This is a genomic window from Alphaproteobacteria bacterium, from assembly GCA_030680745.1.
GTDB lineage: Bacteria > Pseudomonadota > Alphaproteobacteria > JAUXUR01 > JAUXUR01 > JAUXUR01.
Genome location: JAUXUR010000024.1, coordinates 1 through 42015, shown reverse-complemented (window position 1 = coordinate 42015; position 42015 = coordinate 1). Strand labels below are relative to the sequence as shown.

Here is a 42015-nt window from a genome sequence, read left to right as displayed (position 1 = left end):
ACCAGACTCGCAAACGGGTTCTTCAAACACCAATGCTTCGACGGCCTCCAGGTCGCACAAGCTTTTTATACACATGTTTGCGAATTTGGTCATTCCTTTTAAGTCCGACCCTTTTAGGTGGTGGGAAACTCGCAACGACGGAAAACTAAGGGTTCTTTTACGCGCATAATGTAGATAATGCCTCTTAAAAAGAGAACATTGTCTAAAAATTAACATTAAGTATCAATAGGTTATCATACTTATTGGTAATGTTATGGTCGCGGGACGTAGGAAGGGGGTAGGTGTTTATACTTATGGGTAATGATATGGACGCTGGGGAGTAGGAAGGAGGGATAGATACCTTCTACTCGTAGCGTTTTCATGTCATTTTACTATATTTACCAGAACATAGTTTTGAAAAAAGGCCACATGTAAGTTTACATGTTGATATAAAATGATTTGCAAATAAATATTATAAAACTACAAATTACATTAAGACAACGCGGTTACGTCCTGCATTCTTGGCCGCGTAGAGAGCTTCATCAGCACGATCGATAAAATCAACCATAGATTCTCCAAATCTAAAAGCTGTTGTGCCAATCGAAACAGTAATTTTGCCTAAACTATCACCTGTTTTTTTGTTTTGAAGCAATTTAGAGGCCATAGAAAGACGTATGTCATTGGCCAGTTTTTGAGCTTCAAGTGACGTTAAGTTAGGTAAAACGATTGTAAATTCTTCGCCACCGTAACGAGAAGGCAGACCGTTTGGTGGGGTGTGTTTGGAAAGCGTTTGCGCGACCAGTCGAATGACTTGATCGCCTACAAGATGTCCATGTGCGTCATTGAAATTTTTGAAGTGATCTATGTCGATCATTAAAAGAGATAAAGGTTTTCCATCTTCTACGCTCGCCGTCATGTCTTTAAGTAACGTTGCTTCAAATAATTTTCGATTGGCAATGCCTGTTAAATTATCTGTTGTCGCTTCTACTTTCAAATTGTCTAAATTATGTTTAAGGCTATCTATTTCTTGTTGAGAATTATCTAATTTTTTTTGAAGTGTCGTATTTTGTAGTTGAATTATTTTGGTCGATTTTATCATTACTTCAAGAAGTTCTTGAACATTTTCTTGTGATGAATCGGCATTAATTTTTTCAGAGACACCTTTTAATTGGGAGTCGTATTCATTTGTTTGTTGAGAGTAATCAATTAAATAATTTTTAATTTCATGAAGTGCAGAATCCGTTTTTTGTGCAGTTTTAAGGTATTGCTCACCTTCAATTTCGAATGTATAGAATTTTTTATAAAGTTGTCTTGTTATTTCTTCGTCAATAGGCTTGTTGTTCGTAAATAATATGTCAATAGTTTTGGTTAAGTCTGGATTTGTATCCGCAAAATAACTAAACCACACCACATAATTTTCTGGGAGTGGTTTAATATTTAATTCTTTCAGCTTGGATATGGTTTTGGTCGCTATAGAATGAGAATTGTTTAATCGGTCGCTGATAACGGTCATTCCATAATCCCATATTTTAATTTGTTTACTAAGGCTAGAATAGCGCTTGCGGAACTATTTGTGAATCTAAAAAAAATATAAAATAGAAAAAACAATTTAAGAGATTGAGGTTTTTTATAACTCAAACAGAGGTTGTTTTCTGCCAAAGGTCAAAATCAGTTTTCGCACGTTCTGTGTACATTTTTTTACGATTTACTTTTTTTGTTTTTTGCGCAAGTTCTGGCAACAAACCAAAATTAATATTCATGGGTTGGAATGTGTCTTTGTTAGCTGCTTTTGTAATGTGATTGAGCAATCCTCCTAAAGCTGTTGTTGGCGGCGGTAGTAAAGATTGTTTTTCATTACGTTCATTTGCGATGAAAAGTGCGGATAAAAGTCCTATGGATGTGCTTTCTACATATCCTTCAACGCCCGTAATTTGACCCGCAAACCGCAGGTTTGGCTTATTTTTGAGACGTAATGTTTCATCAAGTAAAACAGGGCTTTTGATAAAGCTATTGCGATGAATGCCACCAAGACGCGCAAATTCAGCATTTTCAAGTCCAGGAATCATTTGAATAATTTCTTTTTGAGCGCCATATTTTAGTTTGGTTTGAAAGCCAACTAAATTATAAATGGTGCCTAAGGAATTATCTTGACGTAATTGAACAACTGCATAAGGACGAACTTCTGATCGAGGATTGGTTAAACCGACAGGCTTCATGGGTCCAAACCGAAGCGTTTCAATACCGCGTTCAGCCATGACCTCAATAGGTAGGCAGCCTTCAAAATAAGGTGTATTTTTTTCCCATTCTTTAAATTCTGTTTTGTCACCGCTAATGAGTGCTTGAACAAAATTTTCATATTGTTGTTGGTTCATCGGACAATTAATGTAATCAGCACCAGATCCACCTGGACCTGTTTTGTCGTAGCGTGATTGAAACCAAGCAATATCAAAGTTAATGCTTTCTTTGAAAACGATAGGCGCAATAGCGTCGAAAAAAGCTAAATGCTCGTGCCCCGTGAGTTTTTTGATTGATTCAGATAATTTGGTGGAGGTGAGGGGGCCAGTGGCAACAATAATATGCTCGCTATTAATGGATTCAAGATCTTCGATTTCTTGACGTTCAAGGGTGAACAAAGGATGCTTCATTAATGTTTCTTGAACATAAGATGAGAAGCCTTCGCGATCAACGGCAAGTGCGCTACCAGCAGGCACTTGATGTGCGTCAGCTGCTTTCATAATAAGGGAATCAAGGGCGCGTAATTCGTGGTGTAGAAGCCCAACAGCATTTTCTGAGTGGTCATCTGATCTGAATGAGTTAGAACAAACGAGTTCGGCTAAATTGTTAGTAATATGTGCAAATGTTTTTTGTGTCGGACGCATTTCATGCATAATGACAGGAATATCACGTTTTAAAAGTTGCCAAGCTGCTTCAGAACCTGCAAGTCCACCACCGATAATATGTACAGGTGTGTTAATTGATTTTGGCATTTTTAAAAAACTCCGATTTAAAAAACAAGTTGCTTGATTTTACGCTATTCAGGGGGTTACATTAGCACATAATCTAATGAAACAGGATAAAAAATGCAAGCAATTCTCCCCTACGCGGTTATTATTGGACTCATTGTGACGGCATTGATATTAGCTACCGGTATCGTCGTTATGAATATTGGCGGGGAGCTTAATAAAAAATATGGTAATATGCTTATGCGTTTAAGAATTCTTTCGCAAGGTATAACAATAATACTTTTTATTCTTTCAGCTCTAATTAAGTAAGTTTTAAAATGGTTAAATTAAATAAAATCTATACTAAAACGGGTGATCTAGGTGAAACAGGATTAGGTGATGCTAGCCGTATCTCAAAAGATCATATAAGAATTGAAGCGATCGGCGCTGTTGATGAAGCGAATGCGGCGATTGGTCTTGCAACTTTAAATGTTTCATCCGATATTCAAAAATTACTTTTTCGCATTCAAAATGATCTTTTTGATTTGGGCGCCGACTTATGTGTGCCGCCAAAAAAAGATGAATCAAAAGCTTTGCGCATTGTTGCTTCTCAAGTGCAAAAATTAGAAGATGATATTGATCATTACAATGGTTTTTTATCACCACTTACATCTTTTATTTTGCCTGGAGGGTCCCATGCCTCAACACATCTTCATTTAGCGCGTACAATCGTAAGACGTGCTGAACGTGATTTGGTGACACTGATGAAAGTTGAAGAAATCAACCAAGAAGTGTTACGCTATTTAAATAGATTATCGGATTTACTTTTTGTTTTAGGTCGTTATGAAAACGATAAAGGACAAAAAGATGTATTATGGGTGCCTGGCGCCCATCGTTAGGGTAAAATGTCCACCCTATGAGCAAATTCGTCGTTATGCTTGCGCTTCCGGTGCTCATGTACTCTGGTACACTCCGCGCCGGTTCTCAGCCTTCCTAGACTTTGCTACATAATCTGGACATTTTGTTATTAACTCAATGAAGTGGGAATGTAAATGAAAGTACTAGTCGCGGTAAAAAGGGTCATTGATTTTAATGTGCGTGTTCGTGTCAAAGCGGATCAAACAGGTGTCGAAACATCCAACGTTAAAATGTCAATGAATCCATTTGATGAAATTGCTGTTGAAGAAGCGCTTCGGTTGCGTGAAAAAGGCATTGCAAGCGAAGTGGTTATTGTTTCAATTGGTGGGCAAAATGTTCAAGAAACGATTAGATCAGGTCTTGCTTTAGGTGCGGATCGTGGGATTCATTGTGAAACAGATCAAGAAATGCAACCTTTGGCAATTTCTAAGATATTGAAAAAGATCATTGAAAAAGAAAATCCAAATCTTGTGATTTTGGGTAAACAAGCTATTGATGATGATTCGAATCAAACAGCCCAAATGTTGGCAGCTTTGACACAATGGCCGCAAGGGACGTTTGCATCAAAATTATCGATTGACAATAATGAAGCCATTGTGACGCGTGAAGTAGATGGTGGACTTGAAACCATTGCGTTAAAATTGCCAGCTATTATTTCAACGGATCTTAGATTGAATGAACCGCGTTATGCAAGTTTGCCTAATATTATGAAGGCCAAGAAAAAAGAAATTGAGGTGATTCCTGTAAATTCTTTGAATATTGATGTAGCGCCTCGTTTTACAACACTTAAGGTTGAAGAGCCTGCTAGACGTCAATCAGGTGTAAAAGTTGCCAATATTAGCGAGCTTGTTCAGAAGCTTGTTCATGAAGCGAAGGTGATATAATGACAATACTTATTCTTGCTGAACACGATCATCAAAATTTGAAGTCAGCGACTTATGCGACTATTAGTGCTGCTCAAAAAATAGGTGGTGATATTCATGTGCTTATTGCTGGATCTAAAATCCAATCAATTGTAAATCAAGCTAGCAAAATTGCTGGAATTCAAAAAATTCTTGTAGCAGATCATGCAGCATATGAACATCTTTTAGCTGAAGATATTACTGACTTAACCTTGTCCATAGCCAAAGAATATGAATATATTTTAGCACCTGCGACAGCTTTTGGTAAAAATATAGCGCCGCGCATTGCAGCACTTTTAGATGTGCAACAAATTTCTGATGTGATGGAAATTTTAGGGCAAAAAACTTATAAACGACCAATTTATGCAGGCAATGCTATTACAACAATTCAATCCTCTGATGCAAAGCAAGTATTGACGATTCGTGCAACTTGTTTTGATCAGGCGTTGAAAAGCGAAACAGCGTCACCACAAATTGAAATTGTGCAGGGTAAACAAGCTCAGAACCAATCACGTTTTGTCAGTCAAGAATTAACTATTTCGGTGCGCCCTGAACTTACTGCTGCAAAAGTGGTGATTTCTGGTGGTCGTGGTCTTCAAAATGGTGAGAATTTCAAGCTTCTTGAGGATTTAGCCGATCGATTGGGCGCTGCCATTGGTGCGTCTCGTGCAGCAGTTGATGCGGGATATGTGCCTAATGATTATCAAGTAGGGCAAACAGGGAAGGTGGTCGCACCTGATCTTTATATAGCCGTCGGTATATCAGGCGCTATTCAGCATTTAGCGGGGATGAAAGATAGTAAAGTTATTGTTGCTATCAATAAAGATGAAGAGGCGCCTATTTTTCAGATTTCTGATTATTATTTGGTGCAAGATCTTTTCACGGCCATTCCAGAATTTTGTCAGGAAATTGATAAGATTCGAGGCAATGGGAATTTAGGGCAACACAAAGCTTAGCTTTTCTTTTAAGGGGCCAGTTCTTGGTCCCTTTTTTTCTGATTTTTAAAACGATTTAGACTGTAATTTTATTGTGAGTGACGTAACGCACTGCTTTTAAATCACTTTAAATTAGTTCTATTTTTTCACATTCGGTTATAAAATAAACGACAATATATATTGACAAGTCACCTTATGTGACGTATTATGAATTATCTAATTTATAGAAAGGTATTTAAAAATGAAAACAATAAGCTCTTTAGCAATGATAATTGCGCTTTCTGCATCGGCCACTTATGGTGCCAGTTCATATACAGGTAATCTTGATGTTAATCAGCAGAAGCTTCAATTAGCTGTTGCTCAATTAAATAATATAAAAGCTGAAAAAGAAGCATTTTTTCAAGAAACTGAAGATCAATTTGGAAGTGCAGATTTATATAAAAAAGCTTTAAAAGATGAATTTGGAACGATTGATTCAAAAGAAATTACGTTAGAAGCTATTCTTAATAATGTTGCTTATGACGTTGCAAGTTTATCAGAAACTGAGGTGCAAAAAATTGCTTTTGAGAAAGCAAAAGCACATCAATTAGCTTTAGATAAAATCTATAAAAAATATTTAAGTTATACTGATGGTAAATCTACAGGATGGTTTGGCAAAAAATATAAAACTGGTCTTTCTGTTAAAAAGAATAATGTTTCCAGAATGGAATATCTATCTAATCTTATTAAAAGTAAATTGGGAAAAGATTTTTCGTCTTCTGTAAGTGAGCTTGAATTTCAACATAATTTTATCAATTTTGTTAAAACTGAAAATGCTGAAATTCAAAAAAGCAAACATGAGTCGTTATTAGTTGCTTATGAAAATGCTTTTATGAATCATAAGACAATTAAAAACAGTGAAATACTTAATGGATTTAAACCCATTTCAACAGTGTTGCGTAATAAAAATGAATTTGGTGGGATAATTCTTGGTAAGGGTAAGACTATTAAAGTAATCATCCCTGGTACAAAGAGTTTGCATGATTGGGCTTATAATGTTGATTTTACTGGCGATCAAGGTGATGCGCTAACTGGAACTGGACGTGGCCTTAATATCCACAAGGGTTTTAAAGCAGCTTATAGTGAAGCTCGTGATATTTTTGTTGAAAAAGTACAAGACTATGCAAAACAACATCAAGTTAATGTAGTTGAAGTTTCTGGTCATAGTTTAGGTGCAGCTATTGCAACAATTTTAGCCTATGACTTTAAAGATACTGTATTGACTGAAGCTTTTGTACGTTTAATTACTTTCGGTTCACCACGTGTTGTTGATACGGTATCCAAAGAAGTGATTGAAGGTAAATTGGGTTTAGGAAATATTTTGCGTGTTGCAAATGTTTATGATCCTGTAACGAAGGTTCCTGCTGAATTTTTAAATTCTGATCATGTTGGAACACCTATTCTTGTTGAAGATAGTTACACTTATGTTGGGGCTCTTATGGATCCTGCTGGTATTTCTTATCATTCGATGGTTAGATATTACAATAAAGCAAAAGAAGCTTTTGAAAAAATTAGAAATGTTGCTCAGCAACGCCTTTCTTTAGATGATGCGTATAAAGTAGCTTCTTCTTTCTATAATGATACTTATAAAGTTGTCATGGATGAAGTAAATGAACTTGCAAAGACTAAATTCATGAAGAGAAAAGAAAAAGCTGAAAAAAATCCTTATTTTACCAAAGAAGATCTTCGCCAACGAGCTGAAGTTAAAGCACAATTAGCTCAAGAAATTTTAGATGATGAATATAGTAGTGATGAAGAAGTTGATGCTGCTGAAGTCATGATAAAAGAAGCAAAAAAAGATCAAAAGAATGCCCTTTTAAAATCAGTTTATTTTGGACATGCTTCAAATGTTCAAAAAATAGAAGCTGACAATAGTATTAAAAAAAGTCAAGAAAAAAGAAATTCTCTTAAGCAACAAGCAGCTGCTATTGCTGCTAATTAAATTTTCATTTTTCTAAAAAAAGGGTGCTATGGCACCCTTTTTTTTTATTTAATATTTTTTTGATTGTTGCATTTTCAAGAAATAGAAATCTTATTAATCTCTTTTCATTTCAAGCGCAACCTGTTACAAAAAGCCAAGATTAATCTTATTAAGGATGTTTATATGAAAATCCGTTCCATTTTAAAATATGTAAGTTTGTTTGCTTTTACGTTTGCAACGCAGCTTCATGCAACTTATCCTGATCAAGAACAATATAAAGAAATTTATGATTCACTTCGTCAAAGTGATCATTCATGGGCAAAAAGATTTGTCGATATCTATGATCAAATTAACAAAGGGAACAAAGAAGATCTAAAAAATTTAACTGACAAAATTGAAGAAGCTTCTGATGGTAAAGAACCAGAAAGTATTTCTTTGAAAGTTATTGAAAAATTAGAAAAAGATAAAGCATTATCTATAGATTTAAAGACTATGTTGGCAGATGAAGATAAAAAGGCTTCTGATCATTGGCCACTTTTTACAGGTCTTGGTAAGATGATTGGGACGCCTCAATTTACAGGTATGTATGAAGATGCAATTGCGCGTATTAATCATGATTCAGACATCCTTTTTGATGTAAATCGTAAGGGGTTGTTTGGTAATCAATTTCCTGTTCTTAAAACAATAGGTCTTCATGCGTTGTTGACATTGCGTCGCTTAGATACTTTGTCAGGCGATGATGCTGAAGACATTAGATCTATTCTTAATATCTATTCACCTAATGTTATTTTTGACGATGCACCAAAATCAAAAATACTTGCACAACATATTGCTTTAAGCGATACGTCATCTGATGGTATTGTTACTTTATGGAAACCCTCAGCGACTTATGAATTTGGTGGAAACGATGCTTCTCATTTGATTTGGGATTGTTCATCACTTGAAGCTTTTATTACGGATTGTCCATGGCGCTTTTCAACATTACATCAAGAAATGGCATGGCGTCACCAAATGGGTGAAATTAATTTAAATACAATGGCTACAGATATTTCTGAAAATATGTGGCATGAGTTTAATAATAAATTTCAGGCTGTTTATGCCGATGAAGAATTAAAGGAAATGGATATCATTGTTCAACGAAAATATAGATTTTCTGATAATGTTTCTTGTTCAGGTCATACAGGATTTTTTGTAGGCAATGATCCTGTTAATGCAAATAATATATTGTTAGCTGAGTCAAATCGTTTTGATGATAAAAGCTATGAAGGTATTGGTATTCGTTCTGTGCCTTTACATAGAGAAAGAGATGAAGATTTTTATTGGCGTACTTTTGTATTGCGTCAAAAATAAAAATTAATCTTTAAAATCGACGAATTTGGGGTCGTACGACCCCATTTTTTTAGTTATAGTTGTTTTGAATTGAGGATAATATGATGAAAATTCCTTCCATTTCTTTGTGTATGTTTGTTTTTATGGCACATATGAATTTATCTCATTCAGAACAGCTGCAATATCAGAAAAATTACGATCAATTTAAAGTTGATTTAAATAAATTAGCAGACAAAATTGAACTGTCAGCACGTGGTCAGCATATAGAACAAGTTCGTTTAAGACTTCTTAAAAGATTGCAACAAGATAAAGATATTTCTAATGAGCTTAAAACATATTTAATCTTAAATAGTAAAAAAACGCCTAATAATTCAGTTCTTTTAAGAAATATGAATAAATTAATAAATGTGTATGATGACGCAATTGATTTGATTAATAAAGATAAAACAATACATTATAATTTTAATAAGGTTGAACATTTAGATCAACAATCTGGAATTGTTGAAATAATTGCTATCTCCACATTACTAACTGTGCGTAATCTAAAAAATCTATCAAGTGATAAAGCAGTAGATATTAGAATCGATCTTAAAATTGATGCGCCAAATGAGGTGTTTGATGATTTACCTTTAGCTGTAAAACTTTCTAGCAAAATTAGTCTAATTGATGCTTCAGTAAAGGGTAAACTTGCTTTGTGGATACCGTCAGTTTTGTTTGATACTAACAATCAAAAATAACACTTTCAAGTTTTTATGCTCTTGTTTTAAGAATTTTTTCATTTTTGTTATATTCTGATTGTCATTTAGCAAGAATCGATTATGATCAATCAGAATATCTTTCATAAAACAAGGCGACACATTCATGAAGAAGTTTTTATATATTTTAGGTGGTTTATTATTTCTTTGCCTCGTGGCCCTTGTTGCTGTCCCACCTTTTATTAATTGGACAAGTTATAAGGATACAATTCAAGAATTAGTTAAGGCTGAGACAGGTCTCGATTTGAAGATTGATGGAAAAATGAAATTACGCATTTTACCAACACCTGCTTTTGCTATTCAAAATGTGTCTATCAAAGCGCCAGAAAAGTGCCAAGAAAAAGAATTGATGTCACTTCAATCTGCTGAATTGCATTTAGCGCTTTTGCCGCTTATTACTAAAAAAATAAATGTTGAATCATTAACTTTAGTGGCACCTAAAATTAATTTAGAAATTAACGATAATTGCGATTACAAAACACTTTTTCAAAAAAAAGAAAAAGAACAAAAATCAGGTAGTGTAAAAGTAGGGGCAGCAACTTTATTTGGAGATCAAAACGCAAATGTTGATGTATCAAAAAAGAATATGCCTGATATTAGTATTTCAAAATTTTATATTCAAAAAGCTGAAATTTCGGTAACTGAAAATAATGTAAAGCATCAAATAGAACACATTAATGCAGAATTATCGCTCGATTCATTAATGGGGCCGTATGATATTAAAGGAACTGCCAAACTTGCGAAGCAAGAAATTGATTTTAAAACAAAAATTGGATCGATTGCAGCGGGTCTTGAAACGCCTTTGTCTTTGGTTTTTAATTTAGGACAAGATAATTTGAATTTTAATGGACAATTGTTGGGTGGTTTCGACAATCCAAGTCTTAAAGGGAAAATGTCGGCTAATCTTTTGTCTAAAGATGGTTATTTAAGAAGTTTTGTGAATGATTTGCCTGATGTGTTAAAGGATGTTCTTAAAGTACAATTTGATGTGAATGCACAGCCAGAAAATGGTGATTTACAAAATATTAAAGTGTCATGGGGTGATTTTAAAAGTGAAGGTAGTTTCGGGTTTAAAAGGTTAGAGAATAAATTATGGGATTTGACAGCTGCGCTTAAATTCAGCCCTATTCTTTTGGATAAGCTTAATAAAGACAAAAAAATAGCTTTTGAGTCGATGTCTATTTTTTCAAATGCGTTTGCAGATGATAAACACAAACCAATTGCATTTAAAATACCTGATACAATTCGCGCTAATTTATCACTTGTTTTTGATGGTGTTTCTTATGGCAAGCAAGTATGGCGTGATTTAAAATTAAATGTCTCGCTCGACAAAGGTGTTGTAGCGCTTCAAAAATTTAATTTACCAATTCCTGATGGTAAAATTGAAGGTGATTTAACACTTAAAACACAAAATAATGCACTTCTTTACAATGGTGCTGTTAAAGTGGTGACAGGTGATGTGAAGGCTGCAGCCAAGCTTTTCATTGATACAAAAGCACTGCCCAAATCGTCCTTAAATCTTTCAGCAAACTTTAACGGGAATCTTGATCAAGTCAAATTAAGCAATGTGGATGTTCAAACCAGCTTTATAAATTTTGGGGGTGATGCTCTTTATAATTTTGTGGATAAAGGTATTTCAGCCCATTTAAATTTGGATCAGGTGGATCTTGACCAAGCTTTATTGAAATTTACACGTGTTGCATCGCTTGAAACGGATAATGATTTTAAAATTATTCGCATTGCTTCAAAAGATGCACCTAAGACAGGTATGTCGCTTGATTTTTTAAAAGGACCTAAAATCGATCTTGAGTTAAAATGCAATGGACTTAAATTTAAAGACAAACAATTCAAAAACTTAACTGCAAATGTTAATCTTCGTGATGAAACCCTTAATATTAACGAAGTTAAAGGTCAAATTGATAATATTGGCTTTGCAATGCGCGGTAATCTACAAGAAAAAAATAATAAATCATTGCTTGCTTTTGAAATTCAGTCTAAAGGAAAAATTGATAAAATAGGTGACATTCAAAGTTCAATGACGGGTGAGGGAACTTTGGATCAACTAAATGTTAAATCAACATTTTTTGTCTTTGGTGCTTCTGGTAGTGCTGATCTAGTATTAAATCCGTTAGATCCTTTAGCCAATTTGAAAGGTCACTTAAATATAAATCATCCTGAAGCGGGTCAGTTGTTTGGAAGTCCTGATAAATGGGGGCCTTTTGTTTTGAATGCACCGATTTCTGCTGTTAATGGTCAGATCAATATTGGGCATTTGGATGGTGCAATTGGTAAGAATGCTTTTAAAGGGCTAGCGAATCTGGACTTAACGAAAGCGAAACCTTTTGTTCAGTTGGCTTTAGATTTCAATGCAATTCAATTAAGTGCGCTTCAAGAAGAAAATCCTTTGGCGAAGATTATCTTGATTTCTCAAATAAATCAGCCTATGCAACAAAACTCAAGTGGATGGTCTAAAAGCCCACTTGATTTAAGCGGACTTAATAAAGTGGATGCTGACTTAAGTTTAAAAGCAGCGCAATTTTTATATGGCAAAATGCCACTTCAGAATGTAATTTTATCTGCCAAAATTCGTAATGGTGCTGTGAATGTTGAAAATGTATCAGCCTTATTAGCTGGGGGTGAAATTAAAGGAAATGGATCTATTCAAGGCCTGGATTCAAATAAAATGAAAGGTGATATTCAATTAAGTAATATTGATATAGCAATTTTAGGTAAGGCATTGGGTAATAATGTGCCTGTCACAGGTAAGATAAATGGTCAAATAAATATCGGCGGATATGGTAGAAGTCTGTACGATGTTATGGCAAGTTTAAATGGACAAGGTAATTTCAATGTGTTGCAGGCTATTCTTCAGGGGTATGATTTAAATGCAATTGCCCAAAAAGCGCAACATCTTAAGAAACTGAATGATTTTATGGATTTGTTTGGTAGCACGAAATCAGGCGGACAAACGCCTTTTGAGCAAGTGCAAGGACGTTTCCAAATAACAAATGGTGTCATGACAACAAATGATACTCAAGTGAAATGCCAAGCAGGTTTGGGGCAGGTTCAGGGGAATGTCGATATTGTTAATAAATTTCTTAATTTAAATGTTAATTTTAAATTGTCTGGCGAAAAGAATTTTCCACCTATTGCTGCAAGTTTAACGGGTACTTGGGATAACCCTAAGACAAGACTGGATTCACGTGAAATTGAGTCTTATTTATTGCAACGTGGTGTTGAAAGTTTGGGTCAAAAATTATTGGAAAATAAAAAAAATAAAAATAATCAGGGTGAAGCTTCAGCTGATGGTGAAAAACCGAAAAAGAAACGAATTTTGGATGATTTGTTAGGCGAAGTTTTGGGTGGTCATAAAGCTGAAAAAGAAGCACCTGTGGCTGAAAATAATGGCTCAGATAATGCGGATAATAGTGTGCCGCCACCTGCCGTTCAGGACAATCAACCTGCACAAGAAGACGAGCAACCTAAGAAAAAAAGACGTCACGGCAAGGATGTTTTAAATGGGTTGTTGCAAGGGTTGCTGCAATAGGCTTTTAAGCAGTCTACTGTTTTAGGCGAAGTGTTTTTGAGTGTTTAGCTATATTTAATCACTCTTGAACATGTTGTTATGTAGCTATTTTTTACTATAAGAACTATTGAAACGAGTTGTTTAAATAATCTAAGTAAAGCCGCCCATTTTATCTGGGCGGCATTATAAAAGATTACGGGCGATGATTATTAAAGTATTTCATTGTTCCTTTCACAGAATTCCAACCTTTTTTTAACATCTAGGGATATCTTTTTAATTGAGAGAGATCTCTGTATGTTTTCATCCAATAATAATATTTCATCTTCAACTTTTTTGTAACTTCTAATCGCTTCAGCATAGTTTCTTAAACGGCACCAAGCATTTGCAATGGCTGTAAGTGCTCTGATGCAGATGCGCGGCGAAGGATTCAATAAAATTGCTTCCTTGTAATAATAAATGGATTTTTTTGGATCGTAATTGAAGAAACAATTACCAGTGCCCATCAAAGCTTGTATTTTATAAGCATTACATTCCTTCTTATTCAACAGATCCAAGGCTTCATAATACCAAGCTATAGAACCATACGATGCTGGATAATTTGTATGTTTTTCAATATATTTTCCGTCTTTGTTTATTGTATTCCCCAGACCAATCAAAGCTTGAATACGATATAAATGATCTGATTCAGTACACAAATCTAATACGGAGAGATACCAAGGGGACACGTCGTAATAATTATTAGAATTAGCAAGATCACCATATTGGGTAAAGCGTTTGATATTCACTTGATTACTATAGTTAATCTTGTCTTTATATTCTGAATAATGTGTTACATTCGATCGATTATGCTTGACGGCTTCGGCCATACCAAGAAATGCCTGAATATGAAGAGATGAATTCTCTGAATATTGTAAAGCATCCAACGCATCTATGAAAAAGCAAGTAATAAGCGGTAGGCCGTATCTTTCCTTTATGTGTTTAGAAAAAATTTTTAAATCAAGATAAAAAATACGCTCAATCTTTCCAAGACAAATAAGAGTTCTTACGTAAATATTTAAATATTTTTGTCTATTATTATTATTTATTTTTTCTAAAACAAGCAAGCAACATTCTGATGAATATTTCATTTTTAAATCTGAAATATTTTTATGCGTAAAATTATATGCTATAAAAGTACAATTCGCCTCTGCAATCAAAATATAAGCATCCATGACAAATGATTCTAATAATGGGTCATTTTTAAAGCACAAAACTTTTTCAAAACAAGATATAGCTTTTTCAAAGTCTTCGTGTTGTAAAAAATTCTTTCCATCTGAAATTAAATTTTTAATATATTCTTCATCTGTACATTGTTTTTTAGACGAATTATTATCTTCTAGATCATCATATTCATTTCTATTTCGTTTGTTCTGTGGATGTGATTTTTCCACAATATTATTGTGGCAAGGTGATTCAAAAGTTAAACTTAATGGGGAACTTATATTATTATCTATAGGAATTTCAAGATTATTCTGAAAACTCTGGTCACAATTTTCAAAAATTTCTACAATTTCTATATTACCTTGGTCTGTATTGTCTAAAAACTGATCTTTTTTTGAATCATACTCAACTGCCTCAAAAGAATCATAATAACTCTCTTCTAAGATTGGTGTTTTGGGTATATATTCTTCTTCTGATTCTTCAGCATAGAAATCTAATGTAGGGGTTGTTGGAAGACTTTCTTCTTCTGATTCTTCATTCTTGCTAGCATCTAGATCAAGGAGATTTAGATCTGAAAAAGGAAGCAATTTAGCAATCGTGTGTGATAAATTTTTTAAACGTTTAGATGCATCCATTAGTTTTTGAAGAGCATCTATATTTTTTTTAACTGTTGTATTTTTCTTTAATTTAAAAAAAGCAAAATAAAGCTCTAAATGCGTATTCTTTTCATCCAATTTATAAAAATCAAATATACTAGACGCAATCTCATCCCATTCGAAGTCAGAGGAATTCATTAGATCGTTCGGAAAAAGTGGCTCTATATCTTCAAGAGTGAAATTAAAAGCTTTAACTTCTGATGTTGATGCTACATTAGCTTTTTTGTTAGATTGATCCGATGTAATTGCTGTTGAGCTAATAGATCTTTCAGGGGCATTAGAAGTAGATTTTTTTCTTTTTTTATTAGAATCATCATTACTTTTTTTAACCTTATTAATTGAAACGTAAGGTTCTTTATCTTCCAGTGAAAGATTTTTTACGCGTGTTACTCCTGAATTAAGTTGTTTAATGCAAGCTATAAGATCTGGATCTTTTATTAATTTAGATAATTCTCTTAAATAATCTTGCAATGGTCTGATTCCTTTAAAATGAGACGCTTTTAGCAATTGCCTTGCAGATTGATTCCAAACTTTTTTCGTTTCAATCGATGTATCTTCAGGAAGAATACTTTTAATTAAAGTTATAAATTCTTCATCTTTTCTTGTAAAAGAAGTGCATTTAAATGTTTTTGCTGGAACTTTAGATGAAAAATTATCTCTGGAGTCTGTATTTTCAATTTTTTTATTGTTATCTTTAGAATGAGCCTGCTGCTTTTTTTCTTTATTTTGATAATAAGAAAGGTGTGTTGCAGCAATTTCTAATTTTTTGAGACATTCCTTGTGAATGGAATCGACTGACTCCTCATTTTGAATTTTTTTTAAAACAGACCTCAACGAATCATAAGCTTTAATCTTATCTAAGCAATAAATACGATAGATTTCTCTAGTCAAGTCTTTCCAATTGTTTTTAGAAAAATTCTCAAATTTTTTCGGAAAAAGATGCTTAATTTGTTGATAAAAATCTAATTTCTTAAAGGGGGCATGTTTTGTTATCCCCCCTGATTCATCTTCTGAATTTAAAGCAATGGTGGCATTAAAAACAGCAACATTCATAAAAATGAACATTAAAAAAAACGATCTTATTTTTTTCATCTTGGATAAATCCACTTCTTTATTAATATAGTAACAATATTCTAGACTTGTATCATAATAATAAAATTAAATCAATATTTTTTATTATAATAAACAAAAAAACACGACAACTTTTTCTGCCGAATATCATGTGCAGATAAAAAATAACTTTATAATGAAGTGACTAATTTAAAAGTAATTACATATGATGATGTTTTTACTAATCTTCGCAAAAACAGTTCTAAATGTCATGACCTAATCACCTTGGGGCTACTCTTTTTTCAGATAAATTTCTTCTCGGTCAGCTATTTGTATTTTTTGCGATTTAATGAAACGGATTCTCGCAGGTGAAATGTTGCGGTGTGAATCCTGCTGCAAAATTAAGATGAAAATGGCTACCCAGCTTAAATATTGATTTTAGTTGGGTAGTCAGATTTTATTGTTAATATTACTCTTAAATTAATACCACCAATATAGGTTTATATTTCGAACAATGGTTTACAATTATGTATTAATCATTATTTTTTCTTCATATCTGCATAAAAATTATTCCAATATTTTGTGCAAGCAGTAAATAATTCTTCATCTACTTTTTCTATACCTAACCAATATTTGAAGTGAAGTATCGCTTCAGTATAGGGGCTGTTAAAAAAGCTGCGATGCAAGCAAAGCGTCCAAGTCCTGTCATTTATGGCGGGACCAAAAAAATCATCCATGTCCACACCGTTATTATAAAAATCGTCGTTTGGCGATATTCCTAAAATATCTCTAATAAATTCTTTGCAATATTCTAAGAAGTTTATCGGGTTTTGAGCACGGAGGTCTTCATGTCTTGGGATTTTGCACAAATCATCATTTTCATTTCTTTCCAGGTTACGATAAGCTTCAGTATGGTTTGTTCCTTGGATATTTCTTTTGAATTTATCGTATAGCTTAAGACAAAAAGCGGATTGTTTTTTGTAGTTTTTAGCGATCCATGCCAAGAATTTGAACTTTGGTAACAAAAAATAGTCTATAAATTTCTTGGCTTTGTTTTTGTCCTTTAAATATCTGAAATATTTTCCATTTTTAGTGTCTCCGTAAAGAGAATTGCAATATCCTTCCATCTGAAAATCTTCATTTAAGTGTTTAGCAAAATTATATGCGTCACTCATTGTCATATCTGCACCTTCAAAGGCTTTAATCACATTATTGAGGAAGTTTATCCGTAAATTTGCTGGTCCATCTCTAAATTTATAAATAGCATATAATTGTTTGATAAATACAAATAAACTATCATATCTAATGTTATTTTCTTTGTTGTTTGTAAATAAATAGAAAAATTGAAAAAGAGGCCCTTTAGAATAAACATAATCTTCTTTATTACTTAAAAAATTAGATCCCTTTTGTATCTGTTGTTGGATTAGACGAATTTTTTCGCAACTTAATCCACTCATTTTCTTTATACATTCTAAGATTTCTAAAGCGTCATGCGGGGATTTAATTCCTTTATTCAAGAATTCCAGGATGCACAAACACAATTGTTCATCGTTTTGATAGGTGTTAGATATTAAATCGAAAATTTTGGAGATCGTTTCTACCTCTGTGATAGAGTGCAATTCGACAAATTGTAAAAAAGTAATATCTAAACTTGGATCGATATTTTTTGCATAAAGCTGCACCATTATATCGAGACGATTTTTTATTTCTTTTATATGTTTAGCATTTTTGTTCTTATTCGAATCTTTGTAATGATAATAATTTGCATAAATCTTGCTTACGTAATATACAATTTTAGGTGACGTTTTTATGTTTAACTTAACATAATACTCTTCAGTGGCTTTATCTACATAGTCTAACTCTGAAAGATACTTGATTTCAAAATGCAAACAATCATCTATAAATTTGTTCACCTCTATGTTTTTTTCTTTGCAAATAGTGTCAATTTTGTTTAATGCATCTCGAACAAAATGGACATCTTTATCATAGGTAAAGTGAAAAAATTTAATTAAATTGTCCAAGTTTGCTTTTATTTTGCCGAATAAATATGTCGTCAAAAGTAATTTGACTTTTTCATTATCTATATTTTTTATATCACTGTATTTATTTAAAAATTCCATCATTCTTTTGAAAACGACGGAATTATTTTTAGGCGTGCTCTTTTGCAAAAAATCAGATGCGATCTCCATAAGATTTTTATAGTCTTTATCCGTTAAATTTAATTGCATTCCCTGTGTTTTAATGATGTCAAGAAGTTCCTTCATTTGGTTTGAGTTTAATTTTTCAAGTTTAAATAGAAAGGAGGATGCAATTTTTACATCGATTTCATTTTCAAAAAAGCTAAGAATTCGCAATAAATTAGAATGGCCGACAGGTGATAGGTCATTTTTTAAAGGCCAGTTATTTATTGCCGTGCAAGCCCTTTCATGCCAATTTCTTGGAATAGAGGAGAATGATTCAATCGTTTGTAGGTACATGTCTGTGGACCAATTTTGTCCTTTTGACAAAGTGGATATTCTTGAAAAAATTGATTTTCGCATGGTAAGATCGTAACGAGACAAAAGCTTCAGAATATAAATTGCTTGTTCCTTTTCCATCGAAGTAAAAGTACTTAAATGAAGAAGTGTAAGGTATTCTATAAAGCCATAATCTTGATTATCTGTTAATTTTAGCATCGTATTAAGTGAATTTTCGGAATATGTTTCCATTTCTGAAAGTTCATTTATTATGCTTGCATAGCAATTGTAATTCCAATCTTTGTTTTTTGATAATTTTTTTATTGCTTCAGTTACGCTTTTTTGTTTTTGAGGTTCTACTCTATCCAGTGCTAAAAACGCGTGTTGATAATGATCCAATGTCCAATTTTTTCCTTCAGCAAGTTGCCGTATTCCTACAATCGATTGAATCGTAATGAATCTGTTTTGCAAGCAAGGTATGTAAGAAATTTTAGGCTCATTCGTATTGTTATCTGCTTGCAGGGCAATTGAAGCTAAGATCCACGACAAATCTTGAACATTCCATCCCCCAGGCATCAATATACTCGTAATTTGAACTTGATCCTGAGGGGTTAGAACTGCTAGATAAATTAATGCGCTATTTAGAAGTGTCAAAAAATTACTCCCTGAAATAGGAATATCTTTATTTACAGTTTTTTGGTAAAAATCATCCAAAAATTTAAGTGGTCCGCCTTTAGCGTCGCGTCTGTATTCTTCCATAATTTGGCTTACGGCATCCTTTTGATAAAGAGTGTCACCTAAAAAATCATTCATCCAAACATGTTTTTTATGTAAGGTGGCGCAGCAACTTATAAGTGTGAATGCTTTGTCAAGATTCCATAATTGATACAATGTTCTTTTTATTATGTCTGAATCGACATCAGTTTTACTTAAAATTGCCTTTAAAAACTTTAAAAGATCTTCCTTGTTGGGATTGTCTATTCTATCTTCTAAATCTGTTAATGCGGATTCGATAGGTAAACGTATGTCATGAAAGCGAATCGAAATATCCGAAAGTTCTTGTGTTAAATTTTTGTAATCAGTAAAACAAATCTTTGTTGAGGGTGGCTGTGTATCAGCATCATCATCGTTGCCTGAAGCCCCTAAAGAAATGGATGCAAATAAAGTTAAGCATAAAAGTAAATTCTTTTTCATTTTAAAGCCTATAATTTAATTATGAATATTATTTAATATGGTAATTATAATGTAAATACTTTAAAAAATCAATAAAAATAAAATTTTGGTTCGTTTGTAAGTTTTTTATTTGATCTGCGTGGCTTGTTTCTTGAATGTGAATAAAAGCTTTTATCAGCTTAATTGAAGCAATTTCAGATTTTCGATACAAGAAGATTTAATATCATTCAAACATTCTTCTTGTTCTTCTGTCATGCCCCAAAGGCCAATTTGATGATATTCTTCTAGGAAGGCTGCTTGAAAAGCGCGCTCGAAATCAATGGCATTATGACTTAAGGCATATGTAATAAACACAGATTTAAGTTCGAAAACGATTTCGTGACATCCAAATAATTGGAAAGGATTTAAAGCTTCAAGCCAGGCTTGAAAATGTGATTTTATAACGGGATTTTGTTCAATCGTTTCAAGTTTATGTGTTTTGAGTGGAATTGCATTTGTTTGTTTTGCAACAAAGGTAATAATTTTACCCCATTCTTTGCTTTGATGTTCAAAAAGGTCTTTGGGTTCTTCGGACCAATATAGAATGCTGTCATAATCGATATAATCTAAAATGGCAGCTTCATACTCTTTTCGTTTGATTGTTACAAAATCTAATATTGTATTGATGTGCTTCAACAAGGGGTTCGTTTTTAGATCATGGGCGATAAATTCTTTGGCGATTTGCTCGCTTGGTAAAATAATGGGTTTTTTAAGGGGCGTTAAAAGGGGGGATTCCTGGTTGAGTATTTGGAATCCCGTTTTTGTCTCAATATAATGTAGTTTTGTCGTTTTCATCACTAAACCCAAGAATTTTAAACGTTTCTAGCATATGTTTGGGTAAAGGTGCCACAATATTTAAATATTGACCAGATAAAGTTGGGATGGTTAATGATTTTGCGTGTAAATGCAATGTAGGGCGTGATTTGCCAATTTTTAATTGAGCATCTTTGCCACCATATTTGCCATCACCCAAGATTGGGAAGCCGAAAGTTGCACAATGGACGCGCAATTGATGTGTTCTGCCTGTGAGTGGTTCAAGTTGCATGAGCGTGAATTTATCTGTAGATTTTAGAATTTTATAACGTGTTTCGGCAGCTTTGCCTTCGTCGTCAATCGTTACTTTTTCGTATGTTGTTTCATTATGTTTTAAAAGGGGCGCTTTGAGCATACCTTTTGATTGTGATGGGCTGCCAATGGTTACGGCCCAATACAATTTTGTTGCATGTTTTTCTTTGAAAACAGTGGCATAAAATTGTGCAGCTTTTAAAGTACGCGCCAGAAGTAATACACCAGACGTGTCTTTGTCCAATCGATGGACGAGACGTGGTCGGTCTTTTTTATCAAATTGAAGTTGGTATAAAGCATCATCGATACAATCTTCAATGTTTGTACCCCCTTGAACGGCTATGCCTTGAGGTTTGTTGAGTACAAAAATATCATCATCTTGATAAAGGGTATATTCTTTAAGATTGAGCTTTGATGTTTTAATTTCTTTTTCAACTTGTTCATTTTCTTCGAAAACGGGATATTTAACTTCATCATTTTCAATCAAACGATAATTAGAATCAGTTTTTTTACCATTGATGCGAATATCACCCTTTCTGAGGGCTTTTTGAATCAGGTTTTGTGGAAGTCCTGGAAAAAGACGTTTAAGCCATCGATCAAGACGTTGGTCTGTATCGTCGGAAGAAATAGTGCTCGTTTGAAATATCATTTATGCTCTAACAGATATGCTCAGGATTTCTTGGCCACGTTTAAAAGAAATAACCCATTGCGCTTTTGCGCTGTTAAGGTTTTCGGTTAATTCTTTAACATTGCCGATTTTCTGATTGTTGATTTGAAGGATGAGGTCACCTTCTTCGAAGCCAAGCCTAAAAGGTGTGGTATCTTGGGGTGATTTCGTTATAACAACACCACCATCAAAAACATTCAATGATAATTCAGTGGCGAGTGCAGGAGATAGGTTAGCAACAATGGCGCCTGTTAAGGGGTGCTTGCCGCCTAATTTTGTGGTTTCGCGTGGTATAGTATCCGTCGGGGGCGTTAAAGGAAAACGTACGTGGTGCAATTTGCCTTCACGCATGATTTCGATGGCTGTTTCAGTGCCTGCCTGACGCGTTGCTACAATAAATTCAAGGCCTGAAATATCAGTGATATCCTTACCATCTACTTTACGAATAACGTCGCCGACTTTAAGTCCTGCAATATCGGCAGGTCCCTTTGGGTAAAGTTTATTGACATAAACGCCGATGGGTAAATCAATGCCCATAGCTTCAGCAATAATGGGGGTCACTTCTGAGCCTTGAATGCCAAGCCAAGGTTTTTGGGGTGGTTTTTGGGATCCAACGCTTTGCAAGACTACTTTGACCATTTCAGAAGGGACAGCAAAACCAATACCATTAGAGCCACCCGTTTTTGAGTAGATAGCAGAATTAATGCCTATAAGGCGTCCTTCCATATCAAATAAACCGCCACCTGAATTGCCAATATTAATGGCTGCGTCTGTTTGGATAACATAAGCACCCATAATTGTCTTTTTTGCAGAAACGATACCGCTTGTAACCGTTTGGTCAAGACCAAAAGGATTGCCGATGGCAAGAACTAGGTCGCCAATTTCTGAAGATTCAGCAGTGCCGATATCAGAAAAGGGAAGGGCGCCTTTTGAAGGATTTATTTTCAAAATAGCAAGGTCGCTTTTGGGATCAAGCTTAACGACTTTGGCTTGAAATTCGCGCTTATCAGAAAGGACAACATTAATTTGATCGCTGTCTTGCACGACATGGTGACACGTGACGATAAGACCCTCTGGACTTACAATAACGCCAGATCCTAATGAACGCTCGATACGATCGCGTGGGACTGAAAGTTTTAAATCATGCCCAAAAAATTGTCTAAAAAAGGGATCTGCCATAAGGTTAGATTCACGAGATTGAACAACGCGTTGGGTGTAAATATTAACAACAGTTGGTGCAGTCTTTTTGACAATAGGTGCAAAAGAAAGTTTTGTTTGTAATATAGAGGTGGGTGCTTGACGATCAGTAAAGCTATCTGAATTTGAAATAAGTTGCGGCTCTACATTTTGTGCAAAATTATCACAAAAAACAGATGTAGATAACAATAAAGACATTAAGCAATAGCGCGTTTTCATTAAAAAAACCTAAAATACAACCCCAATAGTTATTTTTACCGCATCTGAAACTTTTTTGCAATAGATTCGTGTAATTTTCACGCAATAACAAGGTCTAGTGTTTTTGTTAAAGTTAGTATTAACCAAATATAAAATTTGTGCTTTAATAGATAGGTTCAATAACAAAAGGTGAGAAAAATGAAAACAATGTATTTCAATATGGTTATAGTATTGTTTTTGATTTGTTTTATTCAAGAAAATGATGTTTTTTCGTCGCCGCGAAAGGGTGCAGATTTATCTTTGGACGTTATTGAAACAATTCAAAAATCTTCTGAACGTAAGAAAGACATACCGCTTTTGTCATTGGATGAATTGCTTGTTGAACCTAAAAAAATTAAAAAGAAAAAACTTGTTCACGTTGATATGGATAATGATCCATGGCCAATTTTTATTAATAAAAAACTACCAGTAAGCAAGTGGCCATTAAAAGATACTGAAGAATTTAAAAATGTACCCTTGGGATCAGTGGCGAGTTTTTTAAAATTGATGCTTGGTGAAGTTTATATAAAAAAAGGACTTGTTTATAGGGCAATTGAGAATGGGTTTGTTTTTCCTGAAGGTATGAGTGAACTTGACACATTAAAGTTATTAAATGCTGCACAGCAACAAACAATTTTGGATATAAAATTTTATCCGAGTGAGCTCATTGATGCGGACATCAACTATTATGTAAAAACACCAATTTATCTTTATGATTGTATTATTGATGGAAAAGTTGTTTTTCAATTTATGATTTGGCGACAAAATATAGATTGTCAGTGGGATAATGTTGGCCCCATTATGGAAAAAATTGAACAAAAAAGAAAAGATTTTTACCCTGTAGAATCGATTGCAGTATTATTGGAATATATAAAAGATAAATGTCATTATAAAAAATATAAAATGGATCATGATGAAATATCTTTAAAAAGTAGAAAAAGTTTGTTTATTGAAAATTTTTCAAAAGCGACTTCTTCTATAATGGAATGTTTTACACCACGTGGAGAAGCATCTAAAGAGAGTAGGATATTATCAGATAGAACTTCTTCAGATAGCATTGTAAAATCACCAAGACTTAAACGCAATATATCAATTTTAGGTTATTTTACGCCACGTGGAGATCGTACTAAAAAGAGTGGGTTTTTATCAGACAGAGATTTTTTTGTTGATTTGAGTTCTATACAAAAAACTGAAGACATGTCTTTAACACCAAAATTTGAAAAACAGAAACGCGAAAAATTAAATTGTTTATATGGATCAAGCTCTTCTGTATGTGGAAAATTAGAAGAGGATGATTTTTCATCGTCAACTCTTTTTGAAAGAGGTAAGCAAAAGAGGAAAAAATCTCTAAGTGAACCTATAAGCTATATTGAAAATTTAGAAGATGTTTTTCCCTCGCCAACTCTTTTTAAGAGAAGTAAGCAAAAGAGAAAAAAATCTTTAAGTGAACCTATAAGCTATATTGAAAATTTAGAAGATGTTTTTCCCTCGATTGAGGTATTTTCACAGCCTATTGAAAAATCATCTAAAAAATTTTCAAAATCACCACGTGGTGATAAGAAAAAAAAGATTGAACATTTGCCTAGACAATAGTGCGGTTAATAATTTAGACTTTTCTCTTAAAAGAGAGTTGTGATGAAAAAAAGTGTTTTAGTGTTAATAAGTTTAGGGTGTGTCGTTTCAGCGTGTCAAAAGCCACTTTTGAATCAGAATAAAATGATCTATGAAAAAAGATGTTTTGATGAAGGGCTAGAGAAAGGCTCCGTCTTTTTTTCTCAATGTGTACAAAGACATTTTTATGTAGACGAGGATAAGATTAATGAAGAAAAATACGCTGCTTATAACTAATATTGTCATAGGCTTTAATATTTTATTGTCTGCGTGTTCTCCAAATATATCAGGTCTTCAAGAAGGTCGAGATAATTGTTTATCTTATGGGTATAAATCTGGAAGTGAAAATTATGCAAAATGTATTTTATTTGAAGATGAGCGTCGTGCTGAAAAAAAGATTAAAGAACAAATGCATAAAAAAAAGTCAATAAAACTGAATTAAATTGTTGTTTGATCGCAACGTGTTACAATATTTGACAAGTATCTTGTATTTTGTGTAGACTTTATATGGAGGATAGAATATTTTTATATCAGATGTATCTAGGATAATATCTTTGGTAATCGTTTTAAATATAGGGTTTTAGAATGGAAATCGTTATACAACAACAATTTCGATCTGAATCAAACTTTTCACTGAAAGGTAATACCCTCTCTTCATCTAAAGTTGATGCTCAATCGCAATCATATGAAAAAGAAAACCAACCTACGCAATTACTCCAGAATGGTGCTTTGTCGTGGCCACCTGAGACTCAAAAAAATTCAGATCAAAACATAGAATCACAAGAATCTCGATTAAATACGTACAATAACAATGGTAAATCTATTAATTTGAACACTGAAACGACTAGTTTAGCAATTGAAGAGGATCAATTGGTTATTGTTTATAAAGATCCAGAGGGTGAAGTTATTAATACCATCCCGCCTACACATTATGGAAATCAGTCTGATTTTATTAGTTCTGCTCATAATGCTGGAGCTAGAGTGGATATGTTTGTATAGTAACTTAATTTTATGTTGATGTCATTTTTTTCTTAAATTTCTTGCATAATTATTTTTCGTTTTTTGATTTTTTAAGGATATGTTGCAAGACTTCTTCATATACAAAATAGACCTCTTTCGAAACTCTGTTGCTGTGGTCTATTGATGTGTCGCTTTGGTGCTCAGATCCTCATGTATGAAGAATATACAAGTGAATCCGTGCCGAATCTTCTATCACTGGTCCCACATTAGCGAGATTTGAAAGAAGTCTAATATTCTTCAATCTACGGGACAAAAAATAACCTTTGCTAAAACCCGCCAAACATTCAGTCGTTTCCCTGAACAAACGAGAAGTGAAGCTTCGAGTCTAAAAATCAGCATTTTCAAATTATTTGGGTATAGTAAAATTTTCGGCATAAGATTTTTCTTTAAATGAAGATAGGTGTGGTTCACGAATTTCAAAAAGCAATCCATTTTGTATGGCATAATTAATAGCGTTTTCTTTAGAAGAAAATTTAAGTTTAAGTTGATTCATAGTTGATCCTGAACCAATCCAACCCATAAGTGAATCAGCCTTTTGTGGAGAGGGTGTATAGGTTAAAACCCAATTTTTGGTATTTTGACGACCTGATTGTGTTGATGTTTTAGAAGGTTTGTAAATGATCGCTTTTACCATTTGGAATTGTCCTTTTTGGTTAATGCTTAATGGCTTATAAACTTTTTCTGGTTACGTAATGATACAGGAAAAATAAAATTTTTTAAATTAAGATCTTACATGAGTAATTGATATTTTGACGATGCATTAACAATTTTATATACAGACAGAAATATCACACGATGTGGATTTTTCAAATGTATATACCCAAATGATTTGGAAATGCCGATTTTTAGGCTTGAAATTTGAGGTAATTTTTGATGCCGAAAATTTAGACAGCTAATTGTTTTATCTTAGAAATTTTTGGTTCAAAAAGTGACCAAAGGGTATCGGCTAAAAACGGTAGTTTCAGATTATTTGGGTATAGATGGCAATCTGTGAAAATTAATTTTGTGTATACATTTTCATTTAGGTTAATAGGGCGTCAAATCGTTACTCGTGCCTTCTGAAAGCGAAAACAAAAAAAAAGAGGCGTCAATGACGCCCCCTTTTGTGCTCATTGTAAAAACAATTAACCGAGTAGTTTTAGAACACCTTGATTTAATTGACCGGAAAAGCCAAGGTTTGATAACCCGATATATTGGTTCATTTTAAGTGCATTTAATTTAGCACCTTCTTCATTGATATCAGCTTCTACAAGTTGTGATGCGCCATCTTTAAGAGCTTTAACATGTTTTGTTGTGAATTCATCACGAATTTTCAACATATTGATGGATGTAGCAAATGTCTGGATTGATGAACGAATGGTTGATATAGCTGCGGTAAGTAGGGATTGTGATGCATCAATATCAGTACTTGCTTGCCAAGAAGAACCTGCAGAATCTAGTCCAATACTTGCAGCACTTGCACCAATTGCAGCAATTGTAAAAGTTGAAGGAGTAGCCGTGTCGATACCAAAATAGAGTGTTAAATCATATGTTGCCCCACCAGTTCCTGCGCCTGACGTAGCAATGAAGTTTCGACCATTGTACGTTGCGTCATTGGCTAGGTTGGTTACTTGATTCATCAAGCTATTAAAAGTATTTGAAAGACTTTCAAGCGTTGTTACGTCAGAAGTGCCACGTGCGGAATTGATTATACCTTGCATAGAGTCAAGTGTGGTTTTAATGGATGTAAGGCCGTTATTGGTTGATTCTAAGGACTTAACAGTTTGCCCCAACGTGTCTTTGACTTTCATAAAGTCGAAAGCATCATTTTCAAGTGAATTTGCAGTAAAGAATTTAATTGGATCATCAGCTGCTGAGTTGATCTTTTTACCTGTTGTCAGGCGTTCTTGTCCAGTTTCAATCGCTTGTCTTGCTTCTGCCATAGCGAAAAGAATACCGCGTTGCGAAGCGCCTAAATTTACATCAAAACTCATGTTTTTTCTCCCTTTCTAGGATACTTTAGTTGTTATCAAAACCATTTCGATTTTGTTTTATATAAGAGTTTTATTTACATACAATTTTTATGCCAAAAAAAAATTGTTTATTATTCAATAAATTAAAAAAAATTATTCTTAGTACATAGCGATAAAAATTATTTTTGTTTTTCATGAGGTAGAATTTGCCGGCAAAAATTGCCTTATTTTTTGTTTGGTACTTTTTGCATATCCATTTTTGTCATGATGACCGTTTTTTGCTAATTTCAATTTTTCAATTTTTATTTTTTTTTGTTTAAAATCAAATGGTTAAATTTGGCATATGCTTTGCAATACCTATATATAGAGCACAGATGAATTGTGTTTGTAATTTAATAATAAGGCTTAAGAATGTCTGTAGCAATTGCAGAATTAACTGTTTCGATGAATCAGGATGCGTTTCATCCCAAAATAGAATCACAACAAAATAGTTTATTTGAAGATGCAATGCGCGAGATTTATGTACAAGATGGAATTTCTTCCCAAAAGGAAATTTTGACAGCGCAAAAATCAAATCTGAACGTGTCTGATCCATTGGTTGATAATGTTATTGATCCAACAATATTGGTTGGAAATTCAAAAGGTTTAAAGGTTGCAGCAACTCATATAGTGATTGAACAGCGATATGTAAGCACACAAGACCTTCCTAAGAAACTTTTAGAAGCGCAAAAAACGAAGCAGAATGTACCTGATCTATTGGTTGATAATGTTGTTGATCTAACAGAAGATCCAAAAATATTGGTTGAAAATTCAAAAGGTTCAAAGGTTGCAGCAACTCATATGGCGATTGAACAACAATATGTAAACACACAAGACTTTCCTGATTATCTAGAAAATGAGCTAAATTTCTTCGTAATTGATCAACAAAACAAAAAAAGTAGTGAATATATTAAAGACGCAACAAGAACTTTGGTGATTGAGCAAGAAGGTGCTTCTAATGAACTGGAAAGTGCTGTAATTTCTATTGCCCCTGAAAAGAAAGACATTAATATCAAAGATGCTTTTTTTGATGTTGGGAATTCAATAAATACTTTTGTAATCGATAATAACCATATTAAAGACTCAAATGTAGAATCAATTCCTTTTGTGGAAGGGCAACAGCCTAACCAAACAGAAGAATATCCTGATACTGCAATCATTAAAAATACGTCTTTTTTCGTTGAAATTCCTAAAGATTTTAGAGATTTGCACAATGGTAATGATGATAAAATGTTAGCGTTTTATCCGAATGCAAATTATATGCTTCATGAAAAAAATAATGTTGATCTTGAGGCTGATGATGTCACGATAAGTGATTTTAAAAAATTAGATCAATCTTTATTCCAATTGAATGATGCTGAATTCTTACTTCAAAATATAAAATTTCAAGATAATAAATTACCAATAAATGTTGAAAATGAAAAATTGTTGGAAGAAACTCCTCAAGCTGAAACTTTGAAACTGGTGAATCATCAAAATACAAATCAGCAATCAGTACAAAACAGAGAATCATCTGCAAAAATTGATGTGTTTCCAACGCCTACGATTTTAAGTGCTCCTGATAATTCAAAAGAATTTATACTAACAAGTCAAAGTAGTACGTTAAACCAAGCAAATGAACAAAATCAATCTATCATCGGCTTAAAAATTGGCAATATAACAAATCAAGATGGTGTTCAATCTCTTAAAATTTCTATTTTGCCTCAAGAATTAGGTACGATAAAACTTGATTTAAAAACGAATGCTGAAACAAAATTAACGGAAGCACATTTTACTTTCTCGAACCAAGATGGTTTTGATTTGTTTCAGGGGAATAGGCAAGATCTTTTGGTTCTTTTAGGGAAATCAGGCTTAGATATTCAACCTGATAAAGTTTCATTTGATCTTTTGAATTTTGCCGATTCTTCTTCTCAATTTGCGCATGAACACCCAAAAAATGATCAAGATTTGAATCAAAAAACACATTTTTTTAGAGGGGAAAATAACGAACCTTCGCTTGAGGAAATGAAACAAATTCAAAACAATGTCACAGCAACCTCATTGCTTAATTTAATGGTTTAGGAGTCAAAAATGCCAGGTCCAAATAATTTAACGAATGTTGCACCAAAATTATCAAAGGCTGAGTCTGTTGAATTACACAAAAAAAACATGATGGAACGAAGAGAACAATTGAAAAAGCAGGAAAAAGATACTTTTCAAATGATGATCAAGTCTATGGAATTTAGTAATCCTCTTGATGGTAAAGCTGTGAAACCTCAAGAAATAATGAAGTTAGCTCTTTCAACACAGGAAGCAGAAACTTTGATGCGCCGTCAAGAAATGGAATTTTCGTTATTTGAAATGTCGATGCAAAATAATGCAACGAACACTATTTCCTTAGTTGGAAAGTCAGTACGTGTAGAAGGTGATAAAGTGGCATTTGAAGACAAACCTGTTCACTTTGCGTATGAGGTTCCCAAAGGGGATCTTAAAGAGTGCACTATTATGATTTTGAATAATAACAACGATCCAGTTGCAACGCTTAAAGGTGAGTTAAAAGAAGGCATGCATCGTTTTGAGTGGGATGGATTGAATAAGGATAAGCAAAAAGTAGCTAAAGGTGAATATTCACTTTTAATTAATGGATCGAATAAACCGTCGGAACTGCGCGCTCTTAAAACATTTGTTTATGCACCGATTCAAGAAATTGAACCGCGCGATGGAGAGACTTTTATGTATGTCAAAATGATTGGTAAAGGTATTCAAAAATTACCATTTGAAGGTGATGGATCAATGTCATTTATTTCAGATACATCGAATAATACAATAGAAATAGCGGCCTAGGAGAAAAAAATGTCAACAGCATCAGTGAGTTTAAGTAATACGTTTTTAAAACTTCAAGAAATGCGAGATGGTGAATCTGCAAATTTGGGATTGAAGGGTGCCTATGGAACCGATGGAACTGAGATTAAATTTTCGACAATTGTAACAGGGTCAGCAAGTGGAGGTTCTGTTGTTTCAGGGATTAAAGCCACGCGTTCCAATACGACAAGCACTCAAGGTGCAATTGTAAGTACGGATGATATGCCCAATTCGAATTTTGCGGTATCTGGTGGTGATGGATTAGCAATTGTTCAGCGAAAAGATGGTGAAGGTACAGCCTATACAAATTTGACTGACTTTGTACAAAAAGCTGATGGTACTTATGAAAATAGTGCAGGTAATAAATTATTGGGGATTAAGTATAATGACGATGGGACATTACCATCTGTTATTTCGACTAATTTAGAAATTGTAAAAATAACTAATAATAGTTCAAGACCAATTCCCAGCACAAAAGTGGATGTTTCAATGCGTATTCCACCTAATCTTGATCCTGGTGTAGCAAACCCTAAATTTGAAGCGCAGGTTTACGGGTCTTTAGGTATTGCGCATACGATTACGTGTACTTTAACTAAAACGGGCGCTGGTGCTTGGAATTTAATACCAGTTGTTACAGGTGGTACGGTAACGAGTGCTTCTCCAATTGCTGTAACATTTAATAATAATGGAACGCTTGCGACTGTTGGTGGTGCTGCGAGTGGTGATGCTGCCCTTACTTTAGATTTTTCGGCTGTGGGTGAAACGAATAATCAGGTTGTTACTTTAAAGTTAGGAACACCAGGGGTGGATGCTGGTCTTATGCAAGTGGGTGAGACTGCTCTTGTTTTCAGCATTACGCCTGATGGTGCACCTGCAAGTGATGCTTTAACAAATTCCTTTGATCAGCAGGGCGTTATTTCTACACTTTTTAAAAATGGTACGCAACCACGAAAACAATATCAAATTGTTTTAGCAAAGTTTCCTGATTCGAATGAATTGGATAACATTGCAGGTACGGCTAAAATTCAAACAACTAAATCTGGTTTTCCAAGTTTTCAAATTCCTGGTCAAGGGAGTGTGGGTATTTTAGAGCCAAAACACCTAAAACAATCGAATGTTGATAGCACAGCAACATTGGTTAAATTAATGACAACGGCAACAGATGCAAGCTTGGTTTTGTCAGCCATGAGTACATCTTTTGATGCAGATAAAGAATTTACAAAACGTATGTAAGATAAGTGATATAAAATAAAAAAGGCCGCCATAATTAAAGGCGACCTTTTCTTCAGTTTAAAAATAACGAAATATTATTTTTTAGCTGTTTTTTTAGCTGATTTAGTTTTAACTTCTTCAGCTTTAACATCAGTTTTAGTGGCTTCTTCAGCAACTTTAACTTCTTCAGTAGCTTTAACTTCTTCAGCTGCAACTGGTGCAACTTCTTCAGTTGTTGTTACTGCAACTGGTGCTACTTCTTCTACTTTTGCGTCTGTAGCTGATACATCAGCTGTGAAAGCAACGATTGCTGCGAAAGCAGCTAAACGGATAAATTGTACCATGGTCTTCTCCATAAAGTTTAGGGTATTTATTTAGTCTCGACAATAAATGTCAGAAGACCGTACCAAATTCCAGAAATATTGTAAACAAATTTTAAGATGATTGTAAGCTGTTGCAAAAATGTTCTAATTTTTGTTTTTTGTTGTATTCTTCTGGCTTGTAATAAGGTAAACTGAGGTGTTAGATATAGATACACACCAAAATAAATAAGTGTGTGTCACGAAGAATTGAGTAATCTTAAGGGTCATCAACATTGCGTAATGTAAAATCAATGGCAAAATTTACACCCCCCATTCAAGATACGCCTTCCACGCTTAAAGATAAGGCGCATATGCTTAATCTTTATAAGGACATGCTTCTTATACGCAGGTTTGAGGAAAGGTCCGCTCAGCTTTATGGTATGGGTCTTATCGGTGGTTTTTGCCACCTATATATAGGCCAAGAAGCCATTGTTGTGGGCTTACAATCAGTCATGCAAGAAGGTGATTCGGTTATCACAAGTTATAGGGATCATGGTCATATGCTTGCATGTGGTATGGATCCTAAACGCGTCATGGCTGAATTAACCGGTAGACGTGATGGTTATTCAAAAGGCAAGGGCGGTTCAATGCATATGTTTAGCATTGAAAAACGTTTTTATGGCGGTCACGGTATAGTGGGTGCGCAAGTGCCTATTGGGACTGGTCTCGCTTTTTCCTATAAATATAATAATGAAAAAAATGTTTGCGTTACTTATATGGGTGATGGCGCTGTCAATCAGGGGCAAGTTTACGAAGCCTTTAATATGGCGGCCTTATGGAAATTACCTGTTCTTTATATTATCGAAAATAATCAATATGGTATGGGAACATCGGTTAAACGTGCGGCGGCAGGTGCGACTTTGTGTGAACGTGGTCAGCCTTATGGTATTCCAGGTGTTCGTGTTGATGGTATGAATATAATGGAAGTGCAAGAAAAAGGCAAAAAAGCGCTTGATTATATTCGCGCTGGAAAAGGGCCTTATATATTAGAGATGATGACGTATCGTTATCGAGGGCATTCTATGTCGGATCCAGCAAAATATCGCAGTAAGGAAGAAGTGTCTGTTTGGAAAGATGAGCGCGATCCAATTGAACATTTAAAGAATTATATACTTACTGAACAAATAGCAAACCAAGACGATTTTACCCTTATTGAAAAAGATCTTAAGGTATTGATGCAAGAAGTCGTTGATTTTGCACAAAATAGCCCAGAACCAGATGTTGATGAACTTTATACGGATATATTGACCCATGATCACGCATCACATAATGAATGAGCCTAAAAAAATAACCTTGCGCGAAGCCTTGCGAGATGCAATGGCTGAAGAAATGCGCCGAGATTCTAAAATTTTTTTAATGGGCGAAGAAGTTGGCTATTATCAAGGGGCTTATAAAGTAAGCCAAGGCTTGATTGATGAATTTGGTCCCAATCGTATTGTGGATACGCCTATTACAGAGCATGGATTTACAGGACTTGCAGTAGGGGCGGCTTTTGGTGGATTAAAACCTATTGTTGAATTCATGACTTTTAATTTTTCGATGCAAGCCATTGATCATATTATCAATTCTGCCTCTAAAACATTATATATGTCAGGTGGTCAGATTCAATGTCCGATTGTTTTCCGTGGACCTAATGGGGCGGCGTCACGCGTGGGCGCACAACATTCACAATGCTATGCCTCTTGGTATGCCCATTGTCCTGGCTTAAAGGTTGTAGCGCCTTACAGCGCAGAAGATGCCAAAGGATTATTGAAAGCAGCGATTCGTGATCCAAACCCCGTTATTTTCCTAGAAAATGAATTGCTTTACGGCAAAACTTTTGATATTTCAGATGATCCCGATTTAATTGTGCCCATTGGTAAAGCTAAAGTCGTACGTGAAGGCAAAGATGTCACAATCACAGCTTTTTCACTTATGGTTGAACATGCTTTACATGCCGCAGAAATTCTAGCTAAAGACAATATTTCGGTGGAAGTTGTTGATCTGCGAACCATTCGTCCGCTTGATGTGGATACAATCGTGCAATCGGTCAAAAAAACAAGTCGTTTGGTAAGTCTTGAAGAAGGGTGGCCTTTTGCAGGTATTGGATCAGAAATGTCAGCGCTTATGATGGAGCATGCTTTCGATTATTTGGATGCGCCTGTTGTGCGTGTCACAGGAAAAGATGTGCCATTACCGTATGCTGCGAATTTAGAAAAGCTTGCATTACCGCAAATAGACGATATCATAAACGCTGTAAAATCAGTTTGCTATAGTAAAATGACTTTGGATTGATACAGCGTTGCTGCCGCTCTCATGTAGGAAGAACTACACTTCGAGCGTTGCGTCTCGTCTGAATCTCAAAGCATTTCACTATAATTTCGTTGGAGTTTTTTATGCCTATTACCATACTGATGCCAGCTTTATCACCAACAATGACCGAAGGTAACCTTGCCAAATGGCATAAAAAAGAGGGTGATAAGGTTAAAGCAGGTGATCTTATTGCTGAAATCGAAACAGATAAAGCTATTATGGAAGTTGAGGCTGTTGACGAGGGTATTTTAGGACGGATATTGGTGCCTGAAAAAACTGAAAACGTCAAAGTAAATCAAGTGATTGCGCTGATTTTAGAAGAGGGCGAAGCAGCAAGTAGTCTAGATGATTTTAAAGTTGCTCAAGAAGCCACACCAAAAGCACCCAATACAGCTGATATTGTTGTATTGAATCAAGTGTCTACTCAAAAAACATCAGTCATCAATACTCAAGAAAATCGTATTTTTGCAAGTCCTTTAGCGAAACGCATTGCGTCTCAAAAAAATATTGCGCTTGATGCTATTCAAGGCTCTGGTCCTCATGGACGCATTATTCGTCAAGATGTTGAAAATTATAAGCCCTTACAAAAAACAACAAATGCTTCCGCAGAACTTATTCCGCATACATTAATGCGTAAAACAATCGCCAAAAGATTGGTGGAAGCAAAATCAACAATTCCTCATTTTTATTTGACACTTGATTGCGATATTACAGATTTGGTGGCACTTCGCGCTCAGTTTAATGCATTGAAAGAAGATCAAAAAATCTCGATTAATGATTTTTTAATCCGTGCGTCAGCGCTTGCTTTACAGAAGGTACCAGAGGTTAATGCGTCGTGGTCTGATGAGGGTATAATTCGCCATCCAACATCTGATGTATCGGTTGCAGTTTCTGTGCCTAATGGGTTGATAACGCCCATTATTTTTAATGCACACGATCGCAATGTATCTGATATTTCAGTGCAGATGAAAGATTATGTAGTACGCGCAAAACTGAGTAAATTAAAGCCTGAAGAATATCAAGGGGGGACCTTTAGCCTTTCCAATTTGGGTATGTTTGGCATCAAAGATTTTGCAGCGATTATCAATCCGCCACAATCGGCTATTTTAGCTGTGGGCGCTGGGATTGAAATGCCTGTTGCTAAAAATGGTGCCATTGTGATTCGTTCGATGATGTCATGTACTTTATCGGTTGATCATCGTGTTATTGATGGATCGATGGGTGCTCAATTTTTAGCCACATTCAAGAATCTTGTTGAAAATCCACTTTCGTTGCTTTCCTGAGGATCCCATGACAAAAATGAATATGGAACAATTTGATCTAATTGTCATTGGGGGCGGTCCTGGTGGCTATGTGGCGGCGATTAGAGCGTCCCAATTAGGTCTTAAAACAGCGTTGATTGAGCGCGCACATCTTGGTGGAATCTGCTTAAATTGGGGTTGTATCCCAACTAAAACATTGCTTCGAAGCGCTGAAATTTATCATTTGATGCATCGTGCCGATGAATTTGGCCTCCATGCTTCAAATATAGGCATAAATTTAGAAAAAATTATTGATCGCTCGCGTCACGTTGCCAAGCAATTAAGCACAGGCATTCAACATCTATTGAAGAAAAATAAAGTCACGATTTTTGAAGCACATGGTAAATTGGCAGGCGCTGGATTAATTGATTTAGAAGATAGCAAAACAAAAGAAAAATTTCAGTTAAAAGCCAAAAACATTATATTAGCGACAGGCGCGCGTGCGCGTATTTTGCCAGGGTTTGAACCAGATGAAGACAAAGTCTGGACCTATAAAGAAGCCATGACCCCCAAAAGATTACCCAAATCAATGATTATTATTGGCAGTGGGGCGATTGGTATCGAATTTGCAAGCTTTTACAATGATTTAGGCGTGAAAGTTCAAGTGATTGAAGCACTTGAGCGGGTTGTGCCATCAGAAGATCATGAAATATCTGATATTGCAGGAAAATTGTTCCAAAAAAACGGTATTAAGATTCATCTGTCCTCGAAAGTCACAAAGATTGTCAAATCTGCTAAAGATGTTGAAATTTTTATTGAACATTTGGGCAAAGAAACATCGATTAAAGCAGACGTTGTTGTGTTGGCAATTGGTATTGTGGCTAATACAGAAAATTTAGGTCTTGAAAAAACAAAAATTAAAGTCGAAAAAAACAACATCGTTACGAATCAATTTTTGCAAACAGATGAACCTAGTATTTATGCGATTGGTGATTTGGTAGGCACACCTTGGCTTGCCCATAAAGCCTCGCATGAAGGTATTTTAGCAGTTGAGCATATGATGAAATTACCCAATCTGCATACGATTGATCCCATGAATATTCCAAAATGTACTTATGCGCGGCCACAGATTGCGTCCATTGGTTTAAATGAAAAACAAGCGCTTGAAAAACATAAAAAAATTAAAGTTGGGCGTTTTCCGTTTATGGCGAATGGTAAAGCGATTGCGATGGGTGAAACCGATGGAATGGTCAAAACTATTTTTGATGAACAAACAGGGGCGTTACTTGGGGCGCATATGATTGGTGCAGAAGTCACTGAACTTATTCAAGGTTTTGCGATTGCGATTGGTCTTGAAACAACGGAAGAAGATTTGATGCGGACAATTTTCCCACATCCAACTCTTTCAGAAATGATGCATGAATCGGTACTCTCAGCCTATGGGCGTGCAATACATATTTAACTGCCAATCTTATGGGCAAATTCGTCGTCAGCTCTACACTTCTGGTACTCATGTACGAAAAAGTACACTCCGTTCCGGTTCTCGAGCTTTCTAGACTTTGCCTCATAATCTAGACAGTTGATTTGGAAAAAACATTGCAAGTATATCAAAGGAATTAAAATGACAATTTTAAAAAAACCAGATTGGATTCGTGCAAAAGCGCCTCAATCAGAAGGTTTTTTTGAAACACAGAAATTGATGCGTGGCTTAAAGTTAAACACGGTTTGCGAGGAAGCAGCGTGTCCTAATATCGGTGAATGTTGGTCAAAAAAACATGCAACAATCATGATCTTAGGAAGCATTTGTACGCGTGCTTGTGCTTTTTGTAACATTGATACAGGAAAACCTGATCTGCTTGACCCGCACGAGCCAGAACGCGTGGCAGAAGCTTTAAAAGGCCTTCAATTGCATCATGTTGTGATAACGTCTGTGGATCGTGATGATCTTGAAGATGGTGGGGCGAACCATTTTGCGCGTGTGATCCAAGAAATTCGTAAATCTTCGCCCAATACAACGATTGAAGTTTTAACGCCTGATTTTTTGCGCAAAGAAGGGGCGTGCGATATTGTTATTCACGCAAAACCTGATGTGTATAACCATAATTTAGAAACAGTGCCTAGGCTTTATCAAACGGTTAGACCAGGTGCGCGTTATTTTAATTCGTTAAGATTATTGAATCGCGTAAAAGAAGTTGATCCTGCAATGTTCACGAAATCTGGGATTATGGTGGGCCTTGGCGAGGGTAAAGAAGAAGTCTTACAAGTCATGGATGATCTACGATCCGCACAGGTTGATTTTTTAACGATAGGACAATACTTGCAACCAACGCCAAAACATCATATAGTTGATCGTTTTGTAACGCCTGAAGAGTTTGAATATTATAAAAAAATGGCTTATGGTAAAGGATTTTTGATGGTGTCATCTTCGCCTTTAACGCGGTCATCGCATCATGCAGGTGATGATTTTATAAAACTTAAGCAAGCAAGATTAGAAAAATTGAAACAATTATCGGTTGTGTAATGCCAGTCTACTCAGACAGAAGAATGTTACCATATAGACCAGATCAGATGTATGATCTTGTTTTAGACGTTGAAAATTATCCAGATTTTTTACCATGGTGTAAATCATGTCAAATTACATCTGAAGCAGCAGACGAGATTTTTGCTGATGTAACGATAGGTTTTAAGTTTTTTAGCGAGAGCTTTTCATCAAAAGTAACGTTTCAATCTCCCGAGCAAATAAATGTCACTTATTTAAGTGGGCCTTTTAAATATTTACGTAATACATGGAAATTTACACCCTCGATTCAAGATGGTGTTACATTTTGTATTGTTGACTTTAATATTGAGTTTGAATTTAAATCACGCATTTTGCAAGGTTTAATTCAAGGTGTGTTTAGTGAGGCTGTTCAAAAAATGGTTCGCGCTTTTGAAACACGTGCTGAAAAATTGTATAATTTTGCTATGTAGGCAGAAAAAAAATCAATCTAGCGGACATTTTTTTTATACATGTTTTTTTCCTTTTTATAGTTCTAACGAAAAACCACGGAGCTTTTCCCGTGGAGTTTCATATAAAATTAAATTTTAATTATTATTATAATTTTCATTTATGATATTGTCATCAATAATCATTTCGTCATCTTCCTGATCTTCAATTATAAAGGCTTCATGTATAAGGATTGCTTTGGCGCCTTCCCGGGTTAATGTTGCATGGTTCCCAATTTTACAAGGATTTTCTGTAAAATATTTTTCCCAATTTTTTTTGCCTATCATTAATTTTTCATTTATTAAATAAGCGCATATTTCCCCTGTTATAAAAGGTCTTAACATTTTGTTTTTCTTTATTTTCTTTTTAACATTTTGTAAATATTCTTCTTTTTCTTCTTTTGGCACATCCCGTTTAAATTGTTTGTTATAATCCCGTTGATCTTCTTGTGTTTCGGCGGCTTCAAAAACCCAATTGATCATAAGGTCGGGGGTAACAAGATCATAAAATGTTTGTAATACATTCCATTTGTTGCCATAAAAGACATCTTGTTGTTGATTAGGGCCAATTCGTTCATAAAAAGATGTAATGGCGGTGCTTAGGCCTAATATTGGTTTTAATGCATCACGATATTTACTTATTAAATGCACGTTTTGATTATTATTAAATCCTTTTTGTAAAATGGTTATTGTAAAATATTCATTTTTTTTGGCGGCTAAAAAACGTTTTAAATTATATTTGAAATCATTGGTGTAATATTGCCCCTGTGCTGCATAATTTACAGAATTATTTCCTTCAGATTGACCTGTTGCACAATGGAGAAGACCGCCTGCAAGCGTTGTAAATTGCAATGCTTTTATGTCTAGATCTTCTTCATTAAGAATGGATTGTAAGTTAAAAGTAAGTGATTTTTGTGTATCGGGAATTTGTTCGGGATACATCTGTAAAATTTCAACATCGTCTTGTGCAATTAATCCATAAAGTGTATTGATATATTTCAGTAAGCGAGGGATAAGAGATAAATGTATTTTTTCAGCGTTAGATATTTCTTGTTCATCATATGTTTCGTCATCATTACTTATAATTTCGTAACAAACATAACCTGGTTCATTTGTATTATGTAAGTTAAGTTGGGTTATAATTTGATTTAAAGTGTCGCACATTTCTTGATGACTGAATATTTTATCTACAATGATTTCGGGTAATGTGTTCGAAGCAAACTGTTTATGGTTAATACGTGAAGAAAATTCGTCCATGAATTCAAGTACATCTTTTTCTGTTTTTGTTTCTGTTAAGATTGGTTTATTTAATTGAATAGAATTTTTGAAATATTTTCGTAATTCTTTTTTGCCTAATGCAGTCCCATTTTCGCCTTTATGCATTAGATTTGGGTTATTATTTAGATTTAATTCAGATAATGTTTTTATTTTTCTTAAAGATGAAGGTGCAAAAGTGAGTAAATTATCATGAAGGCGGAGCTCTTTTAAATTTGATAACATTCCTATTGTATTTGGTATATGTTTAAGCTTATTACGCCCTAAGTAAAGAGAATTTAATTTTGTTAAATTTTTTATAGTGTCGGGTATTGTTTCAATTTGATTGTTGTAAAAACTCAGTTTCTTTAAGTTGATAAGGTTACCAATTTCATCTGGTATCTCTTTGATTTGATTGCAGGCAAGGTAAAGTGTATTTAAGTTGGTTAAATTAGTTATAGCTTCAGGAAAATTTGTAAGTTTGTTTTCTCCAAGATAAAGTTCTTCTAATTGATATAATCTTCTTATATTATCAATGGTTTCGTCTATTTGATTATTGTAAAGGTTGAGTATTCTTAACCTATTGGGATTTCCAATTTTAATGGGTAGAGTTTTAATTTGATTATCGTTAAGATAAAGTTCTTGTAAGTTTCTTAAAGCGGGTATTGCTTCAGGAAAGGTGGTAAATTTGTTTCCTCCAAGATAAAGCTTTGCTAAAGATTCTAACTTTTTTATAGTATTAGGTATTTCTTCAATTTGATTGTTATTAAGACTGAGTGTGTATAATTTTGTTAAATTACTAATTTCGTCAGGTATGGTGTTGATTTGATTGTCGCTAAGATTAAGATCGTTTAATTGAGGTAAAGAGAGTATTGCTTCAGGAAAGCATATGAATTTGCATAGTACACGACACTTTTTTAATTTGATCTAAGGTATTGATTTTTTATAAGAAAACATAGTACAGACAAGATACAAAAAAAGGAGCTGTACAATGATAAAAATGAATACCTTAGATCAAGCAATAAATAATCACTTCGACTGGCATCCGTCAAGAAAAAAATTCTTGAAAGAAACAATTGTATCGGCAATTAGAACAAGTCATGTTTATTATAAAAAATTAGTAGAGTATGTAAATGGAGATGCAAAAGAGGACTCAAAAAAAAGACAAATGCAAAGATTTATGCAAAAACAAGATATTGATTACACTCAGGCTGGAAAAATAATAATCGAATTACTAAATTTAAAAGATAATTTTATTTTAGCTATGGATCGAACAAATTGGAAATTTGGAAACAAAGAAATAAATTATCTCGTCATTTCTGCAGTATATGAATCAACATCTATTCCATTGGTTTGGAAAGAACTTGATAAAAAAGGAAATTCCAATACAGAAGAACGGATAGGGATTGTTTTAGATCTATTAAAAATAATTGATGTTAATAAAATAAAGATTCTTATAGGTGATAGAGAGTTTGAAGGAGAAGAGTGGTTTAAATTTTTACAAGAAAATAATATTAAATATCTTGTAAGATTAAAATCATCACATTTATTAAGACATTTCAATGGTGGAAAAATGCAAGCAGGAAAAATATTTGAATATTTATCTAAAAATGAGATTGAATCTCGAAAGGATAAAATATTAGGTGTTTCTAGTTTAATTGCTGTAAAAAAATTAAAGTCAGGATTGCTTATTGTGTGTACAAATAATTTAAATTTAAAAGAGAAAGAAATATTAAAATCTTATAAAGAAAGATGGAAGATTGAGACTCTTTTTAAGAATACAAAAACAAAAGGTTTTAATATAGAAGAAACGCATTTAAAGGAAACAAAAAAACTTGAAAAACTTTTTCTTATAATAACAATAGCGTGTGTTGTTTCTATATTAACAGGAAAGATTAGAAATAGCCTTGAAAAAATAAAAATAAAAAATCATGGCAGAAAATTATATTCTTTATTTACTTATGGTATTGATTTTATAAAAAATAATATTTCATTTGAAAAAATAAATCGATGTAATTATGTTAATTTTTTGCTAGCATTTGTTATAGATTTAATTGGTTAAAAGTGTCGTGTACTATGCTTTTCCATACAAAATTCTCCTGCGGCATTTTGGTACAAAAACTAAATGATACTTACAGTCCCATTTAGAATGACTAAGGCTTTCGTATGATGATATATTACTCATGTGTAAGATCCTTTCTGACCGTCAAGCCGAAATGG

31 protein-coding genes and 2 pseudogenes are annotated in these 42015 nt (G+C 34.1%); 21 read left to right on the top strand and 12 right to left on the bottom strand.

All coding sequences use genetic code 11. From position 1 onward, the window contains the following. Positions 1–466: 466 nt before the first annotated feature. Together Q8L85_02160 and trmFO are read right to left on the bottom strand one after the other, a co-directional pair. Positions 467–1492: a GGDEF domain-containing protein gene (locus Q8L85_02160; GenBank protein MDP1723489.1), complete on the bottom strand. Its 1026-nt coding sequence runs from the start codon at positions 1490–1492 to the stop codon at positions 467–469. Between the two features lie 121 nt (positions 1493–1613). Next, positions 1614–2966 (bottom strand): methylenetetrahydrofolate--tRNA-(uracil(54)-C(5))-methyltransferase (FADH(2)-oxidizing) TrmFO, encoded by a 1353-nt coding sequence (gene trmFO, locus Q8L85_02155; GenBank protein ID MDP1723488.1) that lies wholly within the window; start codon positions 2964–2966, stop codon positions 1614–1616. Between the two features lie 93 nt (positions 2967–3059). On the opposite strand from trmFO, the gene Q8L85_02150 reads away from it, so the two are divergent. From Q8L85_02150 to Q8L85_02115, 8 genes are all read left to right on the top strand, one after another. Continuing rightward, positions 3060–3251 carry an HIG1 domain-containing protein gene (locus tag Q8L85_02150; protein ID MDP1723487.1) on the top strand — a complete coding sequence of 64 codons (192 nt, stop codon included), beginning with the start codon at positions 3060–3062 and terminating at the stop codon, positions 3249–3251. Positions 3252–3259: 8 nt separating this feature from the next. Then, positions 3260–3820, top strand: a complete 561-nt coding sequence (locus tag Q8L85_02145) for a cob(I)yrinic acid a,c-diamide adenosyltransferase (protein ID MDP1723486.1) — start codon at positions 3260–3262, stop codon at positions 3818–3820. Between the two features lie 153 nt (positions 3821–3973). Then, positions 3974–4723 carry an electron transfer flavoprotein subunit beta/FixA family protein gene (locus tag Q8L85_02140; GenBank protein ID MDP1723485.1) on the top strand — a complete coding sequence of 250 codons (750 nt, stop codon included), beginning with the start codon at positions 3974–3976 and terminating at the stop codon, positions 4721–4723. After that, positions 4723–5697 (top strand): FAD-binding protein, encoded by a 975-nt coding sequence (locus Q8L85_02135; protein ID MDP1723484.1) that lies wholly within the window; start codon positions 4723–4725, stop codon positions 5695–5697. Before Q8L85_02140 ends, Q8L85_02135 begins: the two co-directional genes overlap by 1 nt. 220 nt (positions 5698–5917) lie before the next feature. Further along, positions 5918–7657, top strand: coding sequence for a lipase family protein (locus tag Q8L85_02130; protein MDP1723483.1), 1740 nt, complete (start codon positions 5918–5920; stop codon positions 7655–7657). A 162-nt stretch (positions 7658–7819) separates the two neighbouring features. Continuing rightward, entirely contained in the window at positions 7820–8986 is a 1167-nt protein-coding gene (locus Q8L85_02125) for a hypothetical protein (GenBank protein ID MDP1723482.1), read from the top strand. 83 nt (positions 8987–9069) lie between these two features. Then, positions 9070–9702, top strand: coding sequence for a hypothetical protein (locus Q8L85_02120; protein MDP1723481.1), 633 nt, complete (start codon positions 9070–9072; stop codon positions 9700–9702). A 124-nt stretch (positions 9703–9826) separates the two neighbouring features. Then, positions 9827–13267, top strand: coding sequence for an AsmA family protein (locus Q8L85_02115; GenBank protein ID MDP1723480.1), 3441 nt, complete (start codon positions 9827–9829; stop codon positions 13265–13267). A 188-nt stretch (positions 13268–13455) separates the two neighbouring features. On the opposite strand, the gene Q8L85_02110 is transcribed toward Q8L85_02115, so the two are convergent. The 5 genes from Q8L85_02110 to Q8L85_02090 all read right to left on the bottom strand — a co-directional run bounded on the left by Q8L85_02110 (position 13456) and on the right by Q8L85_02090 (position 22968). After that, positions 13456–16194, bottom strand: coding sequence for a hypothetical protein (locus tag Q8L85_02110; GenBank protein ID MDP1723479.1), 2739 nt, complete (start codon positions 16192–16194; stop codon positions 13456–13458). Positions 16195–16691: 497 nt separating this feature from the next. Continuing rightward, the gene (locus Q8L85_02105) at positions 16692–19802 is read right to left on the bottom strand and encodes a hypothetical protein (protein ID MDP1723478.1); all 3111 of its coding nucleotides are present in this window, start codon (positions 19800–19802) and stop codon (positions 16692–16694) included. Positions 19803–19955: 153 nt separating this feature from the next. Beyond that, positions 19956–20615, bottom strand: a complete 660-nt coding sequence (locus tag Q8L85_02100) for an ATP12 family protein (protein ID MDP1723477.1) — start codon at positions 20613–20615, stop codon at positions 19956–19958. Further along, positions 20587–21534 carry an RluA family pseudouridine synthase gene (locus Q8L85_02095; protein MDP1723476.1) on the bottom strand — a complete coding sequence of 316 codons (948 nt, stop codon included), beginning with the start codon at positions 21532–21534 and terminating at the stop codon, positions 20587–20589. Before Q8L85_02095 ends, Q8L85_02100 begins: the two co-directional genes overlap by 29 nt. Beyond that, positions 21535–22968 carry a Do family serine endopeptidase gene (locus tag Q8L85_02090; GenBank protein MDP1723475.1) on the bottom strand — a complete coding sequence of 478 codons (1434 nt, stop codon included), beginning with the start codon at positions 22966–22968 and terminating at the stop codon, positions 21535–21537. 177 nt (positions 22969–23145) lie between these two features. Here Q8L85_02090 and Q8L85_02085 point away from each other — a divergent pair, with 177 nt between their 5' ends. The 3 genes from Q8L85_02085 (at position 23146) to Q8L85_02075 (ending at position 25596) form a co-directional block, all read left to right on the top strand. Continuing rightward, complete coding sequence (locus Q8L85_02085) at positions 23146–24579, top strand: hypothetical protein (protein ID MDP1723474.1); 1434 nt, start codon at positions 23146–23148, stop codon at positions 24577–24579. Between the two features lie 226 nt (positions 24580–24805). Then, complete coding sequence (locus tag Q8L85_02080) at positions 24806–25039, top strand: hypothetical protein (GenBank protein MDP1723473.1); 234 nt, start codon at positions 24806–24808, stop codon at positions 25037–25039. A gap of 143 nt (positions 25040–25182) precedes the next feature. Continuing rightward, entirely contained in the window at positions 25183–25596 is a 414-nt protein-coding gene (locus Q8L85_02075) for a hypothetical protein (protein MDP1723472.1), read from the top strand. Positions 25597–25963: 367 nt separating this feature from the next. On the opposite strand, the gene Q8L85_02070 is transcribed toward Q8L85_02075, so the two are convergent. Beyond that, positions 25964–26251: an ETC complex I subunit gene (locus Q8L85_02070; GenBank protein ID MDP1723471.1), complete on the bottom strand. Its 288-nt coding sequence runs from the start codon at positions 26249–26251 to the stop codon at positions 25964–25966. A 490-nt stretch (positions 26252–26741) separates the two neighbouring features. After that, a complete protein-coding gene (locus Q8L85_02065; protein ID MDP1723470.1) occupies positions 26742–27590 on the bottom strand; it encodes a hypothetical protein in 849 nt (282 codons plus the stop codon). A gap of 390 nt (positions 27591–27980) precedes the next feature. Here Q8L85_02065 and Q8L85_02060 point away from each other — a divergent pair, with 390 nt between their 5' ends. From Q8L85_02060 to Q8L85_02050, 3 genes are read left to right on the top strand one after another with little or no spacing between them, the layout of a single operon-like run. Further along, entirely contained in the window at positions 27981–29669 is a 1689-nt protein-coding gene (locus Q8L85_02060) for a hypothetical protein (GenBank protein ID MDP1723469.1), read from the top strand. A 9-nt stretch (positions 29670–29678) separates the two neighbouring features. After that, positions 29679–30431: a FlgD immunoglobulin-like domain containing protein gene (locus tag Q8L85_02055; protein MDP1723468.1), complete on the top strand. Its 753-nt coding sequence runs from the start codon at positions 29679–29681 to the stop codon at positions 30429–30431. 9 nt (positions 30432–30440) lie between these two features. Further along, on the top strand, positions 30441–31682 hold the full coding sequence (locus tag Q8L85_02050; protein ID MDP1723467.1) for a flagellar hook-basal body complex protein: 1242 nt from the start codon (positions 30441–30443) through the stop codon (positions 31680–31682). A gap of 74 nt (positions 31683–31756) precedes the next feature. Here Q8L85_02050 and Q8L85_02045 read toward each other — a convergent pair whose 3' ends face one another. Beyond that, positions 31757–32005: a hypothetical protein gene (locus Q8L85_02045; protein ID MDP1723466.1), complete on the bottom strand. Its 249-nt coding sequence runs from the start codon at positions 32003–32005 to the stop codon at positions 31757–31759. A gap of 329 nt (positions 32006–32334) precedes the next feature. Here Q8L85_02045 and pdhA point away from each other — a divergent pair, with 329 nt between their 5' ends. The 6 genes and pseudogenes from pdhA to Q8L85_02015 all read left to right on the top strand — a co-directional run bounded on the left by pdhA (position 32335) and on the right by Q8L85_02015 (position 38526). Continuing rightward, positions 32335–33300, top strand: a complete 966-nt coding sequence (gene pdhA, locus Q8L85_02040) for a pyruvate dehydrogenase (acetyl-transferring) E1 component subunit alpha (protein MDP1723465.1) — start codon at positions 32335–32337, stop codon at positions 33298–33300. Positions 33301–33310: 10 nt separating this feature from the next. Continuing rightward, positions 33311–34297: pseudogene (locus Q8L85_02035) on the top strand (pyruvate dehydrogenase complex E1 component subunit beta). A gap of 101 nt (positions 34298–34398) precedes the next feature. Next, entirely contained in the window at positions 34399–35598 is a 1200-nt protein-coding gene (locus Q8L85_02030) for a pyruvate dehydrogenase complex dihydrolipoamide acetyltransferase (GenBank protein ID MDP1723464.1), read from the top strand. A gap of 16 nt (positions 35599–35614) precedes the next feature. After that, positions 35615–37018, top strand: a complete 1404-nt coding sequence (gene lpdA, locus Q8L85_02025) for a dihydrolipoyl dehydrogenase (GenBank protein ID MDP1723463.1) — start codon at positions 35615–35617, stop codon at positions 37016–37018. 159 nt (positions 37019–37177) lie between these two features. Further along, positions 37178–38077, top strand: a complete 900-nt coding sequence (lipA, locus tag Q8L85_02020) for a lipoyl synthase (GenBank protein ID MDP1723462.1) — start codon at positions 37178–37180, stop codon at positions 38075–38077. Between the two features lie 23 nt (positions 38078–38100). Next, positions 38101–38526, top strand: a complete 426-nt coding sequence (locus tag Q8L85_02015) for a type II toxin-antitoxin system RatA family toxin (protein ID MDP1723461.1) — start codon at positions 38101–38103, stop codon at positions 38524–38526. Positions 38527–38640: 114 nt separating this feature from the next. On the opposite strand, the gene Q8L85_02010 is transcribed toward Q8L85_02015, so the two are convergent. Next, a complete protein-coding gene (locus Q8L85_02010; protein MDP1723460.1) occupies positions 38641–40041 on the bottom strand; it encodes a hypothetical protein in 1401 nt (466 codons plus the stop codon). Between the two features lie 745 nt (positions 40042–40786). On the opposite strand from Q8L85_02010, the gene Q8L85_02005 reads away from it, so the two are divergent. Then, positions 40787–41857: an IS4 family transposase gene (locus Q8L85_02005; protein ID MDP1723459.1), complete on the top strand. Its 1071-nt coding sequence runs from the start codon at positions 40787–40789 to the stop codon at positions 41855–41857. Positions 41858–41878: 21 nt separating this feature from the next. On the opposite strand, the pseudogene Q8L85_02000 reads toward Q8L85_02005, so the two are convergent. Then, positions 41879–41971: pseudogene (locus tag Q8L85_02000) on the bottom strand (IS200/IS605 family transposase). Positions 41972–42015: the final 44 nt, after the last annotated feature.

Bases quoted from the DNA above. Each gene is read 5' to 3' on its own strand.
- Q8L85_02160 (MDP1723489.1), bottom strand. From the start codon at position 1,492: ATGACCGTTATCAGCGACCGATTAAACAATTCTCATTCTATAGCGACC.
- trmFO (MDP1723488.1), bottom strand. From the start codon at position 2,966: ATGCCAAAATCAATTAACACACCTGTACATATTATCGGTGGTGGACTT.
- Q8L85_02150 (MDP1723487.1), top strand. From the start codon at position 3,060: ATGCAAGCAATTCTCCCCTACGCGGTTATTATTGGACTCATTGTGACG.
- Q8L85_02145 (MDP1723486.1), top strand. From the start codon at position 3,260: ATGGTTAAATTAAATAAAATCTATACTAAAACGGGTGATCTAGGTGAA.
- Q8L85_02140 (MDP1723485.1), top strand. From the start codon at position 3,974: ATGAAAGTACTAGTCGCGGTAAAAAGGGTCATTGATTTTAATGTGCGT.
- Q8L85_02135 (MDP1723484.1), top strand. From the start codon at position 4,723: ATGACAATACTTATTCTTGCTGAACACGATCATCAAAATTTGAAGTCA.
- Q8L85_02130 (MDP1723483.1), top strand. From the start codon at position 5,918: ATGAAAACAATAAGCTCTTTAGCAATGATAATTGCGCTTTCTGCATCG.
- Q8L85_02125 (MDP1723482.1), top strand. From the start codon at position 7,820: ATGAAAATCCGTTCCATTTTAAAATATGTAAGTTTGTTTGCTTTTACG.
- Q8L85_02120 (MDP1723481.1), top strand. From the start codon at position 9,070: ATGAAAATTCCTTCCATTTCTTTGTGTATGTTTGTTTTTATGGCACAT.
- Q8L85_02115 (MDP1723480.1), top strand. From the start codon at position 9,827: ATGAAGAAGTTTTTATATATTTTAGGTGGTTTATTATTTCTTTGCCTC.
- Q8L85_02110 (MDP1723479.1), bottom strand. From the start codon at position 16,194: ATGAAAAAAATAAGATCGTTTTTTTTAATGTTCATTTTTATGAATGTT.
- Q8L85_02105 (MDP1723478.1), bottom strand. From the start codon at position 19,802: ATGAAAAAGAATTTACTTTTATGCTTAACTTTATTTGCATCCATTTCT.
- Q8L85_02100 (MDP1723477.1), bottom strand. From the start codon at position 20,615: ATGAAAACGACAAAACTACATTATATTGAGACAAAAACGGGATTCCAA.
- Q8L85_02095 (MDP1723476.1), bottom strand. From the start codon at position 21,534: ATGATATTTCAAACGAGCACTATTTCTTCCGACGATACAGACCAACGT.
- Q8L85_02090 (MDP1723475.1), bottom strand. From the start codon at position 22,968: ATGAAAACGCGCTATTGCTTAATGTCTTTATTGTTATCTACATCTGTT.
- Q8L85_02085 (MDP1723474.1), top strand. From the start codon at position 23,146: ATGAAAACAATGTATTTCAATATGGTTATAGTATTGTTTTTGATTTGT.
- Q8L85_02080 (MDP1723473.1), top strand. From the start codon at position 24,806: ATGAAGAAAAATACGCTGCTTATAACTAATATTGTCATAGGCTTTAAT.
- Q8L85_02075 (MDP1723472.1), top strand. From the start codon at position 25,183: ATGGAAATCGTTATACAACAACAATTTCGATCTGAATCAAACTTTTCA.
- Q8L85_02070 (MDP1723471.1), bottom strand. From the start codon at position 26,251: ATGGTAAAAGCGATCATTTACAAACCTTCTAAAACATCAACACAATCA.
- Q8L85_02065 (MDP1723470.1), bottom strand. From the start codon at position 27,590: ATGAGTTTTGATGTAAATTTAGGCGCTTCGCAACGCGGTATTCTTTTC.
- Q8L85_02060 (MDP1723469.1), top strand. From the start codon at position 27,981: ATGTCTGTAGCAATTGCAGAATTAACTGTTTCGATGAATCAGGATGCG.
- Q8L85_02055 (MDP1723468.1), top strand. From the start codon at position 29,679: ATGCCAGGTCCAAATAATTTAACGAATGTTGCACCAAAATTATCAAAG.
- Q8L85_02050 (MDP1723467.1), top strand. From the start codon at position 30,441: ATGTCAACAGCATCAGTGAGTTTAAGTAATACGTTTTTAAAACTTCAA.
- Q8L85_02045 (MDP1723466.1), bottom strand. From the start codon at position 32,005: ATGGTACAATTTATCCGTTTAGCTGCTTTCGCAGCAATCGTTGCTTTC.
- pdhA (MDP1723465.1), top strand. From the start codon at position 32,335: ATGCTTAATCTTTATAAGGACATGCTTCTTATACGCAGGTTTGAGGAA.
- Q8L85_02030 (MDP1723464.1), top strand. From the start codon at position 34,399: ATGCCTATTACCATACTGATGCCAGCTTTATCACCAACAATGACCGAA.
- lpdA (MDP1723463.1), top strand. From the start codon at position 35,615: ATGAATATGGAACAATTTGATCTAATTGTCATTGGGGGCGGTCCTGGT.
- lipA (MDP1723462.1), top strand. From the start codon at position 37,178: ATGACAATTTTAAAAAAACCAGATTGGATTCGTGCAAAAGCGCCTCAA.
- Q8L85_02015 (MDP1723461.1), top strand. From the start codon at position 38,101: ATGTTACCATATAGACCAGATCAGATGTATGATCTTGTTTTAGACGTT.
- Q8L85_02010 (MDP1723460.1), bottom strand. From the start codon at position 40,041: ATGTTATCAAATTTAAAAGAGCTCCGCCTTCATGATAATTTACTCACT.
- Q8L85_02005 (MDP1723459.1), top strand. From the start codon at position 40,787: ATGATAAAAATGAATACCTTAGATCAAGCAATAAATAATCACTTCGAC.